42 protein-coding genes, 1 pseudogene and 2 riboswitches are annotated in these 57,671 nt (G+C 36.6%); of the genes and pseudogenes, 4 read left to right on the top strand and 39 right to left on the bottom strand.

Annotation, left to right across the window (positions count from 1 at the left end; translation table 11 throughout):
• Both glpX and fsa read right to left on the bottom strand, forming a co-directional pair.
• The gene (glpX, locus tag JOC73_RS08025; protein ID WP_204401891.1) at positions 1–1,005 is read right to left on the bottom strand and encodes a class II fructose-bisphosphatase; all 1,005 of its coding nucleotides are present in this window, start codon (positions 1,003–1,005) and stop codon (positions 1–3) included.
• Between the two features lie 563 nt (positions 1,006–1,568).
• Positions 1,569–2,213, bottom strand: a complete 645-nt coding sequence (gene fsa / locus JOC73_RS08020; protein WP_204401889.1) for a fructose-6-phosphate aldolase — start codon at positions 2,211–2,213, stop codon at positions 1,569–1,571.
• A 645-nt stretch (positions 2,214–2,858) separates the two neighbouring features.
• Between fsa and JOC73_RS08015 the strand changes: the two genes are divergently transcribed.
• Positions 2,859–4,226, top strand: a complete 1,368-nt coding sequence (locus tag JOC73_RS08015; RefSeq protein ID WP_204401887.1) for a sodium-dependent transporter — start codon at positions 2,859–2,861, stop codon at positions 4,224–4,226.
• A 128-nt stretch (positions 4,227–4,354) separates the two neighbouring features.
• Here the strand turns inward: JOC73_RS08015 and JOC73_RS08010 are convergent, their stop codons facing one another.
• The 4 genes from JOC73_RS08010 to JOC73_RS07995 form a co-directional block, all read right to left on the bottom strand.
• A complete protein-coding gene (locus tag JOC73_RS08010) occupies positions 4,355–6,379 on the bottom strand; it encodes an LTA synthase family protein (protein WP_204401885.1) in 2,025 nt (674 codons plus the stop codon).
• A gap of 90 nt (positions 6,380–6,469) precedes the next feature.
• Positions 6,470–7,204, bottom strand: coding sequence for a TIGR03915 family putative DNA repair protein (locus JOC73_RS08005; RefSeq protein WP_204401883.1), 735 nt, complete (start codon positions 7,202–7,204; stop codon positions 6,470–6,472).
• A gap of 1 nt (position 7,205) precedes the next feature.
• Complete coding sequence (locus JOC73_RS08000; RefSeq protein WP_204401881.1) at positions 7,206–8,513, bottom strand: putative DNA modification/repair radical SAM protein; 1,308 nt, start codon at positions 8,511–8,513, stop codon at positions 7,206–7,208.
• 580 nt (positions 8,514–9,093) lie between these two features.
• Entirely contained in the window at positions 9,094–10,890 is a 1,797-nt protein-coding gene (locus JOC73_RS07995; protein ID WP_204401879.1) for an ATP-binding protein, read from the bottom strand.
• Positions 10,891–11,437: 547 nt separating this feature from the next.
• On the opposite strand from JOC73_RS07995, the gene JOC73_RS07990 reads away from it, so the two are divergent.
• On the top strand, positions 11,438–12,169 hold the full coding sequence (locus JOC73_RS07990) for a nuclease-related domain-containing protein (RefSeq protein ID WP_204401877.1): 732 nt from the start codon (positions 11,438–11,440) through the stop codon (positions 12,167–12,169).
• A gap of 49 nt (positions 12,170–12,218) precedes the next feature.
• Here the strand turns inward: JOC73_RS07990 and JOC73_RS07985 are convergent, their stop codons facing one another.
• Both JOC73_RS07985 and JOC73_RS07980 read right to left on the bottom strand, forming a co-directional pair.
• Positions 12,219–12,518 carry an MTH1187 family thiamine-binding protein gene (locus JOC73_RS07985; RefSeq protein ID WP_204401875.1) on the bottom strand — a complete coding sequence of 100 codons (300 nt, stop codon included), beginning with the start codon at positions 12,516–12,518 and terminating at the stop codon, positions 12,219–12,221.
• A gap of 28 nt (positions 12,519–12,546) precedes the next feature.
• The gene (locus tag JOC73_RS07980) at positions 12,547–13,314 is read right to left on the bottom strand and encodes an undecaprenyl phosphate translocase family protein (protein WP_204401873.1); all 768 of its coding nucleotides are present in this window, start codon (positions 13,312–13,314) and stop codon (positions 12,547–12,549) included.
• A gap of 308 nt (positions 13,315–13,622) precedes the next feature.
• Here JOC73_RS07980 and JOC73_RS07975 point away from each other — a divergent pair, with 308 nt between their 5' ends.
• Positions 13,623–14,453, top strand: a complete 831-nt coding sequence (locus JOC73_RS07975) for a YihY/virulence factor BrkB family protein (protein ID WP_204401871.1) — start codon at positions 13,623–13,625, stop codon at positions 14,451–14,453.
• A gap of 43 nt (positions 14,454–14,496) precedes the next feature.
• Complete coding sequence (locus tag JOC73_RS07970; RefSeq protein WP_204401870.1) at positions 14,497–14,889, top strand: PRC-barrel domain-containing protein; 393 nt, start codon at positions 14,497–14,499, stop codon at positions 14,887–14,889.
• A 339-nt stretch (positions 14,890–15,228) separates the two neighbouring features.
• Here the strand turns inward: JOC73_RS07970 and JOC73_RS07965 are convergent, their stop codons facing one another.
• The 31 genes and pseudogenes from JOC73_RS07965 to JOC73_RS15410 form a co-directional block, all read right to left on the bottom strand.
• A complete protein-coding gene (locus JOC73_RS07965) occupies positions 15,229–20,544 on the bottom strand; it encodes an Athe_2463 domain-containing protein (RefSeq protein WP_204401868.1) in 5,316 nt (1,771 codons plus the stop codon).
• A gap of 11 nt (positions 20,545–20,555) precedes the next feature.
• Positions 20,556–21,773, bottom strand: coding sequence for an S-layer homology domain-containing protein (locus JOC73_RS07960; protein WP_204401866.1), 1,218 nt, complete (start codon positions 21,771–21,773; stop codon positions 20,556–20,558).
• Positions 21,774–22,005: 232 nt separating this feature from the next.
• A complete protein-coding gene (locus JOC73_RS07955) occupies positions 22,006–22,437 on the bottom strand; it encodes a bacteriohemerythrin (RefSeq protein ID WP_204401864.1) in 432 nt (143 codons plus the stop codon).
• Positions 22,438–22,587: 150 nt separating this feature from the next.
• On the bottom strand, positions 22,588–22,893 hold the full coding sequence (locus tag JOC73_RS07950) for a hypothetical protein (RefSeq protein ID WP_204401862.1): 306 nt from the start codon (positions 22,891–22,893) through the stop codon (positions 22,588–22,590).
• Positions 22,894–22,935: 42 nt separating this feature from the next.
• The gene (locus JOC73_RS07945; protein WP_204401860.1) at positions 22,936–24,303 is read right to left on the bottom strand and encodes a sensor histidine kinase; all 1,368 of its coding nucleotides are present in this window, start codon (positions 24,301–24,303) and stop codon (positions 22,936–22,938) included.
• Complete coding sequence (locus tag JOC73_RS07940) at positions 24,293–24,973, bottom strand: response regulator transcription factor (protein WP_204401858.1); 681 nt, start codon at positions 24,971–24,973, stop codon at positions 24,293–24,295. Before JOC73_RS07940 ends, JOC73_RS07945 begins: the two co-directional genes overlap by 11 nt.
• Before the next feature lie 131 nt (positions 24,974–25,104).
• A complete protein-coding gene (locus JOC73_RS07935) occupies positions 25,105–25,647 on the bottom strand; it encodes a hypothetical protein (protein WP_204401856.1) in 543 nt (180 codons plus the stop codon).
• A gap of 169 nt (positions 25,648–25,816) precedes the next feature.
• Complete coding sequence (locus tag JOC73_RS07930) at positions 25,817–28,879, bottom strand: FG-GAP repeat domain-containing protein (protein ID WP_204401854.1); 3,063 nt, start codon at positions 28,877–28,879, stop codon at positions 25,817–25,819.
• A gap of 161 nt (positions 28,880–29,040) precedes the next feature.
• Positions 29,041–30,945: an S-layer homology domain-containing protein gene (locus tag JOC73_RS07925; protein WP_204401852.1), complete on the bottom strand. Its 1,905-nt coding sequence runs from the start codon at positions 30,943–30,945 to the stop codon at positions 29,041–29,043.
• A gap of 87 nt (positions 30,946–31,032) precedes the next feature.
• Positions 31,033–36,216 carry a S8 family serine peptidase gene (locus tag JOC73_RS07920; protein ID WP_204401850.1) on the bottom strand — a complete coding sequence of 1,728 codons (5,184 nt, stop codon included), beginning with the start codon at positions 36,214–36,216 and terminating at the stop codon, positions 31,033–31,035.
• A gap of 287 nt (positions 36,217–36,503) precedes the next feature.
• Entirely contained in the window at positions 36,504–37,892 is a 1,389-nt protein-coding gene (locus JOC73_RS07915) for a TraB/GumN family protein (protein WP_204401848.1), read from the bottom strand.
• Between the two features lie 217 nt (positions 37,893–38,109).
• Positions 38,110–41,172 carry an S-layer homology domain-containing protein gene (locus JOC73_RS07910; protein WP_204401846.1) on the bottom strand — a complete coding sequence of 1,021 codons (3,063 nt, stop codon included), beginning with the start codon at positions 41,170–41,172 and terminating at the stop codon, positions 38,110–38,112.
• 241 nt (positions 41,173–41,413) lie between these two features.
• A riboswitch (cyclic di-GMP riboswitch) is annotated at positions 41,414–41,497 on the bottom strand.
• 216 nt (positions 41,498–41,713) lie between these two features.
• The gene (locus tag JOC73_RS07905) at positions 41,714–42,568 is read right to left on the bottom strand and encodes a transglutaminase-like domain-containing protein (protein ID WP_204401844.1); all 855 of its coding nucleotides are present in this window, start codon (positions 42,566–42,568) and stop codon (positions 41,714–41,716) included.
• 15 nt (positions 42,569–42,583) lie between these two features.
• Positions 42,584–42,672, bottom strand: a riboswitch (cyclic di-GMP riboswitch).
• A gap of 296 nt (positions 42,673–42,968) precedes the next feature.
• Entirely contained in the window at positions 42,969–43,178 is a 210-nt protein-coding gene (locus tag JOC73_RS07900; RefSeq protein WP_204401842.1) for a hypothetical protein, read from the bottom strand.
• Between the two features lie 204 nt (positions 43,179–43,382).
• Positions 43,383–43,523: a hypothetical protein gene (locus JOC73_RS07895; RefSeq protein ID WP_204401840.1), complete on the bottom strand. Its 141-nt coding sequence runs from the start codon at positions 43,521–43,523 to the stop codon at positions 43,383–43,385.
• Between the two features lie 192 nt (positions 43,524–43,715).
• Complete coding sequence (locus tag JOC73_RS07885) at positions 43,716–44,183, bottom strand: DUF5085 family protein (RefSeq protein WP_204401838.1); 468 nt, start codon at positions 44,181–44,183, stop codon at positions 43,716–43,718.
• A gap of 268 nt (positions 44,184–44,451) precedes the next feature.
• The gene (locus tag JOC73_RS07880; RefSeq protein WP_204401836.1) at positions 44,452–44,949 is read right to left on the bottom strand and encodes a CPBP family intramembrane glutamic endopeptidase; all 498 of its coding nucleotides are present in this window, start codon (positions 44,947–44,949) and stop codon (positions 44,452–44,454) included.
• The gene (locus tag JOC73_RS07875) at positions 44,949–45,317 is read right to left on the bottom strand and encodes a hypothetical protein (RefSeq protein ID WP_204401834.1); all 369 of its coding nucleotides are present in this window, start codon (positions 45,315–45,317) and stop codon (positions 44,949–44,951) included. Before JOC73_RS07875 ends, JOC73_RS07880 begins: the two co-directional genes overlap by 1 nt.
• 69 nt (positions 45,318–45,386) lie before the next feature.
• Positions 45,387–46,346, bottom strand: coding sequence for a S41 family peptidase (locus JOC73_RS07870; protein ID WP_204401831.1), 960 nt, complete (start codon positions 46,344–46,346; stop codon positions 45,387–45,389).
• Between the two features lie 173 nt (positions 46,347–46,519).
• The gene (locus JOC73_RS07865; RefSeq protein WP_204401829.1) at positions 46,520–47,473 is read right to left on the bottom strand and encodes a S41 family peptidase; all 954 of its coding nucleotides are present in this window, start codon (positions 47,471–47,473) and stop codon (positions 46,520–46,522) included.
• Positions 47,474–47,770: 297 nt separating this feature from the next.
• Positions 47,771–49,231 carry an HlyD family efflux transporter periplasmic adaptor subunit gene (locus JOC73_RS07860; RefSeq protein ID WP_204401827.1) on the bottom strand — a complete coding sequence of 487 codons (1,461 nt, stop codon included), beginning with the start codon at positions 49,229–49,231 and terminating at the stop codon, positions 47,771–47,773.
• Entirely contained in the window at positions 49,228–51,438 is a 2,211-nt protein-coding gene (locus JOC73_RS07855; RefSeq protein WP_204401825.1) for a peptidase domain-containing ABC transporter, read from the bottom strand. Before JOC73_RS07855 ends, JOC73_RS07860 begins: the two co-directional genes overlap by 4 nt.
• 62 nt (positions 51,439–51,500) lie before the next feature.
• A complete protein-coding gene (locus JOC73_RS07850) occupies positions 51,501–52,259 on the bottom strand; it encodes a transposase (RefSeq protein ID WP_204401823.1) in 759 nt (252 codons plus the stop codon).
• Between the two features lie 128 nt (positions 52,260–52,387).
• A complete protein-coding gene (locus tag JOC73_RS07845) occupies positions 52,388–53,140 on the bottom strand; it encodes a transposase (RefSeq protein ID WP_204401821.1) in 753 nt (250 codons plus the stop codon).
• 272 nt (positions 53,141–53,412) lie between these two features.
• Positions 53,413–53,652, bottom strand: a complete 240-nt coding sequence (locus JOC73_RS07840) for a hypothetical protein (protein WP_204401819.1) — start codon at positions 53,650–53,652, stop codon at positions 53,413–53,415.
• 20 nt (positions 53,653–53,672) lie between these two features.
• Positions 53,673–53,903: a hypothetical protein gene (locus tag JOC73_RS07835; RefSeq protein ID WP_204401817.1), complete on the bottom strand. Its 231-nt coding sequence runs from the start codon at positions 53,901–53,903 to the stop codon at positions 53,673–53,675.
• Positions 53,904–53,957: 54 nt separating this feature from the next.
• Positions 53,958–54,434 (bottom strand): GyrI-like domain-containing protein, encoded by a 477-nt coding sequence (locus JOC73_RS07830; RefSeq protein ID WP_204401815.1) that lies wholly within the window; start codon positions 54,432–54,434, stop codon positions 53,958–53,960.
• 531 nt (positions 54,435–54,965) lie between these two features.
• Entirely contained in the window at positions 54,966–56,357 is a 1,392-nt protein-coding gene (locus JOC73_RS07825; RefSeq protein WP_204401813.1) for an S-layer homology domain-containing protein, read from the bottom strand.
• Between the two features lie 119 nt (positions 56,358–56,476).
• Entirely contained in the window at positions 56,477–56,629 is a 153-nt protein-coding gene (locus tag JOC73_RS07820) for a hypothetical protein (protein ID WP_204401811.1), read from the bottom strand.
• Between the two features lie 233 nt (positions 56,630–56,862).
• The gene (locus JOC73_RS07815) at positions 56,863–57,342 is read right to left on the bottom strand and encodes a group II intron maturase-specific domain-containing protein (RefSeq protein WP_330613144.1); all 480 of its coding nucleotides are present in this window, start codon (positions 57,340–57,342) and stop codon (positions 56,863–56,865) included.
• Positions 57,316–57,537, bottom strand: a pseudogene (locus tag JOC73_RS15410) (reverse transcriptase domain-containing protein); the annotation flags it as partial. The pseudogene JOC73_RS15410 and the gene JOC73_RS07815, both read right to left, overlap by 27 nt.
• Between the last annotated feature and the right edge of the window lie 134 nt (positions 57,538–57,671).

Here is a 57,671-nt window from a genome sequence, read left to right as displayed (position 1 = left end):
TTATGCTTGGCTATGTTTTTCTAATACTTCTTGTAATACATTAGTCTTATCTAATCGATGAAGGGCTTCTACAAACCGAATAGTACCCGTCTCTCCCCTCATTACTACTGAGTGGGTTTCTGCCATACCATTACCCTTGTGGACTACTCCCTTTAGCAGATCCCCTTGGGTGATGCCAGTAGCAGCGAAAAGACAATCTTCTCCCTTTACTAAATCATCAAGTTGTAACACTTTGTAGATATCTTCATCATTTTCTAATCCTAATTGCTTACATCTTTCTACTTCCTCAGGGCTCATAGGATGAAGGATACCCTGCATATCTCCCCCCATTGCCTTTAGGGCAGCAGCAGCGATTACGCCCTCAGGTGCTCCACCTATTCCGATCATAATATCTACACCTGTATCTTCGAATCCAGTAGCGATTGCCGCCGCAACGTCTCCATCACTGAAAAGCTTGATTCTTGCTCCTGCTGCTCGAATTTCTTTGATGAACTCAGCATGACGGGGTCGATCCTGTACGATTACTGTTAAATCTTCAATATTTTTATTTAATGCCTCCGATACTGCCACAAGATTCTCAGTAACAGATGCCTTGATATTAATCTTGCCCTTCGCTTTTGGCCCTACGGCAATTTTATGCATGTATGTATCTGGTGCATGTAACAAGCATCCCTTGGGAGCCATCGCCACTACTGCAATTGCATTTGGTAATCCTTTTGCGATTAATGTTGTTCCTTCTAAAGGGTCTACTGCAATATCAACCTCACTAGTACCTTCTTCTCCACATCCTACTTTTTCTCCAATATAAAGCATAGGAGCTTCATCCAGTTCTCCTTCACCAATTACTACTGTACCGCAGATGGAAAGGCTAGAAAAGGCTTTTCTCATACCGTCTACAGCTGCTTGGTCAGCGGCAATCTTGTCCCCTCTGCCCATATATCCTACAGCCGCCAATGCAGCAGTTTCCGTTACCCTTACCAATTCCATAGCCAAGTCTCTATCCATATTAACTTTTCCTCCTTAAGCAATTTTGCCAATCTATCTAATATTGTATCATATATATTATTTAGTATACACTATATGCCTACATGTCTATTATACTAAATCTAAGGATTTTCTCAAGGTCTGTTATATAAAAGTACAAGAAAAAAAGGATAAAGTGACGAAGAAGATGATGGCTTTTCAACAGACGGCGTAGCCGAGTTCAAAAGTCTTTAGATTCAAGGACCAAAAAGAACTAGCGACCGTAGCGTATAAATAATACGTGAGGGTGCTAGTTCTTTGCAGTGAAGAAGAAGATGATGGCTTTTTAACGACATAAGCCTGTTCAAAAGTCCTTAGATTCAAGGAACAAGAATCCTCAGCGAACGCCGCGTATAAGTAATACGCAAGGGTGCTGAGGATTTGCAGTGACGCAGAAGATGATGGCTTTTCAACAGACGGCGTAGCCGAGTTCAAAAGTCTTCAGATTCAAGGAGTAAAAAGAACTAGCGACCGTAGCGTATAAATAATACGTGAGGGTGCTAGTTCTTTGCAGTGACGAAGAAGATGATGGCTTTTCAACTCGGCTACTTGATGGCTCGCTCCCAGTCTTGCAAGAACTTCTCAATCCCAATATCAGTAAGGGGATGTTGAACCATTTGCTTAAAAATCTTGTAGGGAATTGTTGCAACATCTGCCCCAGCCTTAGCTGCTTCCGTTACATGAAGGTTGTGTCTAATACTTGCCGCCAGTACCTGGGTCGATATGTTATGGATGGCAAATATAGCAACGATTTCTTTGATTAAATCCATTCCCGTATGACCAATATCATCTAATCTTCCAACAAAGGGACTTACATAAGTAGCACCTGCCTTTGCCGCCATTAGGGCCTGTGTAGCTGAAAATACTAGAGTAACATTCGTCTTGATTCCATTACGGGAGAACTCCTTAACAGCTTTTAAGCCTTCCTCCGTCATAGGAACCTTGATGACTATATTAGGATGAATCGACACAAGGTCCTCTGCCTCCTGTAGCATTTCTTTAGCAGTTAAGCTCACTACTTCTGCACTGATGGGGCCATTAACGATTTGTACGATTTCCCCAATGACTGTTTTGAAATCTCTGCCTTCTTTAGCAATCAAGGAGGGGTTTGTTGTAACCCCATCAATAATTCCCCATTCTGCAATTTCTCTTATTTCTTCAACATTGGCAGTATCAATAAAAAACTTCATAACGATTTCCTCCTCATTATATATAAATTTTGCGTTTATCCATCGGTCCACTCAGTAGATTTATTGCTATTTTAGTAGATTATTAAAATATACCATATTTACCCCTATAAATCTATGACTAGTGGGTCCACTAAGAATACTTTTTGACCCTTCTATATTATTATTATCCCTATTGTAGATTACTATTAACGCTACTTTTATATGTATCTATTCTACTGAACAATGATATATTAATCTATTCATAAAATTTGACTGGATTTAATTATTAATATCATTACTAATGATGTTTAAGAGTAAAATTCGGGAACTAATATTCACTTTTTAAAATCCTTAATCATAAAATTAAAATTTTTTTATACTATTGAAAATTTTTTAAGTAATAAATTTCAGATAAAACTCCCTATAATCCATTGAAACTTCAATATTTACATAAATAATGCTAGATCCATAGTCTGAATTGTCAAAAAAATAACACTTGCATAACCTAGTCCTCCACTGTATAATTATGAAATATAAATAGTATAAATTTTCTTATTTTTTTCATGTATTTTTTATGACTTCCTTTACTTGTCATTTTTGGGAGGTGAATTGATAGAATATTTAGAATTTTGATTTAATTTTTCATTCTAGAAAGGGGAGAATAAAATGAATTTAAACACAAATCTAAATGAAAAAAAAGAGCGGGAACAGTGGGGATCTAAGATAGGGTTCTTACTTGCAGCTGCCGGTTCCGCAGTAGGTTTAGGTAACATCTGGAAGTTCCCTTACATGGCAGGAAAAAATGGTGGTGGAGCTTTCGTATTAATTTATTTTGCAATGTTAATTATTGTTGGTTTTACTTTAATGATGGCAGAGTTAACTATCGGTAGACACACTCAACTGAGTCCCGTTGGTGCTTATCGAAAGCTTAAGGCTAAGTGGGCTTGGGTCGGAAGTATCGGAGTACTGGCTGGTTTTATCATTCTTTCTTTCTACAGTGTCATCGGTGGTTGGGTAATTAAGTATATCGTAAAAGGAATTACAGGTGCATTTGCTGGTGTTGAGGCAACGGCATTCGAGGGAATATTCGTTAACTTCATTACTAGCCCCGCTGAGCCACTAATTTATCATGCACTATTCATGATTCTTACTCTTGGTATCGTTTTCGGTGGTATTAAAGGTGGTATTGAGAAGTATTCTAAAATTCTTATGCCTGCGCTATTTATTATGATGACTTTAGTGATGGTTCGTTCCATGACATTACCAGGTGCAATGGAAGGGGTTAAGTTTATGCTTAAACCAGACTTCTCTGCAATCTCTGGTGGTACAATATTAGCAGCCCTAGGTCAGGTATTCTTCTCCCTAAGCTTAGGTATGGGTACAATGATCACCTACGGAAGTTATTTAAGCAAGGATGAGAACTTAGTAGAAAGTTCTTTCCAAATTCCTTTAATTGATACAGCAGTTGCTTTAATCGCTGGTTTAACTGTTCTTCCAGCCGTATTTGCCTTCGGATTTGACCCATCAGGTGGTCCTGGATTACTTTTCATTACTTTACCAGCAGTATTCTCACAAATGCCTTTAGGTTCAATCTTTGCGATTATCTTCTTCGTACTTGTATTGTTTGCTGCTTTAACTTCTTCTATCTCATTACTAGAGGTTGTTGTTTCATATGTAGTAGACGAAATGAATTGGGAACGTAAGAAGGCAAGCTTAATCTTTGGTATCTTAATTTTCTTAATGGGTATTCCATCATCCTTAGGACTTGGTGTTTGGAGTAACATTAAATTAATCGGTGGAAAAGATATTCTTGACAGTATGAGCTTCTTAGCTGAGAACGTGATGATGCCTTTAGGTGGTCTATTACTATGTATCTTCATCGGTTGGGTATGGGGTCTTGACAATGCCTACAAGGAAGTTACTAACGACGGAAAAGTTAAGTTTGGTTTAATGCATGTATGGGGCTTTGTTATTAAGTATGTTGCTCCAATCGCAATTGCAGTAATCTTTGTTCAAGGTGTATTCTTTAGCTAAAAATGATTTTAAAGCACTGTTGATCTTTCAACGGTGCTTTTTTATTGCAATCTAAAATTTTACCCTACCTAAAAGACCTTCACCGCATTCCCCAGTGAAGGTCTTCATTATTTTGATTTTGATATAAATTAATTTCCTTTTGAATCCTGTTTTTGTGATTCTTCTATAGGTTTTACAGTATCTTCTTCTTGTTCTTCTTGTTCTTCTTGTTCTTCTTGTTCTTCTTGTTCTTCTTGTACCTCTGGCTCTATCTCTGTTTTATCCTCTACTTCTGTATCATCTACTTCATAATCTTCTTCTTGTATTTTGGGAAACAATTCATTTTCTAAGATATATTCCGAAAGCTCGATTTCTGCTAGAGCTCTATCATAGCCATCTCTTACATCTGCCCTATGAACATCCACTTCTGCACCCGTGAATACATTCCATGCTTTACTATTCTCAAATAATCCATCCTTAGACATGGTGAATATATAATCATCTTTGATAAAGGAGCCCCTGGCTGTGTGCACCATATTTACTGCAAAGTTGTCGTCAGTATTTAGCAGGTCCTTTCCTATAAACTGATAATCCTGCATGTCCATCCCCAGTAAGTTAGCTAATGTAGGAAATAGGTCTACTTGTCCTCCTACGTTGTCAATTTCCTCTTTTAGGTCACTATTGGGGACATGAATAATTAAAGGTACCCTCAACATTTCTTCTTCACTATATTCTTTTCCTAGAAATGTATTCATATATTCTGAAGTTTCTTCATTCCCGACCTTTAAACCATGATGATCTCCGTAGATTATAATGATAGAATCCTCATATAGTTCTTCATCCTTAAGGGATTGAATTAATTCTCCGATAGCTGTATCTAAATATCTTACGGATTCAAAGTAATTTCCTACTACAGTTTCGCAGTAGGTTTCCCCTACATCTATATATTTGAATTCTCCCTCCATCTCATAGGGGTAATGGGATGTAAGGGTTATAAAGAAGGAATAGAAGGGCTTTTTAACTAATTTCAAATGGGGTATCGCTTGTTTAAATAAAGATTTGTCTCCAATACCCATTCCTATTAATTCTTCTTCCTCAAGTCTTTCTTTACTATAAAATTCGTCCACCCCTAGAAAAGGATAGAAGTCATCACGGTTCCAAAAGTCCGCGTCGTTACCATGGAACACCATTGTTCCATAACCCTGCTCCTTTAGTACCTTTGGTAAGGTAACTAGGGATTTCCCTTCGTACTGCTTAAAGCTAAAGTTTTTGATAGAGGCATGATAACCTGTTTGGGAAACAAACTCTGCATCGGAGGTATTTCCCCACCCCACTTGCTCATAGTACCTAGAAAAATATAGGGAATCCTTCATTAATTGATTTAAGACTGGTGTAATCCATTGACCATTGACCTGTCTATTTAGAACAAAACTCTGTAAAGACTCTGCTTGAATCATGATAACATTTCGCCCTTCAGCCACACCGAGGTGTTTTGGCAGCTCTTGAGGAGATTTCTCTTCCTCCAGTACATCTGTCCAAGTGGCCTCTACTTCTTCTTCCGGTACTTTTCCCATAACAAAGTTAGCTATATCATATATATGATAATTGAATACACCCAAGTTCAAAGGTGTATAGTATCCAGTAACATTACTATAAAGAGTTTGGGTCCCTCCCCATACCACCAGAACAATTAAGGACAATACTAAATAACGTTTCAGCCTCCTCCTTCCCTGCAGCGGACGGCTCTGCCAAACTATCTTTTTTTGATAAATCCATATTAGTAGCACATCAACAAAAAATAACATGTACTTAAAGTTCAATAGATTCCTTACACTATCAGATACCCCCTTCAGGTGCTTTATCTGATAAAATATATGAATCGGCATTAGGGTGAAGAAATGACTAAAATACATGGTGTTGGCAAACAACAAACATGAAACTATAAAATGAGCAAAAAATAGGAACTTGTTTTTCTTTGGATGATCTATTGAGTTGATTAGATAATATATTCCAAATATCGTTAATCCATTTAACAAAGAAATTACCCAGTATTTTTGGGTAATTCCTATGAAACGATGAAAAAACAATAGTTTAATCAGTGTGATACTGGTTAAAACAACAACTTGTTGATAGGGCCTAAATTGGTTTAATTTGATTAATCCATGACGCTCCATGCTGGCTCCCCCTTACACTAGTGCAATTATATTCCATTTTAATTTTAACATAATATTAACAAAAGTAAATACTCAGACAGGACTCTCACCTTATTTTTCTACAAGATTTTTCCAATATCGTTTCGGCATATTCTTTTTTTGAAGACTAGGGTTAAACCGCTCTTCAATGGAGATGCTGGAGAAATATTCTCTCCACAAGTGTTGATACTGACTTTCTTCTCCATCAAACCGAGGGATAAAACCTCTTGCAATCTCCCTAATGACCCACTGTCCTTTAAAACACACAGCAGCAATGTCTCTCTTTTCATCACGAATCATCCAACTTTGGTCCCCCATACGGCTTTGAAAATGAGGAGCAATCAAAGCTAAAATGTTGTGGTCGGGATCAATCGTTGCATAGTAATAATCCCCCTGGAGCTGTTGAAATCGAACTAATCCCAGCATTCGATGCCTTTCTTTATTCACCTTTTGGCAGAGTTGGTGAACCGCCAGTACCCGTTCCTCCAATAAATACTCATCAATGCGTTTGCCCATCTTCCAACCTAAACGAAGATAGCGGTAAATATAAGAACCTACCTCTGGGTCCTCTGATAAAAAAGCATAATAAACATTTCTCAAGCTACGGGGAGAAATCTTTTCTCTTATTGAATTGTATACTTTATCCGCTTTTTCTGTATTGGTTTCTATTGTTACTGTTATGTCCAAGAGGTTTGGTACAAAATCTGTTTCAGCAATCATTTTTTCTGGGGAATCCTTGAGATAGTAGGCTTCATATATGGCTGTCAATAATCCTTCAAAGCTACCATCATATAGATAAATCATCATATTACAACTCTCCTGTGATGATAGAATTAATAGCCTCTTGCCTGTAGGGGGCCATGTCGGTGAAAAATGAAAGTTGCCTATCCTGCCATGAAGGGGTCTTGGGTTTCGTTTCCTTCGGTAGCAAAAATTGTTTAATTAGACCCACCCTCATCCCTACTTCCCCATAGTACTTTCCTTGACAAGTCATAAAGTGTTGGGCTCTTTTCATTACGACACCTATCTTTTTTAAACCATCATAGGTGACTGGAGCCATCCTTCTGGCGGTAATAATCCGTTGGGCAGACCTTATTCCTATTCCTGGTATCCTCAAAAGCATCTCGTACTCGGCTTTATTAATCTCGATTGGAAACAGATTTATATTTCTTAATGCCCAGTCGGTTTTAGGGTCAAAATGATTATCAAAATTTGGATTTTCTTCATCCAACAACTCCCCAGCTTCAAATCCATAGAACCTCAGCAACCAATCCGCTTGATACAGTCTATGCTCTCTGACGGTGGGTGGGTTAATCAATTTAGGTAAATTGGGATGTTGCAATACGGGTACATAGGCAGAATAATAAACCCGCTTTAGCTGGTAGCTATTATATAAGCCTTCCGTTAGCTTTAATATTTTATAATCATGATCTTTAGTGGCTCCAACCATTAGTTGAGTACTTTGCCCCGCAGGCACAAAGGTGTTTGCCCCCTTAAATCTTTTTCTCTCTTCCCTTGATTGCAGGATCTGTCGATTAATCTGTCCCATAGGCCTGAGGATGTTTTCCTTCTTTTTCTGGGGTGCTAAGAGCTTTAATCCTTCATTTGAGGGTAACTCAATATTGACACTCATTCGATCAACATAATGACCTGCCTTAGTGATTAAAGCTGCATCGGCCCCTGGTATCCCCTTTAGATGGATATAACCATTAAAACGATGTTCTTCTCGAAGAATCCGAACAACCTCCGTCAATCCCTCCATTGTATGATCAGGGTTTTTGACGATGGCAGAGCTTAAAAATAGCCCTTCAATATAGTTACGACGATAAAAGTTAATGGTTAGTTCCGCTACTTCCCTCGGAGTAAAGGATGCCCTTGGGACATCATTTGTTACGCGATTCACACAATAGACACAGTCATACACGCATTCATTTGAGTAAAGAATTTTCAGTAGGGATATACAGCGTCCATCATCAGACCAACTATGGCAAATACCACTGTAGGCTGCATTTCCTATCCCCCCTTTTACATTCTTCCTGTTGCTACCACTAGAGGAGCAGGAAACATCATATTTTGCTGAATCCGATAGTATTTTCAATTTTTCTTGTAGCTCCATGATGCCCCTCCTTCTACCTTCAACTATCCCCTAATTGTATCATAAAGGGATGTTTTTGGAAACATATGTTCTCATTTTAGTTTTTGTATATTTTAGGATATTATACAAGAAAGACCAGCAATTCCACCGTATAAATAATACGTGAGAATGCCGGTCTTTCGCAGTAACGCAGAAGATGATGGCTTTTCAACAGGCACAATACTTAGTCTGTTCAAAAGCTATTAGATTCAAGGAACAAGAAAGACCCGCGATCGTCGCGTATAAGAAATACGCGAGAATGCGGGTCTTTCGCAGTGACGCAGAAGATGATGGCTTTTCAACAGGCACAATACTTAGCCTGTTCAAAACACTTTAGATTCAAGAAACAAGACTCCTCGGCGAACGCCGCGTATCAGTAATACGCAAGGGTGCTGAGGAGTCGCAGTGACGCAGAAGATGAGGTGTTTTCAACAGGCGTCCTAGTCTGTTCAAAAGCTATTAGATTCAAGGAACAAGAAAGACCCGCGATCGTCGCGTATAAGAAATACGCGAGAATGCGGGTCTTTGGCAGTGACGCAGAAGATGATGGCTTTTCAACAGACTACGAGTTGATGTCAGAGAATTCAATGGTAATCCTCTCCACCATCTTCGACTGATCCGTAGCCGCCACCTCATCATAGGCTAATTCAACCGCCTCACCCAATTTTACTGGTAAGGTTATCATAAATTCACTGCCTTTATTTAATTCACTCTTTACGGTAATTGTACCTTCTTGGGCTTCTACTAAGGATTTTACCAACGATAGTCCTATCCCACTTCCTCCAGCATTCATCTTTAGGGTGGACTCCACCTGTTGAAATCTATTAAAGATGGTTTTCAGCTTTTCTGGTGGAATTCCAATACCTGTATCCTTTACAGAAATCATTATACTTTCTCCTTGATCCAACATGTTTACCATAATGCTGCCTCCTGGTTTGGTAAACTTAATGGCATTTGATAAAAGATTCAGCATGATCCGCTCCATTTGATCAGCATCACAGGACAAGCATTTTTCTTCTACCTCTGTATCAAAAATCAATTCTATTCCATAGTTTTCTATGTATTTTGCTACAGATATCGTAATATCCTCTACGACTTTAACGATGTCGTAATTACGTAATTGTATTGCCAAAGAACCTGACTCAAGTCTCGTAATATCTATAAGATTGTTGATTAATCTTAATAATCTAAAGCAGTTTTGCTTCATAATCCCCATATGCTTATGGAAGTGTTGATAACCAAAAGCATCATCGTAAGAGACATTTGCCAACTGAATTGTTCCCAAAATGATATTTAGAGGTGTCTTTAGCTCATGGGAAATATTTGAGAAGAACTCTGTCTTGAATTTATCTAAGGCTTCAGTTTCCTCTAATTTTCGTTTCAATATATCCGCCTTCTTTTGAGCTGTAGTATCCCTAACAATAGAAAGTATGTACTTTTCATCTTTTTCCACGAAGGGAGCCGCAGCCACCTCTACGTTAAGAATCTCCCCATCATGACGACGGATTTGTCTGGCGAGGAAAGGAGCTACTTGTCCACTCCGTGCCTGTTTTTCTCTATTAGTAATTAATTCGTTATACTCTTCCCCCACTGTAAAGAAGTCACCTATCCTTTTGCCAATCAGTTCTTCTGGTGATCTCTTCCCCAAAATATCTGCTAAGTTATTATTTGCAAAAACATATTCACTGTTATATGTAATGCTAAGACCATCGGGGATCAGTGACACCAACTGCTTAAACCGAGCTTCACTTTCTCTTAATTCCTTTTGTGATATGCTATTTTTAGTAAAATCATTAAACATCAGGACTATACCCCAAAGGGAAATACTTGAGAATATCATCGTGTTAACATTAATCATTTTCCACTCTTGCATTGACAAACCCAACATATATAAAAAAACAATAGCCTTGAGAAAACTCAGTACTAGATTGCTCACTAAAAGATTTTTAAAACTAACTACTTGATAGGGTTCGATTTTTGATTTAACAATTTCTCTAGCAAGGGCTCCAATAACCAACGGCATAATGGTGCCCATCACAACCCCTACAGCTGTACCTGTTCCACCTATTAACAATCGATAACATGTGGGTAATGCTGCTGAAATCATACCATATTTCCATCCCAATAGATATCCAATAAAAAGTATCGGGGTACTACTCAAATCAAAAAACATTCCATTTATTATAAATGGGTCTAATAATAGTAAAAACGATAGGATCCCCGCCAGTGTCGATATAGCCCAACTGAACTTTTTTAGCCGATCCCCATTACCCCACCAAGAATAGCCCTGACTTAGGGTGCTAAAAATAAAAGAAATTGCCATAATTAAAGTCCCATGATGCAACATTGCCTTAAACATATGAGTTACTTCCTCTCCAGTCAGAATATTCTATTCTATTGTGTTATAACTAAATACTTATATACTATTCTCCCAATAATCCCATAACCCTCTAATTTAACAAATATTTCGACGCAATTTCTTACAATTGTGAATTAAAAATGAAAATACCTAGAAAGTTTGTAAACTAATCCATCACTTCTAGGTACCATCTCATTTGCTTTGATTATTACTAGTTAAAATAGTTTCATTCAGCTTGTTTATTTTGCTATTCGATACCCCTTTCCTCTGGTTGAATCTATGTATAATTATAAATAGATAAGAATAAAACCTAAAATTAGCGGAAGCAGTTTCATCACTATAATTCCTATCGTTTTTTAAACATAAAAAACTCCTTTACAAATGACATTCCATACTTTATATATGTTTATATATTTGTGGGTAAAATCTTTATAAATGGGTATGAAAATATATACCTAAGGAAAGTGTGTAATTTTATGCATTTTAAGCATATTATAGAGTTAATAATAATTCTGTATTTCTTTTATATGAGGAAGGAGTTGATGATATGAATACTCAAAAAAAGAATAACTCTACCTCCAAGCGACTAAATCTCTTTTCCAAGGACCCTCTGTGGTTATATCTATTGGGGATATCTGGCTTTACTTTTGTACTGGTGAATTCTTTTCGAGGCTACTTATTGGCCTTGTTAGTCCTATTGGCTTCCCTAGTAATTATTTATTTGCTTTATTTTGGTGAGAACTATCACCTCCATCAAAAAGTAGCAAAACAGCTAGAAAAATTTAATGATTCACAACAGTACTCGATCCTCCCTGCAATCGAACTATCGGATGCAAATCGGCAAGGCTATTCTGATTATATTGTGATTTCTCCAAAAGGGATTTTTAATATTAGAATCCTAGATTTTGAGGGAACCATATCTGGCATGGAAAATGACCAGCTTTGGAGTTATACACAAGTACTTAACCCCTATGATACGATTAATAAAACCATTGAAAACCCTGTAGATCCCCACAAGAGGACCCAAAGAATCATCGAGGATTTATTGGAGAAAAACTACATTAAGTATATTCCTATTCAATCTATCTTTGTCATCAATAATCATGACGCAATATTTGAAAGTGATACCAATATTCCTGTGGTAAAGGTAAAGGATTTATATTCTTTTATTGAGGAATATCAAGATCGATCAAATATGTTTTCCATATTACATGAGATTCAATCTATTATACTAATGGAAGTGCCTAACTATCATATCAGTCTTTCTTCTGAAGGATAAAAAAAGGGCTAGAACTAGGGATTGCATTCCCTTTTCTAGCCCTCTCATATTATAGCTTGCTTTCTACCGCCTGTACTTTTCTTTCCATACTGGTATCCTTGTCTCTACGGTCATCAATACGTATGGTTGTATAAACCCTTTCAGCACCTTTTCCATAGGGAACTTCATGAAGTTTTCTAACTACCTCCAGCAGTAGGTCTAGATCCCCCTCCAGTATCGTTGCCATAGGTGTAAGCTGGTAATTGATTCTTGTTTCTTCCTTTAATACCCGATGACAAGCTGCAACATACTCGCTGACACTTGTACTTCCTGTACCAATGGGCACTACTGATACCTCTACAATTGCCATGTTCTATTCCTCCTTTTGAAAACTCTTTCTATTTCTCATCAGCTACTTTATTTTCTATTCCACTCCACCACCATACCAAAGCAAAGCCTATAGCAAACAACATCAAGATTGTTATGTTTATCGTGGAGGGAATCAAGCCTCTACAGGAACCAATAATTAGTCCTACAAAGAAATATGAAATGGCTCCCTTATAGCTCTGATAAACCTTTTCCAATAGTTTTACCAATAATGCAATTCCCAAAATACCTCCTATACCGAAAATGGATAGTTGTAATAAACTAATCTCCTTTATGTAGAAGAGTATTGCATCATAGATTCCTAACACGATTAATACTGAACTTCCTGGTACCCCAGGGATAATCATCGCTGCACTGGATAATGCCCCCCCTATCAGAAGAAGCCACCAGCTTACTTTGTCCCCTGCATTGACTATATTGACGGGTTCTGCCACCATGAAGTATCCAAACAAAAGCCCAAGCCCCATAACAATCACATATTTTTTATTGAGCTTTGGACAATCATTTAATACAGCCCTTATAGAGGCCAATAAACAGCCTAAAAGGAGGGCAATGGTTGGGTTTCGATGGGCTTCAAAAAACATTGCAAAAAGAAATCCGCTGGCAAAAATTCCACCAATAGCACCACCTACAAAGGGTATGTAGGGTTTTAGATTTAGTTTTCCCAAATCCCGTATCAAGCTTTCATATATCCCAAATATAACAAGAAGCGTCCCCCCACTCATGCCGGGAAGAACCATTACAAAACCTAAAATAAATCCTTTATATAGTGAAGCCATCAAATACCTCCTCAAACTATGAATACAGTGTGATAGTATAATTCAACATATATAATAAATTACCTCCATTTCTTTATATTATTACAGTTATTTAACCAAAACCATTAAGATTTTCTTAAGAATTACTCATTTATTAATTATTCCTTCGTCTACTTTATCTACGATATATTTTATAGAATGTCTGATTTTTTTGTTTTTTTATCTCAATTAATGGTAATATTTAATTAAGTGTTCTATTTTCTTAACATAAGGCAATAAATAATGGTAGACTAAGGTAATTCGCCAGCAGATTTAAAGGAGGGTTTAATTTGTCACGTAAATCATGGAAGGAATTTTTAAAATTATTATACACTAGGTTTAAGGATGATGAAATTACAGCCCTAAGTGCACAGCTGACCTTTTATTTAATTCTTGCCTTTTTTCCATTTTTAATTGCTTTGATTACGATTATTACCTATACACCCCTTGTAACAGAGGAATCCTTATATACTTTATCTGACTTACTTCCTTTGGAGACCTATTATATGGTCATGGACGTTGTACTGGAGGTGGTCTATGAAAGAAGTCTTACTTTGCTATCCTTTGGTATGATTGGTGCCCTTTGGGCAGCATCCAATGGGGTGGCGGCTGTCCTACGGGGAATTAATAAATCCTACGATCAAAAGGAAACTAGACCCTTTTGGATATTAAGAGGTCTTGCCCTATTATTTACCTTCGGCCTGGTGGTGGTCATCTTATCTGCCCTAGTTCTTTTGGTTTTGGGGAAGACTTGGATTACTTATGGTTTTGAATCCCTAGGCTTTTCAGAGTATTTTATTCGTATATGGCAATGGATACGATATGGTATTTCCTTTGCCATCATGTGGCTCACTTTTACCGCCCTGTATCGCTATGCCCCAAATAAAAGGATACAATTTAAGGACGTCATTGCTGGCTCTACCTTTGCTATTATCGGATGGTTGGGTATTTCCTTTTTATTTGCCTACTATTTTAATCATTTCGGTAATTTTTCCTATATGTATGGCAGTATCGGAGGGGTTTTCCTTTTACTCATTTGGCTTTACATTAGCAGTATTATCGTGCTCTTAGGAGCGGAGATTAACGCTATCCTATACGATAATAAGGAAAAGTTCGATTAATTTATCTCTATTTGGGTAGCTATATAAAAAGGAGATGATTAATTTGACTGTTACTGAATCTACTAAAAAATTTATTGGGGCAGAAAAGGCCACAAACCTAATCGGTTTCCCTGTCTATAGCCGTGAAAAAGAAGCAGTGGGAAAAATCGAAGACATACTTATTGATTGCAATAATGGATATGTCACCTTTGCAATTCTATCCTTCGGAGGATTCCTTGGCTTTGGTGGAAAGCTATTCGCAATTCCGTGGAAGAGTCTTGAAGTTGACTTAGTGGACAAGCAAGTGGTTGTAGATATTAGTAAAGAAAAGCTTGAGACTTCCCCTGGCTTCAATGAGGATCCCTACTTAAATGTACATCAATCTGATTTCCGCGAAAGTATCTATAAGCATTATAGCGTTGACCCCTATTGGCATCATGACAGGTATATAAAATAACGATGAATGATCCCCAAATACAAGGGGATCATTTTTTTGTGCTGAGGATCTGCAGTGACGCAGAAGATGAGGGATTTTCAACAACACAGCCTGTTCAAAAGCTTTCAGATTCAAGAAACAAGAGTAATCAGCGACTGTAGCGTATATAGTAATACGCAAGGGTGCTGATTGACTCGCAGTGACGCAGAAGGTGAGGGATTCTCACCAGACTAAAGTCTGTTCAAAATTCTTTAGATTCAAGGAGCAAGAATCCTCGGCGGTCGTGGCGTATAAGTAATACGCGAGAGGGCTGAGGATTGGCAGCGACGCAGAAGATGAGGGATTTTCAACAGACTTTTTCTACCAACCTCTTTGGAGTTCTACATCATCCAAAGCAGTATCCCTTAAATCATACCAAAATACCTCTCCGTGGTTGATTCCCTTTCCTGCCAGATTGATGTTTGTGGGGAGATTTCCTCCATAGATTTTGCCATCATCCTGTCCCCATTGGGTTTCCCTTAAGGTATAGTCATAGATTGTGCCATCTGCTTTTATCCCGCTTATATCTAGGGCTATTAATAGTCTGTGGTTAAAGGTATTGTCATCGAAAAGGTCTAATTCTTCTCCTTTTTTTACTGCCTTTGCAAAGTAGGGTATGAATACGTCAAACTCCCATGTGTTGTAATGGCTTTTCTCGGGATAAATCTCATGGTGTTTTCGACTGCTTTGATTCAAAGTCATATTTCCTGCTGTTTTATAATAGGAACTCTCCTTCATCTTCATAAAGTCCCCCTCTTTTGTTTCTACGTAAATTTCTGCATCATATAGGTCATTCTTTTTATCTAGGGCGTAATACCGTGCTTTAATGCTGATTTCATCCCCATGGCCTTGGAGTCCAATGGTATCAATTTTAAGCTTTACCCTGTAGCCTAATTTAATCCCTTGATGTTGTTTGTTCCTGAATACAGGCATATCCTTTACATGGATTCCCTCTACTGCCAGAGGGGTGGGTCTTTTTCCTGGTGTTTGGAAATATTCCTCCCAGTTGAAATCTAGGATTGCTCCTATTCGTAGGTTTTCCACCTTCAAGCTTAGTAATTGATGAGTCAACAATAATGTCTCCCTGTTGCCATTGGGGGTGGTGGCGGTGAATTCAATTTTGTATAACCCCTCCTCCATATCCGTTGGGACATTGTGTTGCAGCATCCAATCTTTGTGATTACCCAAAAGTGTCCCACTCATTTGCACACTACTTTCTTGGGGGGTCTGGTAGTAGAGCTTCGCCACCACTTGATGGGGGTACTTGGTAGTCTTTCCCTTCAGTGTTGCTGTTGTATCTCCTATGAATACGGGTAAATCCTCCACCACTAGGTTAATAGGTGTGCGGACGGTAACTGGAAAATCCTTGTGTTGGATCTGCCCCCCTTCTCCAATGGCGGATACCTTCAGGGTGTAGCCTCCATCCGGTAAAGTTTCTGGAATTTGATAGCTGATGTTGTTCCAATGGATGTCATTTCCTGCTTTTGTTCCTGTTGTTGAACTGTATTGGATCGTTTTGATGGGGGTTTGTCTGACAGTTCCTTGATACAATGCTACCTCCAGCTTTACATCAAAGGGATATCTGGTCCATGCTTCGTAGACTTCTAGAGATTCAGATGCAGGAATGCTTCCAAGATGAAACGCTGTTTCCTTTGCCCTTGCTTTAGCATCAAACTGAATTGGTGGTGCTGGACTTAAGGTAAAATTTAATGTAAAGGTGTCGGACCAAGTATTTTCCACATCCCTGACGTAGTATTCCAACTCATAGCTGCCTTCGTTTAACCTATCGGGGACTTTGTAAATCCATTCCCCACCATTTCTCCTGTAACGCACCTTTCTTTCAATGATCCCTTTGTCTCCCCTACTATCTAGATGGTCATAGTCAAAGGACTTGTCTACCCAAGTTGTCAGGTAAATGTCTTCTCCGACATCATAATCCCAATCCAACTCTGCTAGGGCGATGGGTCTACGGTGGGAGTAGACTGTGATTTTAGGAATATTGGAGTAATAGGAGTAGCTGGAGAATAAAGGGTTGGAGCTGGGTTCATCTTTAATTCTCCGATAGATATCAAACTTCCCCGTCTTATTGAATATGGTGGGTACCGTGGATGTCCAAGTTGTTTCGGAGTAGGTACTGTTAGCAAAGCTCTCCATCCCTAGGGGGGTATCATAGTAGTGTTGGTCTTGAACATATTGGAAGCCTTCTTCAATAATCGTATCCCCTTCATCATCATAGCTCCCATGGGATAGGTTAAAGGTTTCTTCCCCTGCCACTACGTAGTATTGCCCCACATAGGGGTTGGAGGTGGCAATATGGTCTAGGGCTTCTATGACTAGCTGATCTATTGGCTTGTTGTTTAGAATAAAGTGTTCATGGGGGATCTGACTTTTTATAATGTCTTGTCCTATTAATATCACTTTTGCATCTGTTTTAGAGAGTACCATTTGTAGATCAGCTAATTCAGATATGTTTCCATCACTGATATAGATAATATATTTATCCGATAAAGTTCTAAAGGGGTCTGTATAGGGCTGTCTTACATGTTTGTAAATGGTACCACTGTAATGACCCGTATATTGGTTTACCCATTGCAAATTGGATTTCCATACCTGTACTGACTTTGTTAGGGTACCCGCATAATGGGCGGTATAGGAGGCACTGGAACTCCAGTTATTCCCTGATACTGAATAGGTATCGGTATGGGTCCAGTTGGTGGAGGTCCCTGTTCTAGGAATATACCCCGAATACCCATTTCCACTGACGTAGATGGAGGATGGGGCTGGGTTACTACTACTTTTGGAGGTATAGGGGGATACGGTTCCTGAAGAATAGGTGGTATTGGTGTGGCTTCCTGTGAAGGATTGGCTTTCTGTTTTTGTTTCATAATGTCCAAAGTCATGGGTGTAGCCATTATCCGATACGGAATACCGATTTAATGTCCCCGAATATCCCCCACTACTATAGCCTATGGTTGATGATGGATAAGAAGTGCCAGTAAAGCTACTGGTGCTGGCAGGTTGGGAATATACATAGGTGTGCATATCCCATGTGGCTACCTTTGGGCGGATGTTATTCCCCCTTAGGTAGTTGTCGATATCCATCCGACTACTGAGAACATAATCGTTCTTTGCCCTGTCTAGGTTTTTATCCAACATAAAGTAGGTATCTATTTCGGGTAGTACTATTGGTATGTCAATATAAAGTTCTGTTAGGGGTCTAAAGTTATCTACATAGAATTCCCTCTCTACTACTTTTTTTACGGTATCCTCTGCTGTTATATATTCATCTAGGGTTGGTTGTCCAAAGGCTTCTTCTGCTGTATTAACCACTTTATATGTCCCCAGCTTTGTAGGGGTATAGCCTAAGAAGTCCTCGGCATTTGTGAAGGTTTCTAATAGTTGTGAAGCATTCCCATCATTATTATGGTCATAGTATAGTTCTATGATGTTTTTAGTGATGATATCTTCCTCGGTACTGACTACATCATGGAGGATATTAAGGGCTTCGTTTCTTCCTAATACATTGTTCCATATGTTTAAGATAATGGAGGGTTCATAATCCTCTGCTATGGGGAAGGTAACGATATAGGGGTCTGATACCCTGCCTAAGGTATTGGTAACGACTAATTCTACTTCATATACCCCTGGTTCTTTAAACATAAATTCTTTGTATAGGCTACTGATATCTCTTAATCTAAAGGAGTCCATATCCCCTTCTACGCTTCTATATCTCCATTGATAATTGTTAATAGGGTAGCTACTTAAGACAAATTCAGCGTTGGCATCATTGGATGTATTGGTAGCCGATAGCCTTCTATTTTGCTTATAGTTGCCATCTAGCTTGTATTGGGCTCTTGGCTTCGTACTGTATACCGATACCCATTTCGTCATGGTTCCTTCTAGGTTCTGTTCCCCATGGAGGTAGCCCTCCTGCTCTACTCCCCCAAAATCCACTGTGCTGTTGGTGGCGATTTCGATATGGTAAAGCCTATCTATGTCACTGGCTCCAAAGACATAGCTGCCATTTAAAAAGGCATTGCTATTGACGGGCATTCCGTTTACCTTGATGGAATAGGAATCTATGTTTTTAGAGCTATTACTGACGGGTAGGGGGATAATATCATACCATCTATCGGGGATATTAATATTGATTTCGGGTAACTCTAGGACTGGTTCTTCAGGACTTTTTAGGTCAATTAGAATTTCCCTCCCGCAGGAGTCGGTTTGTCCATCTGTTTGGGTGACGGTCTGTACTATCCTAAAGACAAACTGTTCTTCGGTTTTCCCATCTACAATAGGTTTAATAAAGTTAAAAAGGGCTTGGTCGATGATATCATTATCCACCGATGAAGCTGTATAGCCAAAGGCATGGGATGTGCCTGTTGTGTAGGATTCAATGACATAATCATACTTTTTCAGCTTACCAATGCTGCCATCTAGATAATTGACGTGGTGAAGACCGTACATATCGCCATTGGGTAAGGATATATAGTTCCTCACATCAAAGTTGGCGGCAAAGCCCTTCCCCTGTTGCTGGAGGGTAACTGTTGTTTGGTCGTTGTCGGTACCACTGCTTTTATCATTAACAAAGATGGCGGTGGCTTTTCCAGTAAAGGTGATTTGGGAATCAGCATTTAGTTGACTTCGACCCACCGTGACTTCAAAGACATGATATCCCCCATTGGCCCCCTTTAGCTTAATGGTTTCTTCCCCGTGGCCAATGAGTTCAATTTTAAACTCCTTAATATCCTTTCTAGTGTAGTAGATGTATTCCTCAAGCTTCTTGATATAGCCTTCATCCTTTAAGATCCCCTCCACCTTTACCTCAAGGGTGACTTCACTCTGCCCCTCCACCATCACCAGCTCTTGGGGGGAGTTTTGGATGGTGACCTTTGCTTCAACGGGGGTCATTTTCTTTTCTGTTTTAGGCACTGAAAAGGTTTGATAATAGGTGATATTATCCGCCACGTGCCATCCCCTCAGCTCCCCTGCATTAAATAAGGTGGCAGGGCTAAGGACATTGAAGATTTGATAGGGTTGATGATTTTTAGTGGTGGCTTTAGTGGCATCGTAGTATAGCTTGTTGATGTCGTTTTGGAAGGTTGCATCTTCATCATAATTAGCACGTCGAGTCATATTACTTTCTTTTGCTAATCCTTTCTCCCAAGGGAATCCAATCCAAGCCTTTTCCGATAGGTCTATCCCCAAGTCCACATCATCCTTAAAGTGAACATTGGTGTAGGGGTTTCCCTCATAGTCCTGTCCATGGTAGCGGTACTCCCCCCTTTCAAGTACCCCCTTTATTTCCTTCTCATAGTAGCCCTTACCGGATGGGTTTTGGGTTCCCTTTTTAAAGTCTATCTCCCTTGGGTTGAAATTTTTAGGATGATTCCCATAGACAATGATTCCCTTATCTACAAAGATGGTGGTGTTTAATTTAAAGCCCTTTCTATTTTCAGCCTGTGTTCCCGGTGGCAGTAAATGTTCAATCTCTTTGAAGGGTATTTTTCTGTCTTCATAGAGATCCTTTGGCTTTAAGCCAATACTACTATAGCTGAAAAGCTCCAGGGGAATAAACGATAAAAGTAACGTCATGATGAGGATTAATCCTATAATATTGTTTTTGTATTTAAGCATCGATTCACCCCTTATGGTCGATATCCTTTAGTACTGATAAAAAACTGGAATCCTGAGTCATTTTCATATTTTTCAAATCTCACATGACGATTATTAAAGGTGAAGTTTCTAAAATATTTAGGGCTACTTTTTTCAGCGATAAATACCTTCTCCAGCTCCCCCATGGCCTTTTCATAATCCTTTTCGAAGCAAAATTTAAACAAATCTTCTAATACCCCGTAATGTAGCTCCTTAACGGCATCCACATCATAAACAACAACACTTCCTATATATCCTTCTAATAGTGCCGTTTTAGTCCCGAGTGCCATTTGCATTTTATTTGCAAAGATATGCTCTGAATTGTATTTAAAGGCTGCTTCGTTTTCATACAGACCCATCCCAACATTTCTACTCTCAGGCCCAAACATTCTAGATCCAAATCCTTTAGATTTTTCCAAAGCTTCAAGCATTGCCTTAGTCATATCAAAGGTTTCTTGATTCCCATGGGGGGTTAGTACATGGGTATTTTTATGGTAGTCGGGTAATATAATCACATTCTCCATATCAGGCTCGGCTGGTTTTCTCATATTGGGGTCTAGGAATCTTACGATAATGGCACTGGCTTCACCCCTGGTGGATTTGTTGGTGGGTTTGAAGGTTCTATCGGGATATCCCCCGATTAAGCCCATTCGGTAGGCGATTAATACTGAATCCTTATGGGTGTCGGAAACCTCTAAATAATCCCTTATGCCACTTCTGATTAAGGCTAATTCATGGGAGCTGGGGGCCTCCTCCTTCGTCATTAAGGCCCCGACAATGATCTTCGCCATTTCCTGTCTTGTGATGGGTCTTTTATAATCGGAAAATTCCTTTTCTCCAATTAATTTTTCATCCTTGGCGATTTGTATGTAGGGGGTAGCCCAGTATTTGTCCCCTGCTTCGGGCTTATATCCCATGGCTGTTACGGTGAGCTTAATAAATTCATCTACTTTAATGTTTTGGTTGGGTTTAAAGGTGCCATCGGAATAGCCCCCGATAACCTCTAGGTAAGTTAGTTTTCCTACTGAGTCTTTAGACCAATGATTTGTCATATCAGTAAATTTACTTAATGCAGCCTTAATATTACTGGAGGTAGTCCTGTTGAGCTGATTTAGTATATTCTCCATTCTATATCCTGTAGTTGTCTGGGCTGAGGCTATCATTGTTGAAAATGCTAATATGAGTACTACTATAAACCTAATTTTTTTCATAATTTTCTATTCCCCCTCTTGTTTATTTCTTCCTTAAAGGTATAAATTTTCTAACAACTTAGATAATGTTTAAATATTCTTCTTATTTTTACTTTTTCCTTTTATGTTAGTTAAAATAATGATTATTTTTAAAAAAATTGTAGTATTATGTCTATCACTTTTCAATGCGTATCTAATATTTAAAGGTAAAATTAAAAGGATGCCCTCATTTTCAAGGCATCCCTACTTAACGCTACACTATGTATTTTTCCAACTGCAAATCTATTTTTAAAATATGATTCTTAATCCATTCCACTAGGAAATCGATTAGCTCTATGGATATTTCCACTTGGTTTTCATCTATATTATTACAGTAAACTTCCTCAACTTTGTTAACGAAGTCTGCATGTTCATTTTTATGGTTTTTAAAGTATGCCCAAAATTCTGCTAGCTTCTCGTCATCAAATTTTCCCATTGCATCCTTCATTAAAGACTCTTCATGTTGAAAATGTTCCACTGTGTAATCCTTTAGCTCCCCCAAGATCTCCATAATTCGATCATAGTTGTCAAATTCTAATTGTGCGATTACCTCAGCATTAAGCTGGTTTATTAGCTCAACTAACCGTTTATGCTGCTGATCAACCATCTGTATATTTGTTTCGTACATCTTGTCCCATCCAAACATACCATATTCCTCCTTTTTAGTACTATAGCCCTATTGTAGCACATATTAACAATTTTTTGAATCTGTTTCAAAAAAAGAGCATAACTCTAATGAAGTTTAAAGGCTACTCCATTAATGAGTTATGCTACTCTTTCTATGCTATCAAATTAACTATAATTGTTGTTGAGCCTGTTTTAGCTGTTGCTGTGCCTGTTGAATAGAATTCAAAGCCTGTAGGTGTTGAGCTTGAGTCAATTGCTGTTGTGCATGCTGTACATTACTTAAGGTCTGTTGAATTGCATATTGTTGTCCCAACCCTGCATCATTTAAGGCCTGTTGTAGTTCTTGGGCTGCTGTCTGGAGCTGATTGGTCATGGTCCCTTGTACTTCAATAGTTTGCTTCCTCTGTTCCAATTGCTGTTGGATCTGCTGTAAAGTCGTTTGGGCATTTTGTAGTTGCTGAGTATGCTGTGGCATTTGCATTCCTCCCCAAAATATTTTTTGCCTCATACTTTAGGTTTACCTTTGGGGATAGAATATATTCTTTTTGATGGGAAGCTGTATGATAAAACATGCTCCATGGGGCAATATATTTTTTGCTTTAACAATTCCACCGTGACCTTCCACGATTGCCTTAACCATGGCTAATCCAATACCTGTACCACTTTGATCTCCCTTGTAGAAGCGTTCAAAAACAATCTTTTCTTCCCCCTCCTTAAATCCTGGACCATCATCTTCTATAATTAAGCGAAAGTCCTCCTCTTGGATTACTCCCTCCACATGGATTTTACTTTTAGCAAACCTTAGGGCATTTCCAAGTATATTTATTATGGCCCGCAGCATTTCATCTCCATCAACTACTATGGTGGGGTATTCTCCATAAATATTGATGCTGATATTTTTTTCAATGGCTAATGGTTTTATTTTTTCCACCGTTTGATGGATTAAGTCCCCAAAATCTACGGGTTTTCTATTAAAAAGGTCGTCTGGATTTTCTAGTCTTGTCAAATGAATTACTTCATCTACCGTCTTTTTTAGTCTTTTACTTTCCTCTATAATGATATCTAGGCTTTTTACTACTTCTTCCCCCTCTACAACCCCATCCTTTATGGCTTCTGCATAGCCTTGAATAGACATTAAGGGAGTCTTCAACTCGTGGGAGGAATTTTGGAGAAACCTCATTTGCTTCTCGTCATATGCCTTCAGGTTTTCTGCTAGCTCATTAAACCCCTCCGCCAGCTCCTGTAATTCGTCTCCAGTCTTCAATTTAACAGGTTTAGATTTGTTAATGTTAAAATTCCGAATATATTCTGTTAGTTTTTCTAAAGGTTTAGTTAATTTCTTTTCAAAGATAAAGGACATGATTATGGCAATTACTGCGGCTAATAAAAGGCTCAGTATTTGTGCTCGTCTCACTAGCCCATTAAGGGCCTTTATATCTTTTGTTTTAGCAATCAAAAGAAGATTCCCCTCTACGTTTCCTCTATTGTTTTTTATAGGAACCCTAGCAGTCACATAATCCCTGTCCCCATTAACTCCATTAATAATCTTTTGATATCTTTTTAACTCATTGGTTTCAATATTGGTATAAACTACTCTTTTTTCATTATTTAAAATAATCACCTTGGTTTCTAGATTTGTAGTCATTAGCCTCAGCTCTCTTCTAGTCACCAATCCTCCTTTTATATTCTCCGCTTTAAGGGATGATTGATTGTTCAATCTCTTTGCAATAATTTTCCCCTCTTCAATCATCTGCTGTCTTGTCTCATTTATCAAATATCTGTGGGATAATAGATTAAAGGATAGCCCTGTAATCATTATGATGGAAAACAGTAATATAAAATATGATAGTAAAAGATTACGTCCTATTCCTCCTCTATTTGCCATCTACCCGATACCCATATCCCCAGACGGTTACGATATCCACCTGCGATTCCTTTTCTTTTAGTTTTTTTCTGAGGCGTTTTACAAGATCATCTACAATCCTCGAATCCCCTATGTACTCATAACCCCATACATTTTCCTGTAGTTGTTCCCTTGTAAAGGGAAGATTTTGATGTTTGCATAGGAATTCAAGCAGCTCGTATTCCTTGTTTGATAATTTAATCTCTTCTTCATTACAGGTAATGTATCTTCTGGTGGGATATATTTTCATGTTCTTTATCTCAATTATCTTATCTTCTTCAATACTGGCCGTTTGCAGCCTTCTAAAGATATTTTTCACCCTAGCCACCAGCTCCCTGGGACTAAAGGGCTTTGATAAATAATCATCTCCCCCGATTTCTAGACCTAAAATCCTATCAAACTCTTCATCTCGGGCGGATACAAATATGATGGGTATATTACTATCCTTCCTTATTTCTTTACAAATCTCCAATCCATCCATCCCCGGTAGCATGATATCCAACACCACTAGGTCTGGCTTTAATCTTTTTATTTCTTGCAAAATCGTACTTCCATCTTGAAAGGTAGTGACGCTATAGCCCTCTTTCTCCAGATATTTCTTAATCAAATCTCGAATATTAAACTCGTCCTCCACCACAAATATCTTTTTCACTTTTTCCACCCCCTACATTAATTATATATAAATTATATAAAACTTCCTATAACAAAGTAAAGAGATCGGTTGCCCCATCCCTTTACTTGTTAAGTCTATTCATTTTTTAGTCTAATCCATTAGCGTGTAGCTTAAGAAAGAATTTCAATAATCTCGTCTAGTAGAAGTAGCTTTGCTGATATTTTGCTATTAACTAAACTTTTTAACGTTATTGCATTGTTTATGTGTTGTCTAGCTACTTCAATTTCATCATTTTTCACAGCTTGACGGAAGCTCTTCATAGATTCCTTCATTTCTTCTTTATATTGGGCAATTTCATTGTTAACTCCCTTTATGGTCTGACGTACTTCCTTCGCCTCCTGTAGTTCTTCCATCATCTGATTTTCCCTTGCTTCGATGTATAAGTCTAGGATTGTACCGTGTTTTTCTGCAGCTTCAGTTCTAAGTTCCAAAGCTTGAATTTTAAGTTGGTTTAGCTGTTGAAGCTCATTTCTAAATTCTTTTAATGTGTTAAATCGCTTGTTTTCTTTTACCTCTGGCAACTGACCTTCTCTTTCAATACTCTCCATATCTTCCCCTAAGAAAATCTCTTCTTCACCTTGAAAAGCAAATGTATTTCCTCCACCAACAACTAAAACACATACCATTAAAACCATCGCAACTATCTTTTTCATGTTTATCTCTCCTTTTTTTATATTGTTTTGATTACAACTTTATTATAGGTGGAGAGTTTGGGATAAATATGATTAAATTGTGGCAGAATTGTATGAATTTTAATAGAAAAATCCCTAAAGGATTTCTCCTGAAGGGACATTTAAACTGTTTCATTCAAACTGTTTAAAATTATTTTTTGGGATTAACCCTCATCTCTAGGTTTTCCCCATAATGGGTTACAGTGTATATCCTATCTTGCTCCTCTACCTTGATTTCTTCTCCTTTTACTTCTAGTGTATTTTCAGATGAAAGCATAATCTGGTTCAATCCTTTACTCTTGAACTTTATGATTAATTCATTTCCTTCCCATTGGTATTCAATGGGTCCATTTACCATTAGTATTGATATTGGAGGTTTAGAAACTGCACTAAATTTATTACTAGTCATATCTAATTTAACGGCCCCTCCTACTCCGATATATAGTCGATCTTCCTGTCTGTATTGTATTAAAGCATCTGCGGTAATCTTGTTTCCTTTTAACTTTTCCCCCAGTTCTATTCCAATACCACCAGTACCGATGTACTCCGCCGCCAGATGCTGAGGAACATTTTCAATATTTGGTGTTATTTGAACCTGCTTATCCCCTATAGTGATTTCATAGTCAGTATAAAAGGTATTGATGAAGGCCATTGCCATCTGCTCCTCCGTCATAAAGGCATAATTATACTTTTCTCTTACTTCATTTGAGAAGTCAATCATCTGCATTAGATGCTGAAGGCCACTTCCACCCCTAGTAATTTTGTACTCGATATGTTCAAAAAAGGTAAAGGGAGTATCCATATCAGCTAAATGATCGTAGACTTCCCCATAGTTTCTAATGAAGGGGGATGGGGTGAATAGCACCATTGGTAAAAATTCTTCTCCCTCCATCATTATGAAGGGGGTAGACCAAATGTAGTCCCTACCAAAGTTGGGGTCTGTAGGGGCATTTGGTGTTTTAAAACCAAAGTTATTCCAAATACCATACTCCATTAAATTCCTAAAGCTCTGGGTAGGATCATCAACATTTACCCGCCATGTATGCTGATTGGTGCCAGTATAGCCCCAGGGCAAGCCTAACCTCTTAAAGTTTTCTTGATGTAGCTCAATCTCCCTCTTCTCCAGTGCATCATCCTTGTGGCTATGGAAATATATATGGGGAAAAATAGGAACATGTTGTTGCTGTGCATATTTTAAGTTTTCTTCTAGCTCATTTTTGTACGGGAAATTATTCAGGGATAAATCGTAGGTCCTGGAGAAGCTTAATTGGCCAGTCATTAAATCCATCCGTCCATCTTCATCCCAGTCCAAGAGGAAGGGGACAACATTCTTTCCAGTATAGATTGTGTTTTTCCCGTAGATATTTTTCCTTTCGGCGGCAGCCTTTCCTTTATAGGATAAGGGCAATTCCCCATTTGTTTTAGTTGTTTCTGTCTCTGTATTCAGATTTATGTGGATATCACCGTTGGCATCCCCCACCAACAAATCCATTTTTCCATCACCGTTATAGTCTCCTATATGGGGAGAAGCAAATTTGTTGACTATCAGAGACTGTCCCTTAATGGACACTTCTCTACCCTCTGTAAACTTCAGCTTTTGTCCTTGTGCTTTTATTCCTTCATAAAAATACACCTTACCACTTTGATCCCCCACCACTAAATCCATGGTTCCATCACCAGTTAGATCTCCAACAAAGGGGGCTGCCTCTCCAGAGACTTTAATCTCCTTTCCCTTTGCCGTCTTGAGGGCTTGAGGAGATAAAATACCCTTCTCTGTATTGATTAAAAGATAAACCTTACCTGCCTTATTTCCAACAATCAGATCATTAAGTCCATTTCCGTCAAAGTCCACCACTGTGGGGGCTGCATTTTCCCCTAGATTGATATCTTTGCCTTTTGAATCCTTTAAAGTAGTTGGTTCCTTAAAACGGGGTGCTTCTTTTGTTCCAGCATTTTCCATAATTGCTATTGTACCATTATGATTTCCTACAATAATATCCATCTGGCTGTCTTTATTCCAGTCAATAAAATAGGGGTAGGGTCTAAAGTTCCTATCTACTTTAGAATAGTAGCTGACGAGCTCTGGATATTTTTCTAGGGTGATATCTTGGTCTTTAGTGTCCTTAATGTAAACTCCATTGGAATAATAGGAGTTTTCTTCCTCCCCCATGAATTTGGGCTTATTGTTGCTACCTACATTAATGTGATATGTAATGGTATTATACCATTCACCCCAGTCATAGGACCCCCTTACAAGGGAAATAGAGGGGATTTGATTGTGCTTTTTTAATATATCTATCCAAGTAATTAGTTCCTTATTTTTTATAGAATCCAATACTTCATAATGATTTTGCCATGCCATTGCTGGTCTTCCATAGGTTCCTAAAACCTTCTTAAAGGACATTCCATATTGATCCTTTGAAAAGTAACTCATCAGTTCATTCAACATCTGATAGTTAGCTGTTGCGTAGAAGAACTGAAAGTAGTTGTTTTCTTCTTTTCTTTCAACTAGGTCAAAGCCTGTGATGTATTGATTGTAGTTGGGTAGGAAGTCTGATAGGACAATCACCTTCCCTGATTCATATTGATTTATAGAAACAAGGGCTTGGTCTTTGTAGCCTATGACTACCTCTGCCCCCTTGACCTTTGCTGTTTGTACTTTCAGCTCTTTATTAATGTGCTTTCTATAGTCTTTTTCAAAGGCCTGAGCTATTTTTTGAACACCCTTTAAATCCCCTCCCACTTCTGGGTAGCTTAGATTCTGTTGATTAATATCAACTAATTTTACTTGATGTTCAAGTCCTGTAAAACTTGAAGGAAAAGCGGCTAAAATCTCTTGAGAAAGTATGAGACGTCCCCCTTGCTCAACATACTCATAGATAGAAGATTGATTCCCCTTCAGTCCCTTTATTTTAGCATCCATTGAAGATAGGTAAACGATGTCATAGGCTTTAAGGTTTGTGCCTGTTACTGATTCTAAGGGGATAGAATCCACCTGTAACCCCACCACTAGACTTTGTTTCAATTGCTGATATAGGGGCAAGTAGCCATCGTCCCCGTAGACCACCAACATTTTCATCCTGTAGTTGGGAGTTTCCTTTGGTTCTACCTGAATTTTCTGAACCGGATTTAATGCAAGTGTATTTATCTGACATCCTGTCATTAGTAGGATTATGACTACAAGTAGTAGGCTTAAGGTCCTATGTTTTCTCATATTATACCTCCATGTATGTAATATTTGACATGTTTCTTTTATTTTACCATTATTTGTAGGAGGTATAAAGGAAAAAACTTAATCGTCCCTCAGCTTCTCTGGAGCCACGCATATAAAAAGTCTTGAAGACATTTTATCTTCAAGACTTTTTACAATTTAAATTAGATTTTATCTAATAACTCTAGCAATCGGTAAATTACTACTGCAGCTTGTGCACGGGTAGTTTTGTCCTTCGGGTTAAATTTGTTTTCTCCAACTCCTGTTACCAGACCATGATCCGTTGCAATAGCGATTGCCTCCTGAGACCATGTAGCCATTTCATCTTTATCAGCAAAACTCACAGCACTAATGCGATCAGTTGCCTCAGGATTTACAACCTTTAGAGCCCTTACTAGCATAACTGCCATTTGTTCTCTGGTTATTTCGCCCTTAGGATCAAATTTCCCGTCAAAGCCTTCTACAATCCCTAAGCTAGCAGCAATTTCTATTGGTTGTGTATACCACATATCTGGAGCTACATCAGCAAAGGCTTGCTCCTTTTCACCTTTTGTTAGATTTAGAGCCTCAACAATTAATTTAGCAAATTGTGCTCTTGTCACATTACTACTTGGTGCATAATTTCTCTCGTCCACACCGTCTATGATATGTCTCGATGCCAACACCTCAACATTTGCTTTAGCCCAATGCTCACTTATATCATCAAAGACTCTATTGTACTCCATCACTGTGTATTTACTAAAGTGATTAGCATTGAATATTATCGTTCCTTCTTCTACAACTCTTCCTCCAGCATATTCAAAGTTTCTAGAATCAGGATTAAAAAAATATACCCCTAATTTTGCTGTATTGATATTTTTTGAATGACTATATTTTAATTTAATAGTAAGGGGTTGATTAAAAACTACTTTGTGGGTCTTATCGTTTTTTGTTGCAGTTAACTTCAAGTTGAAGACCTGGGAGGTAGCCTTATAATCATTGGACCCTCTGTTCCGTAGGACAAATTCAGCATCTTCTTTACTATCAATACTAGTTTGAAGGGATAGGACAGACCCTTCTTCAACAGAGATATCATCTGCATCAATTTCCACCTCTGCTATACCAGTGTCGATTACCAACGTTTTCCCCATTACTCTAGCTTTCGTAATGATCGCTGCATCAAATTCGACTATCGCTTCTGATGTACCTTCCTGTATCTTTACGTCAATATTTACCCTGTTACCTACCGCTGCTTCAATCATTTTTCCTACTTTCTCTTGATCTAGCTCTACTTTAAGCATTACCTTACCAGTATCATTCTTAGTGACAGTCGCCTTACCACTGTCTGTTTCTTTACCCTTAGGCACCTCTGGTTGAGGTGGTGTGATTACCGGCGGCGGTGTGATTACCGGTGGTGGTGGCTTCAATGTTCTTTCTATTACTGTAAACTCCTTTTCTAATGTCGCGTCAAATATATAAGCCTGTACAACGTACTCTCCTAATGCACCACTGCTAGGTACCCTATAGGTAGTACTAAAATTCCCTTGTCCATCTGTCACTAAATCCATTACATATTTTACAGTATCATTCTTCAATATTTTAATAATTACTGGTGCATAAGCCTGTTCCTCTGCATCCTTTGTAGCTACTCCCCTCACTTCCAAAACCTCATTGGGATGCAGCTGAGTCTTGTTAAGGGTTAAACTGGAACTTATGGCACCCGCTAATATATCAAATGACAGCTCTTGTTTTACTTCTGCAGCTATAAAAGTTGCTATATAATTTCCAGTAGCAACATCTCCAGGCAGAGTAAAGGTTTTTGTAAACCCTCCCTCAGCATCTGTTAATAGTTGATCTACGTAAATAGCCTTCTGGGTCTCACTATTTTCTACCTTAACAGTAACGGAAGTATACCCCAGTCCTTCATTATCTTTCTTTACCTGTCCATTAAAAAGGACTGAACTCCCTTGATAGTAGCTATCCCTCTGCAAGGATACCTCTAAACTATATGTAGGTAGAGCCGCAATAGCTGGCTGTATAGTCAATATACACATTAAAAACACTAATAATACGGAAATAGTTTTCTTCAACCTAATGCCTCCCTCCAAAAAAATATATCCCTATAGATAATTTTTTTAATTGAAAAGGGGGAATTGCCCCCTTTTCAATTAATTATCCTATTCCATTGTAAATATGGTAGTTGTTGGGCTTGCTAAAGATTCAGGATCTTCCCATCCAGTCCATACAAAGACATCTACAGTGTAATTTCCTGAGGTGTTAAGACCAAAGCCAGATCCTAGCTCTATAACATTTCCGGCCTGTAATCCACTCATTTTAGCAGTAGCTATATTAACCACTCTACCTAATGAATCCTTCACCTGAATAACAAGCATAACATCTTTAGCAGATGTACTAATGTTATTAATGGCTGCCTCAATTACTACATTACTTCCCTGTTTAATTACTTCTATCACTTCTATTTCTATCGGATAGTTATATACAGTGAAAGTCCTTTCTTCTACAACAACCTCTTCGCCTTTAGTAGCCGTAATTACTGCTTTATATGTTCCGTTTAATTTCATAAACTCAGCAGGAGCCCAAGTGTAACTGATACTTGTTCCTTCACCAGTTTTGCTTCCTACCTCTTCTGCATTAGGATTGAAGATTGTAATATCCCAAGAAGCAGATTGGTTGGCTGTTGCAGCGATGGTAGTATCTCTATCAAAAGCTACATCTGAAGTTCTTGAAATGCTAATCGTATCAATACCTAATCCAACAACAGGCGGTTCTACTACTGGTGCATCTTCACGTACAACTGTAAATGCTTGAGAACTTACATTACCTGCATGATCTACAGCAGTAACTGTAATATCATTCTCTCCGTAAGCTAGATTAACAGCTTTATTTAAAGCATAGTTTATACCAGTGATTTCTGTAACAGTTAGCCATTGAGCTGTCTCTTGATGAATAGTCGTGTTATTAACCTTCACATATAGTGCTGGGAAATTCTCAGTTATAGCACCAACTAAGTGAACACTATCAACATCATGGGTTACCGTTTCTGGTACCGTGTCTTCAGGGATTACGATAATAGGAGCTGTAGTATCTACAAAGATCTTTCTCTTTGCTTCAACCACATTTCCGTTCTTTAAAGTTACTGTAACTGTTGCAAAATGTAGTCCATCAGCTACATTAGTAAAGTTTTCTTCAATAGTATAAGTAGTAGGCTCTACTGTTGTTTCTTCTACTAGTGAAGCTATTACAGGCTCTTCTACTAAGATTTCCTCTATAACTGGTGGCTCTTCGATGATTTCCTTTGATACTGGTGGCTCTTCGATGATTTCCTCTATTACAGGCACTTCTACTAACGGTTCTTCTACCACTTGTGGTACTTCTGCTTGGTAGACAACTTTAGTTTCTCCCCCCAGCTTAACCTCAATCTTTTCAACACCAAGCTCGGAGCTGTCTACTACAGTTGCTTTTACATCAACTATATCCTTATCAAAGAACTCTAATGCTGTAGGGCTGCCCAACTGGATAGCTACATCTGTATCAGAAGCCCCTCTTGTAATTGTTACTATTTCCTCTTTTATGTTTCCTGCATAGTCCATAGCTTCAAGTACGATGTAATTCTCACCGTAGGCCAAATCCATCGCTTCAACTAAAGAATGGGTAATAGCATCGTCCTTTATATCACTATTTTCTAAGTAAGCATAATTAGCATCTTGAGAGAATACAACATTACCATTTAACTTCACAAATAGCGCTGGGAAGTTATCAGTTATCGTCGCTTTAAAGTCTATCGTAGCTACTTCAGCGTCAACACCATTGCTCATTGCATTTACTATAGAATCATCTAGCGTAATTGTAGGCATGGTTGTATCCACGAAGAATTTTCGCTCAAAGTCAATCACATTTCCCAATTGATCTTCAGCATTTACCCTTACTCGATGTACTCCATCTTCTAAGTCTACTAATTGACCATTAAAGGATACTACCCCTTCCTCTGTGGTATCTTGAAGTGCTATACCTGTCGCTACTTCATTTATCATAAAGCTAAAGGATTCGATATTACTAACATCTTGAATAGCCCCCACAACAGGTATATTATTCACGTTGTACGCTTCTAATACAGCTGGAGATTCAAGCGTTACGTATGGAATTGTAATATCTCCAATCATTATTGTGTCTGACTCTGCTATGTTGTAGGCATAGTCATGTACACGAACCCGAATACTATATGCTCCTGATGGTAAATCATTAATGTTAAAGTTACCATCAATGCTCTCCAGTAATACTTCCTCTGCGTCCACATCATACAAATCATACTTTAAGACCATATGATTATCACTAGCAGCAGCAGATAAATGATTAACATAATTATCATACTCTACAGATGTAATGGTAGGTACTTGATTGTCTACCTTTACTGGGAATATCACTTTTTGTGGAGTTGCACCTTCAAAATCAATTACAGTCTCAACTTCATAATAGTATTGACCGTCAGGGGCAACTTGATTGTTTATCCATCCATCCCAAATCCATGAGTCATTTGCTCTAAATCTTGTACCGTCACCACCATCATAGTAGTTCTTTCTTACATAAGTATCTCTTGCTACTTTTCGTACAACTTCACCGTTTTCATTTAAGATGTTAATGTTAACAGCTTTTGCATTTCTAAGGAATGTGAATAATCCTCTAGCATGATCTGCTAATCCATCATTATTAGGGGATATTACGTTTAAGTCTTCATTAAACTCCCCAGTTTTTGGATCGAAGCCTAAGAATTCAAAAGAATCTGCAGCTTCATCTAACCATGTTAAGGAGGTAAAATTACCATAATAAGGGCTTCCGTTTGGATTATAGATGGTATCATCAATAATAGGCGCTTTATCCCAATCACCATAGAAACCGACATATGGAATACTTAACTCAGGTACTGCGTCTGCAGCATCCTTTAATTGAACAAATCCTTCTACAAAGGTACCATTTGGGAAAATAGCAGCTAATGGTGCATTGTAGCTCCATTCTACTGCATGTGTTAAATCTAAAGTAACTTTGAAATCAACAGTTCCCCCTGCAGGTACTTCTATTTGAGAAATTGGTGTATTATCTGTTGCACTAAATGCAATTGGGAATTCTCCTAACCAAGGAGCAGCGTCACCGATCGTACCCGCTTTGAATACCCCTTGGGTTTCCAATCTATTAGCTCCATTTAACACAAGATCTGTTCCTACAGTACCAGTTAAATTATAAGTAATTGGCGTATCTCCAAAGTTTTCTACCTTTAAAGTAAATGTAGATACATTTCCAATCTCCTTTAGATTTACTTTACTTAAATTGTCATCTGCTGGGCTGACTACAACAGCAGGAGTTGTAGTAGCTCCATATAAATTCATTACCCCAGCACCATGTCTTCTAGGAGAAACATAGTTTCCTAATTTGTAGTGATTATTGTACAGGGCTCTATCTAGTAGCGGTTTAGCTGTATTCATAAGTATATTCTTTGCTAATTTACTTCTCTCTGCTAATGCTAATTGTGGAAAATCTTTATCAATTCTTTCAAGTACTACGGCTGAACCCCCAGCAACATGAGGTGCTGCCATTGAAGTACCACTCATCATCCCATATTTATTATTTTGGAATGTAGAATAAATTCTTCCACCTGGAGCAGTAATTTCAGGTTTGAAATCTAGACTAGGTGTAACCCCCCATGAAGTAAAGCTAGACATTTTACCCATTTCAGGATTATCAGCCAGTTGTTGATTGCCTGTAAAAACAACATAATTGTCTGTTGTTTCTGCTAGCTCTTTCAATGCAACACCGCCAATATTCCCCATAAATATAGCAGGAATTGTTCCTTCCTCTGGATATTGCATATTGATTAATTCTTCCCCTGCATGATTGAAGATAATAACCCCAATGGCACCATTGTTTTGGGCATTCATAATTTTTTCTACGAAAGGATATTCTCCTCTGCTAATTAATGCAATTTTACCAGTTAAGTCTAGACCATCAAAATCTTCTACAGCGCCTAATCCAGCATATGCGAAATTGACTTGTTTGCCTTTGAAATGACTTACAGGATCTATTGACCCAGCAGGCATATAAACGATTTCGCCATTTTTGTATCTCAATGCACTTGCTAGTATTTTATTATTTTCAATTGATGCAACTGATAATGTCTGGGGATTTATTGATGGAGACCCTACAACCCCAATATCAGGATTTTTTGCTAAAGGATTTGCGAAACCATCTCCTATATGATTAGAGTTACCCGCAGAAACAGCTACTATAATACCAGCTTCTGTTGCCTTTCTGATTGCAACCCTAGCTGGATCTTCATCCTCAGGTAATACAAATGCCCCTGTTGAGCCTAGACTCATGTTAATAACATCTGCCCCAAGCTTAATAGAGTCTTCGATTGCTCTTACATAGATATCACCATATGTAGAAGGCATCCCTGGATCGTTACCAAAAACCTTCATTGCTAAAATTTGTGCTTCTGGTGCAACCCCTTTAATACCCCCATTGGAAGTATCACCATTTGCACCGGCTGTACCAGCAACATGCATCCCATGGAAGGAGGCCCCTGGTCCTAGATCTAAAATCTCAGTATTGTTATCTGCATAGTTGTATCCATATGGAACTTTGTAATTGTGCCACTTTCCCTCTGAAACTGTATTATTGGCAATCAATGTTTCAACATCAGATTGTTGAAGCTCTGCTTTAGAAGGATCAGTCAGGATACTCATATCTCTATGGGATGGATCGACTCCTGTATCTAGGATAGCAATCACCATTCCCTCACCTTTAAATCCTAATTCCCAAGCCTTCATGCTTTCAACAATTTCATGACTCGTATGCATTTCTGGCTGTGGTCTCTCATATTCAGTAGCAATTGTTACCCTTTTTACTCCACTTAGATCTTCAATCGCCCTCGCTTCTTTTAGAGTAGTGGTACCACTGAATCCGTTAAGTACTTGAACAAATTCATGGTGATATACAAGATCAATACCGCGTTTGTCTATGCTTGCTTTTACAACTTCTTGTTCCTTCATTAACTTATCAGAAATTGTACCTACTTCTTGAATAGACATTTTTTGGAGGCTAATACCTCTTTCTATAGCGTAGTCAACTACTGGCTTTGACTCCAATTCGACAATAATTCTAATAAGGTCACTGTCCTTTAGTCCTTCTACTCTTGGATCTCTTGCAATGCTAGATCCTTCATAGAACTCTCCTAAGGTTTCTTGCTCAAAGGAAACAATACTATCAATAGGAGCAGCCACTGCTATTGCAAAGTTAGAAAATACAAGAGCAATGATTAAGATTAATGATAATAATTTTCTGTTACTCAACTCAAATCCCCCTTTTTAATTATTTGAATAATAAATAAAGCTAATCAACTTGGGCATCCCCCCTGTATAAAATAATAGTGATTCTCAAATATTAAATTAAATTGGTTTTTAGTTTAATTTAATACTTTTCAACATATAAATTATTTTAGCTATAAAATTTTATTCCAATCAATGCCAAAGTATTCCTGCTTGTACCTACTTATTTGTATTCTTTTAAAAGTTTTTAAAAAACAAAGCCACAGGGTTCTCCCCCATGGCTTTGTTTTCTTTTAATTATTATATTTGTATTATTCTACTTCATTAAATAACTCAACAGTATAGCCTGCTTCCTCTAACTGCTGAATGATTGTGTTTGGCTGTACTAAATGTCCAGCTCCTACTACAATAAAATAAGTTCCTTTTTCTTCTGACTCTAACATAGCTTTAATTTTCTCTGCCATGTTTTTATCTCTTTCACCGAATAGCATCTTTGAAAACTCATCTTGAGATGCTTCCTCCGCACTTCCAAAACTATCAGAGAATTCTTCTACATCACCATTGATCCACATCTCAATCCATTGCTTTAATAATTCTGCAGAAGCATTTTCTCCCGAATCCTCTGCTGCAAGTATACCATCCAATACACCATTTAAGTACTCTAATTGCGTTTCCATTGTTAGACCATCAAACAAATCAGCTTGAAGTTCAATTCCCTCAAGCTCAGCGATAGGCTTTTGGGTTAAGTAAGCATTTAATAGGAAATATACATCTATACCAAGGTTAGCCGATTGAGCTGCCTGTGCCATATCCCCTGAATTCTCCATAGAAAGAACTTGTAAATTATTTGCTAAACTCCAAGGCTTAAACTGTGCTAAGGCCTCTACTGGGATCTGATATTGCGCCAATACCTCCACTAACTTATCATAGGTCTCAGGGCTAACGGCATCCTTTATAGTCGTACCATCTTGATAGGTAGCTTTTTGCATGAAGTACTGTAATCCAGCCTGTTGGTTTAAGATATTTGCCTCTACCACTAAAACATCAGATTCATCAAAGGCTTGCTTTAGTTCTTCGTCTATTGGATATAGTTCACTACTACCAATATGAATTGATCCCAAAAGGTACACAGTATTTCCATTGTTTTCTACCTTCCATGCTAAGCCTTTTGAGCCAGCATCCAGTAGCCCATATGTATCTTTGATTAATCTAGTAGCCAATACAACTGCCTGCTCTGTCGTACAGATGTTATCTAATTCTAATCCCTTTGCTGTTCCCTGTAGAATTTTTCTCTCCTGTAGGTATTCTGCAGGTGAATTTCCTACCTCCAGCTCATACTGGGCTAACACGTTATATAGTCTAGTGATTACATCACCTCTAGTACTATCTCCCTTTGAGGAAACCGGAACAAAGCCTTCTTTCTTTTCTAGTCCTAGTACAGCTAATTTTTCCTCTGTTGCCTCTACCAATGCTTCTATACGCTCCTGAGAGATCCCTGACCTAAACCCATCATAGTACCATTCCATAGGATAAATACCATATTTTTCACCCTCATTTAAAGTCTCCACAGCCCATTGACTAATATCAGGTGTTGGTACCTCATTAGCCAGTACTGGAATAATGGTTGATAAAATCATCATCAATACTAATAATCCAGTCATCAAGCTGTTTCTTAAGCTTTTCTTTTTCGTCTGTATCATTTTACTCTACCCCTTTCGACTTTCATATTTGGTAAATTAGTCACGCTTATTTCATTATATACCTAGTTTGATGAAATAGTAAGGTCTAAATTTTATAGTCGCTCCCTTTGATAGTCCTATTTTGTACTTATAACACTTTACCTTTACTAATAAAAACTCCACAATCTGTGGAGTTTTTATTAGCTCTTATATCATTCAATTATTGTTTATCTTGTGACTACCATCCCATTAAACGCTTAATCATCACCACAGCTTGAGCACGGGTAGCATTGCTCTTAGGAGCGAAGATGCTTTCTGTTACACCTTTAATAATACCTGCTGCCGAAGCGCCACTTACACTATCCTTTGCCCATGGGCTTATTAAATTTGCATCATCAAATGCAATATCACCTACAGTAAGACCTTTACCATTTTTAACTCTATAGGCTTGTGCAATCATTACAGCCATTTGCTCACGGGTTATACCCCCATTGGGTGCAAAGGTTGTTGCACTTAATCCATTTACTATACCTGCCTCATTGGCTGCCTTAATAGATGACGCATACCAAGCAAATTCATCTACATCGGTAAATTGAGTTTTTCCATCAGTTAACTCAAGCTCTAAAGCTCTTACCAGCATTGACACAAACTCAGCTCTAGTAATTTCTTTATTTGGAGCAAACTCATCTTTAGAATAGCCTGTAGCAATTTGCTTATATAGTGCTAGCTCAATATCTTTTTTAGCCCAGTGACCATCAATATCCTTAAAGGTCTTAGTATATTCCATGATTGTAAAAGTACTAAACTTTGGAATTGTAATGGTTAAGCTTTCCGCCTCACCTGAACCCTCATAGTTTACTGTAGCAGGGTAGAATACATTTGATCCATCCTTATGGTTTACCCATACTCCTAATCTGTCAAGATTTACATCAATCAAGGAAACTCCCTCTAAGGATAAGGTGATATTTGCTACACCTGTCTCCACACCATCTAAACTGATGGTAACTGACTCTGAGCCTAAATACTTACCTTCTTCAATAGAATCGACCTGTGGTGTTTTTCTAGTCGTCATTTTTAAATCTTGACCTGACTTTACTAGTGCATTTAATATTTCACTAGAAAGCTCTATTGACCCATGGCTTGTAATAACCTGTAAGGGTTTCTCCATTGTTCCTCTAGAAGCCATGATTTCTCGAACTGCTTCTGGAGATACTTCTACAACAACATCGGTATTGGCATCTGTTCCAGAAGCATCTAATATAATCTTTTTACCACTTGGTACATCTACTAGAGAATCCTTCTGAATAGAAACAATTGTCTTTCCTTCTTCAACTGTCCCTTCAACCTTAAGCTTAACACCGTTAGTGGTTGGAATAGCAGGAATAACTACTTCAGGCTCCTCCACAACCTCTTCTTTCTCTACTGGTGGCACATATGGTGGAATATATGGTGGAACATATGGAGCATTTCTAGTGATGCTAACAGACTTACTTACTCTAGTATACTTCTCCACAACCTCTCCATCCACATAGGCCTCAAGAGTAATGTTGTTGCTTCCCAATACAAGGTTTACACTGTGGGAGAAAGTAAATAGACCTTCATTTTCTGTTACTTCAATTGTTTCATCCCCAAGCTTTACGATCGGTGTACCTATACCATAGGCGTCTATTGTTCCAGTAATATTAGTTGCTGATGAAGTTGTCGTTACAGGGTGACTTAAGTCCAGTTGGATTTGCCTTAACCAAGGTTCATAGATTACCTCTCCATTAACCACTTCTGCTGGATCATCTACCCTCCAGTCATTTAACGTTGCATTTATTGAAGCGTCATAATTAGCATCTTTTGTTGGATCATGATAGTAGCTAAGGGCCATACCATTGTCTTCAAATTCGTTTAATGTTATTGTGATCCTATCTGCTCTCCAAGCTCCCATACCTTCAAAATCATTTGCTTTAATTAAGTTTTTATGGACATAAAGGTTTGTTTGCTCATCGGCTGAAACGCCAACTCGGTTATTATTAAATAGGTTTCCTTCTACGTTAGAATCTGCACCTCTATTCAAGTAAACCCCAGTCCACCATTGAGTAAAACTATTGCTATGTACATTCAATGCCCTTTTGCCTATGGCTTTAATAATTCCTCGGCTATGATTCCAGCTGGCATTGGCATCTCCAGCATTTGGACCTACTAGGATATTATTCACTATAGTAGTTTGGTCTGCTTGAACATATATCCCTGCTTTTTCTGATAAATTAACATCTCCATTTAGGATTCTAAATCCATCAACTGCTACACCCATAGCGGTGATTCTGATAGAACCGTCAATAGTCGATTCAGTATCTCTGCCTTCAGCTGTTGCAAATATTCCAGCATTGGCTCCAACTAATGCAATACCCTCTTTATTGATTGTAATGTTTTCATTATATGTCCCAGGTAATACACTGATTTTTGAACCAGTTGTAGCTTGTGTTACAGCATCTTGGATTCTTAATCCTTCAATTACGTAGTACTCTGTACCCTCTAGGTTGCTTATAACTGCACCTGATATAGGGGTAATACCCTCTAGAGATTTTAGGTAGACTGTAGTTTCAGCTATAGTAGCCTTATAGGTAAAATCATTAGCAACCTGTAAATTGGTCACTTCTTTACCATTTTTAACTTGCGTGTATAGGGCGTTATCTTCGCTAAAGCTATTATTTCCCCTTAAAACAATGTTATCGCATCCTCCTGGCGGATAATATTGTCCACTTGCAAAAACTGCCATACCACCCCATGCATTGTTCGTAGTAGTTATATTTGATAATGTCACATCATTACAATCCGTCATTGCAATCCCTACACCATAAATTGTATCCTGAACTAATACATTATCAATAACTGCACTATTAATACCATGGAGGTCTAGACCTGTCTTATAGGAGTTTTTAACAGTTATGTTGGAGATGGATAAATTATCTACTCCTTCATCCCCTTCTACTCCTGTAGCCTTTATTCCATAATTTGCATTTTTACCTTGGTTTGGGCCTATCAATGTGAAGTTACTTAAAGTAACATTATTGGCCTCTACCTCTAACCCATATCCATTTGTATGAGTTGTGTTGATTACAACGCTATCTCGACTAATACCCTGTAGGCTGATCGGTTTATTAATCCTTAGTGTTTCATTATATACACCTTCACCAACTAAAATTACTTGTTCTTCGCTTGCAGCATTGATGGCTGCTTGAATTGTTGCATAAGGACTTTCTGATGTTCCTAAACCTTCATCGTTCCCATCACTTGATACATAAATCGTCAACATGTTAGATTGTGTCGTGCTAGTAGAAGTTGATTCCTCCACCTCCGTAATTTCTCCTTCAGTTGTTGCAGTAGGTTCTTCTTCTACTATTATAGTTTCCTCTAATGCAGTTGTTATTTCTGGTGTTTCCCCCCATGCAAACCCGGAAATGACATTGTAATTAATAATGCAACTAAAGCTAAAGCAATTGATTTTTGTCTTTTTTTACCTTTCATACTCTTCCTCCTTTTAAGTGTTTACTCCTTAAAAGGTGCTCCGGTTTCACTACTAGCTCCTTCCGATTCAAGTGACCACATAAAAATCGGTTTTCATTGCTTCACACCCAATACCCCAGTTTACTAAATTCATACTCACCTCCATCAGAAGCATTATTATCCTAGTATTTTAAGCTTATATATATTATTGACCTGTTTACAGTATTTTCTACCATTACTTATTATTCCCTTTATATTTCGTAACAAAAATTACCACTTATTTCGACGTTGTATAAATATACGCCAATAAACAAAAAAAAGAGAGGATATATCTCCTCTCTAAGGTTCATTTAATACTCTTTACTTTTTACATGGTAATCATTAAAGTCTTGATTATCGAACCAATCCTTACTGGACAATGCCGAAAAGGTGGTGTCCAAACTAATCCAACGATTCTCCTCTGAAATATAAACCTCATTCCATGCATGAAGTCCGCTGAATTCATCAGTTACTCCTAGTCCTTCTACTACTTTTACTTGTAGTCCAATTCCCCTTCCAAGAGCAGCTGTTAATGTTGCAAAATCATAACATACGCCTGTTTTGGTCTTCAGGGTATTAAGGGCACCATATTGATGATTATAATTGCTATTCAACTGATCATGATATTTATCATAATCATATTTAATATTTCCTGTAACCCAATTAAAGATGGCTTTAGCTTTATCCGTGTCGTTATTAAAGTGTTGAGTAATTGTCGTTGCCATCTCTATAATATCTTCATTGTCACTTTCTATATGTGTTATAGGTACAAGAAAAGGATTTACATCAGCTTCATTTTCAATATTTAAACGAGGTCCATAGCTATATTTCCTGTCCTCTTTATGGATCATCATTATTATTTCGTAACTACCTTTTCCCTCAGTAAGCCAAAATCTTTCATTGAATTTTCCTTCCTGCAATTCTACTTCTAGCCATTTATTAATATCCTTATATTTTATTAGTATTTTGATCTTTTCATGGGAGGTAGTACCCCACAGGTTGACCACTCCCTCTTCACTGTCAAAGCCCATACCTTTTATAGATACTCCTTTATGACTCATTGGCCAATTAGTGGATCCATAACCTACAGAAAGGTTAGCTATAAAAATTAGACTAATAAATAAGACCACAAAAAAACTTCGAGAAAAAGAAAACTCTCTTTTCATTTGTTATCCCCCTTTTTCGGTAACCCAGCCATCATAGTGGAATCTCCACCGTAGACCTGTTGGTTTTGCGTCCCCAATTTTCATTGAGTTTGCTATTATCGTAAGGTGCATAAATATTAATAGATCCTCTCATACTAATTCTATACTTAAACAATATTTCCTCTAAATTTTGTAAATTTATGTTGGAATACTTGTCCTTTTGTAATAGAAATTTGCTTTTATGAAGATTTTCGGCACATATCGATTATCCATTGCAAATATTTATAGCATGTATATACCCTTATAACCTATAAAACAAACTAAAGGGATTATTTATTCAGTCTGGAAATCTTTATAGATGACATAAAAATACCCTAATCGCATCCATTAGCCTACGACTAGGGGTTTGTATACCTAGGTTTTATTCACTTATTACGATTGTTTCTGCAACGAATTTACCATTTACCACTTTACCCATAACTACCACATAGTTGTTAATTATTCTCATTAACTCTAACTTATCTATATCTTCTTCAAATACTCTTTCCCTGTATATTCCCCTAAGCAATATATGGTATATTCCTGTTCTACTCTTTTCTCTTGATGTTCTAGGCATATGTCTCACTGTCATTTAATCAATAATGTAGGGACAAGCAACCTGTCTCTTTATGTCTGTTCGTCTCTTTAATTATTTTTTGTCTCACTATGGAGAGTATATCCATTCAATATTGCTCCATATACTGCATGTTTAGTGCTATAGATTGATGGTTAAAAGTCTATCCAAATCTTTTTATTTTGGGGCAGTCAACATGTCCCCCTGTCTACTTTCTATATGTCACTTATTTTTTTTATCAAATACTTTATGTAACTTATCAAAGGTTATTGTAAGCATTGCTGACATAATCACTCCAAAAAGAATCCCATAGATTATTCCATCAAGTAATCCATCGAATATTGCCTTATACACTCCAAACATTAAGCTAAATATCAAGAAATTTTTAACATATCTGTTCATAATAGCTCATCCGTCCTTTCAATAGTTATAGAATGTATTTTTTTAAAGTCTTAAGAAACTCTAGTTGGTCCCCCTTCATCTTCAAATATATTTTGACGATTGATCCCCCTGAGGATGATATGATATATTCCTGTTTTGCTTTTTTGTCTTGGTTTACTTGGCATAGTTTATCACACTCGTTTTAAAATTAATACAGAATAGTGGGACAGATAACCTGTCCCCAGGCCCCGCATTATAACCCGGAGTAATTTGCTGAAGATTATTTCTTTGCATATATCCAATCATTTCTTGATAAACATTTTGTAGTAAATTAGGATTACCATGATGCCTTGCATATATTGCATTTACTAAGTGGAATATATCTTTGGTTTTGTATCCACCTATATTTCCTATTTTTTTGTTAATTGGCACTAGTATTTCCATATCTAACAACTGCTGTCCATTTGCCTGTTCCACTGTAAAGGTTGCGGTAATCACAGGCCCGGTTTTTACAATTCCATTATCTTCAATAAATTTACCTATTTTCACCATTTCTTGGTGGACGTCCATTTCTGTCATTTTCTTTCTTAAAGATAAAACATTTTCAAGTTTAAGTTCTTTGCCAGTCTCTATATTAATCATAATTATCCCTCCATCTCTCATATGTTACTTTGTTATAAGAACTGCTTGTCTATCTAGTTATATTTTAGTAAAACATTCCAGTATTGACTAGGTCTAAATTTTTATAGACCCTCCATCAAACGTTTATATTTCAACATTTAATTTGAAATTTTTTCTGAAAATTTTATCAAACTAGAATACTCATGCTAAAAAGCGATGTAAAAGAACACTACATTATCACTTAATGAAAATTTTTGTATTTATTTAAATGCTTTATTTCCTCCATATTTTAAGCAATGACGTTTGATAATAAGAATGACACAGCATTTCTTAGAGCATGAATTAGAACTACTACCATAAAAGCAGAACTCTTTTTGTTTTCATATACACAGAATGAATATGCCAATAGTATCCCTATAATAAATGTATAAAAAATATAAAGCATACTATAAGAATGTGTACTTGCAAACAATGCTGCTGATACTAAGATAACGATATATTTTCTAGATTTTAGTGCAGGAATCCACTGTAGAATCTTTATTGGCATTAGTTGAAATAAAAAGGTTTCAAGTAACGGCGCAACTATGACAACCACTATGAATATTCCAGCTGGTGGCAGTGAATTAATTGCACTAGGTCCCCCCATTGGTCCTACTTTATCTAAAAATAATTTAATTAAAGGTATAAAAGGAATATATACTATGTACGTTATTATAGTCATAAGGAATATAAACATCGGTGCTGATAAACTGTTTAGATAATTGTTAATATTTTTCACGTGATTCATTATGTTCTTCCCCTTCTTAGATATAATATTAATACAAATCCACTAAATATATAGGCTTGCCCGTTAGTAGCTGCATTGACACTTCTTAAATTGATTTCTAAATCTGAAATAGTTTTTTTGTTGGAGTCGATCGAAGTATTAATACTTAGGAGAATTTCATTTTTGTACTTCTCCAACTCCAGTTGAGTACTTTTTATTAGTTTTTCAGCATCCTCTACTTCTTTTTGAGGAATTGTTTCTACCTCCCCCAAGGCTTCTGACGTATTATATGCGGCCTCCTGTTGTATCAGTGTATCTTCAAACTGCTGTATGTTGAACTTGTAGTCTTCTAATTTGGTAAAATAAACAGTAATACTACCATCAAACAAGTTTGTATTTGCTAGAATACAATCACTAGACAAGTTTTTTATAAAAGGTTTTAAGTTCCTTTACATATTTCAATTTAGTAATCGGTAGACTTCTTCAAGTTGCAGTCTATTGTCTTTTTCACGTGTTTTTTGATCCTCAACTTCGCTTAGTGATTTATAGTACTCTTCAGAATGTCCTATATAAATAGTAGGTTCAATCCCATTTTTAGGTATAATCGACTTATCAGGGCCTTCCATTATATTCTTGACAAAGGTTACTCCAGAACCATCCAAATATTTTTTAAGTCCAAATGAAAAATATTTACCACGTGTTCTAGTTCCAATTATTGTAACATTGTTATGGTATTTAGAAAGTCCTAATATCATAAGCTCTGAGACACTGGCTGTTTTACCATTAGTCAATAAGATGATATTTTCAACTGAAATAATTTTTCTATTTTGTGAATATACCTTCTCTTCATTTGTATCAGAAACCAAACTAAACATATGTTGTCCCTCATCTATGAATAAACTCATAATTTTCTTAAACTCATCAACGGATCCTCCGCTATTATCTCGAATGTCTAAAACTAAGTTTCTGGAATCCCCTATATCTGATATATGTTCTTCAAATTCTTTGAAGGTCTTACCCTTCTCAAAACTGGTAAATTTAATATAATAGCTATCATTGTTTAAATATCTGCCTTCAAAGACATCTGTGTCGTTAGATAGTTTGCTAAAAAGTGTTTTAAGTTCCTCTTTAGTATAATATTTATTATATATAACCATCTCATCACTTTCGTACTTGTTGATATCTTCCATAATTAATTTCATTATGTATTTTTCGTAATTTTTATTTTTGTCTTGTGAATACTGGTCACCCAACTTCGTTTCAATGGCTTTATTTATATTTTGTAGATTATAATAGTTCTCATGCAAAGTATTCATAACAATTTGTGGTTTATTATGGGCTAATTTATAGTAACGGCCTCCGATTAGTATCACAATCATAATTATAACCCCTAAAAAAAAGCTCATCACATTCTTCATAAAGTGCCTCCTTTTTTCTGTACCTATTAGCAGTGTATACTACTTTTTACTAAGCTAATATTTAGCATGGTTTGATAAAACCATGCTAAATATTGTTATTAATTTGCTAAATCTCTCCCAAAGTCAGCAATAGCATTACCTGCTTTTTCTAAGTCCTTAAAGGAGCTATTTCTCTAATCTTTAGAAAGTTCAAGAATTTCATTTAGAATTCTTATACTTTCCTGTTCTGTTACTCTATTATAATTATTTGTATCATAGTTGATATTGATTTTTATATCAGGTTCAAATCCTTTCATATGATAATCCTCTTTGTTTGGTCCATATAACTTTCCAGTTACAAATGCTATCATAGAACCATCATGATATTTCCTACTTGATACCTCAATACCTTTTCCTGTCGTTTTTTCTCCATAAATTTTTACATTACTTAAATTTGATTTTAAGGAAATTGCCATAATTTCAGCTGCACTTGCAGTCTTATTACTTGTTATTACCTGTATTTCCTCAAAGACTATATTGTGCTCATCTGTATCAATGACCGGATGCATCTCTCCACGTTTTTCAATATAGTATAAAGTTTGACCTTTTTCAGTAAAAAGATTTATTACTTTATTGGCAGTTTCAACACTCCCACCTATATTATTACTCAAATCGATAATTAAGTTTTGACTAATTTTTGTATTTTTAAGGACATTTTCTATATCCTTAAATGTATTTTCAACAAACTTATCAAATTTAATATATACAATTTTATCACCAATGCCTTTACTTTGAACATTACTTGAGAATAATTTATGATATTCCTCATTTTTCTCAACTAATTCTTTACTTATTACACGATTGTATTTTTTTATCATCTCATCTTCATTTTCATTTACTTGATTAAAAACAGCTGAAATCCAAAAATCATCTTTACTATCTAGTAAATCTATTTGATTTTGATCTAATGCATAATAATTTTCAATAAAATACTGTAAAAAATAATCATATTTCTCATATTTAATTTTATCTTTTTCATGAATCTCTAACATAACAAGTATTATTAGACTAAATACTATAACCATTATCCACGGTAATATCATGTTTAAACTATCCTTATTAAGTTTATTTTTTCTAGCTTCACTCATATTTAGCTCTGCGTTTGAACGCTTAACCTCCTCATAATTAAATAATCTATTGTTATGGGATATCCCATAACAATAGATTATTTCAATTTCTAAGTCTTTTTATAAATTGAACAACCTTTGCAGTAATTTAATCCATGCAGGATCATCTTCTACAATGAGTATTTTTATTGTTTTCATATTTTTAGACCCACCAATACATTCCTATTACTTTATTCTGTATAAGATCAAAAAAATATCTTTAAGTGCTAAAGTCATTAAACTTCAACCTATTTTCAATCATTTAAATCAAGAGGAGCGTTAATCTCTCAAATCTATTTTTTCTAATAAATGATATAGTATTTTCTTAGAACCTGTAATCACTTGTGCTTCAGCCATCATACCTACTTTGATTTCCGCCATTTCCCCTTTATAGCTAAAAAGAGGTCTATTTTCAACAGAGGCTTCGACTAGGTAAAAACTCATACCGCTCTGGTCATCAACTCTAGCATCCGTACTGATTCGTGTGATTTTCCCTGTAAGGGCTCCGTATTCTCTGTAGGGAAGGGCTAAGAAATGGTATTTCACTTCATCGCCTACTTTAATCCCTGCTATGTCCTTATTGGATACATAGAGCTGGATCTTATATTGGGATTCTGACTGTGGAAGAATTGTTAATACCTGCATTCCAGTCTGCAGGAAATCCCCTTCTGCCATCTCCACTTTTCCATTGATTGTCCCTGACTGGGGAGCCTTAACTACTGCATCAGCTATGTTGATCTCAATACTTTCTAAATCTCGTTCTAAGTTTTTAATCCTGGATTCATAGGCTTTTATGTTTTCTTCTATTTGAACTAGATTGTCCATTTTATGCTTTTGGGGAATCAGCCCTTGTCCACTTGAAGCTCCACTGGCACTTCTTAAATTGATTTCTAATTCTGAAATAGTTTTTTCATTGGAGTCAATTGAAGTATTGATACTTAACAGATATTCATTTTTATACTTCTCCAACTCCAGTTGAGTACTTTTTACAAGTTTTCCAGCATCCTCTACTTCTTTTTGGGGGATTGCACCAAGCTCTCCCAAGGCTTTTGACGTATTGTAGGCTGCTTCCTGTTGTAGCAGTGTATCTTCAAAGCGCTGGATATTAAATTTATAGTCTTCAAATTTGGTAAAATAAACAGTATTGCTACTATCAACTAAGTTTGAATTTGCTAGAATTGAATCCCTAAGCAGTTTTAAATTTTCCAACGTATTGCTCACTTCCTCATACTGTTTGGCTGCTAATTCACTTCTTCTTAGTTCGATTTCTAGATCTGTTTGATACTTAAGAAACTTATTATAGTAATCATTTTCTTCTTCTACGTTTGGATCGAAATAGTTTTTACCATCCATTACACTTTTTCTAAGCTTATTTAAGTTGTCATACTCCTGTTGAGAAGTCGATAATTCTTTTTTCAATACATCTCTTTCCAGCAAAAACTTTTCAACATCGATTGTATAAAGGATATCTCCCGCATTTACTTTTTCTCCATCTTCATAATGCACTTCTTTAACATTACCCGTCACTTGATTGGTAATGGTGCTCACCGTCTCCTGCGGCCTAACTACACCATTGGTCTTGACATAAATATCTATTTCCCCATAATATGACCAACCTAAGGTAATTACTAATATCCCTATGATTAGATAGATAAATATTGCCATAAAGGGGTGGGGCTTTCCTAGCATGACTTCTTTACTATCAGTTATTTCGCTGATATCTTGAATGATTCCCTTCATATGGCACCTCCTGCTTCACATGCCAGCCCGTCATCATTGTTGGGAAGCTGTTCTTTCCATAGTTCATAATACTTACCCTGCTTGTCCATCAAATCCTCATGATTACCAGCTTCTATAATTTCACCTTTTTCCATAACGTAGATTGTGTCACATCTTTTTATGGTACTTAATCTATGGGCTATGATAATGGTAGTAACTCCATCACTTAATTTATCTATCGTTCTTTCTATGGCTTTTTCTGTAATGGAATCTAGATTACTGGTGGCCTCATCCATAATAAATATATCAGGATTTTTTAAAATAGCCCTAGCAATGGCTAGTCTTTGTTTTTGTCCTCCAGATATATTGGAACCATTCTCCTCCAGCATTGTTTCATATCTTAAGGGTAGTTCATTGATAAAATCATGAGCTTTTGATAACTTTGCAGCTTCAATGATTTCTTCTAGACCTGCATCTTGATCTCCCATCAAAAGATTCTCCTTTATAGTTCCACTAAATAGGAAAATATCTTGAGATATATAGGCAATTCGTTCCCTTAATTTTTCTAAGCTGATATCCTTTACATTGATATCATTTATTAATATTTCTCCCTTTTCCCATGAGTAGAAGTTTAATAATAACTTTACTAGAGTTGTTTTTCCTGATCCACTTTCCCCCACGAGGGCTATTTTTTCACCAGGCTTTATTTTCATATTTATACTCTTTAGTACTAATTGTCTCGTTCCATATCTAAAGTCAACATTTTTTAACTCAATTGTTCCCTTTAGAGAATTTGGTTTAATCTTTTTATCTTCATCTGGGCTTTTTTCCAACTCTAAGTCAAGTATTTCCCCTAAACGATCCGATGCTACGATGGCCGTCTGCATCATAGGTTGTAGGTTAATGAGGTTTTTTATTGGATCTAGGAAATATGCCAATAACGCATTAAAGGTAATTAATTGCCCTACAGATAAATTCCCTTGAATTACATTGTAGGCTCCTACCCATAGAATTACTATTCCTCCTATAGAGGCTACAAATCCTGATAAGGAAGATTGAAAATTCCCTATCGTTCCGCCCTTAAATACACTTTTTAATAGCTTTACAAACTTGATTTCCGTCTCTATATTGGCCTTTCTTTCAGCATTGAAGGCCTTTAGGGTTTCGATTCCATTTAAAGATTCTACTAAATAGGAGGTAAGTTGGGCATTGTCCTCCATCTGCTTTCTATTAATGTCTTTAATTGGCTTATTAAATGCAAATACGATTACTCCATACAAAATAGCTATAATAAGTGTTATAACAAAGAGCATACTATTTTGAGTATATAGGATAATACCACCTACAATGGCCATTAGGGTATCGATCATAATGGTGAGGGTTGCACCTGAAATGGCATCCCTTACCTTAGAGGCATCCATAAAACGGGATACGATTTCCCCTACTTTTCTTGTCCCGAAAAAGTTCATTGGTAATTCTAAAACGTGTTGGTAGTACCCCAAAATCAAAGGGATGTCCAAGCGTTGGCTCAGATAAAGCATTAGTTGGGATCTAAAAGCATTTAATAAAATCTTAAAAATATTAAGTACAATAATTCCAATCGAAACAATATGTAATGACTTACTTAAATTGTATTGTAGTATGTCATCTAGTAGGAATTTGAAATAAAAGGACCCCAATATTCCAAAAAGGGTATAAATTAAAGAAGCTAAGAAAATGTGTAATATTAGAGACTTTTGAGGCTTTAATAGTCCAAAGAATCGCTTAAAAATCCCTTTAGTCTCATCTCCCTTTTTAAAACTAGCAGCCGGTACCATCAAGATTAATACACCTGTCCATAACTTGAAGAATTCTTCAGGGGTATATTTTACTAGACCTTTTGCTGGATCTGCAATTATGACTTCTTGCTTTGTTATTTCATGAATAACAACATAGTGTAAAAGAGAGCCATCTACTACAACATGGGCTATGGCTGGTAAAGGAAAATCACTAAAGAAAGCCTCTTGGTTTCCCTTAACCCCCTTAGCAGTAAAGCCCAGTTGTTCTGCTGCTTTGATTACCCCCAAGGCATTGGTCCCCTGTTTGTCGGTCCCTGCTACTTCTCGTATTTTTGTTATGGGAATCTTAAGTCCATATTGCTTTGATATTGTAGCAAGGCAAGCAGCACCACAATCAGTGATATCATGTTGTTTGATACAATGGTATTTTTTAAATGGATTTTTTAGCATGTTTACCTCCATTGTTGATGTGATTATTGATTGTTGTAAATTAATGAATATTTTAATGAATATTAAAGTCGTCCTATAACACTTTTAGATATTCCCGTTATTCTTGATAATTGTCGTATGGTAATTCCGTTTATTGATTTTAATTTCTTTATGACTTCATTTCTTTGTACTTTTTCTAGTTGTTGTAATTGACTAATACAAATAACGCCTAGCTCCCTTAGATAACTAATGACGACTTCATCTTCCACTTGTATTTTTTCTTGTAGCTCCAAACATATATCTTGATTCTTTTGTTCTGTGTATTCCTTAAACATATGTATGGCATCGTCCTTATCCTTAGAGAATAAGCTTAACACCAGATCTATATCGACTACTTGACTATCTCCTATAAACTCTTTGTAGCTACTCCAGTCGTATTCTTCGATATTTTTTATTAATCCAGCTTTACTTGGGTTTTGGTGAATATATCTCAGAACTGTTAATAAATACTGGTCATCTTTCACTACCTCGCTTTTGAACCTTTCTTGAAATAAGTGGCCTACTCGATCATATTTATTGTTATACCAGTAGGCGTAGCTTCCACAAATTCTTTTTATAGAATTAGATATGGATTCATCTATCTCTTTTATTAATAGATGGACATGGTTTGTCATGAGGCAGTAACCATACATCTGATATCCACATAATACTTTATATTTTCTTAGAGTCTTAAGAAACTCTAGTTGGTCCTCTTCATCTTCAAAAATGTTTTGTCGATTAATCCCCCTGAGAATAATATGATATATTCCTGTTTTGCTTTTTTCCCTTGGTTTTCTTGGCATTTTATCACACTCGTGTTTAAATTACTATTAAGATTAATATTTTATCCTTCATCTGACCATAAGATAAAAGGTCACTCCATCTACACGTATTAACTATAGATTGAAGGTTAAAAGTCTATCCAAACCTTTTATTTTGGGACAGTCAACCTGTCCCCCTGTCTACTTGATAATTGACGGGTGGTGACCCCCTCTAAATTCTTTAGCTTTTTTAATATTTCATTTCTTTTATTTTTCTCTAACTGCTGGAACTGACTGATACACGAAATCTCCAACTCCGACAAATAGCTGATGATATCTTGATCTGCCACTTGTATTTTCTCTTGTAAATCTAGGCATTTATCATGGTTACTCTGATTTGTATATTCTTTAAACATATTCAATGCTTTAGCTTCTTCATGAGAAAACAAACCCAAAATTGGCTTCACATCTATTAGCTGTCTTTCCCTCATGTATTCCCGATAACTGCTCCAATAGAAATTAGATAAATCATTAGTTAACCCTGCCTTTACAGGATTTTGATGAATATATCTTAGATTAATTAATAAGTATTGCTGGTCTTCAACTACTTCGCTTTTGAATCTTTCTTGAAACAGGTGTCCCACTCTTTCATACTTATTGTTGTACCAATAGACATATCTTCCGCATACTCTTTTGATTATGTTGGAAATTGATTCTTCTGTTTCCTTTAGAAGTAGATGTATATGATTAGACATTAGGCAGTAACCATATACATCGTAGCCACTTTTTTCTTTGAAATGTTTTATTGTATCTAGCAGCTCTAGCTTGTCTTCATCATCCTCAAAGATATTCTGTCTATTAATACCTCTGAGGATGATGTGGTATATTCCCGTTTTACTTTTTTCTCTTGGTTTTCTTGGCATTTTATCACGCTCGTTTTTAGAAATAACATAGTGGAGATGGGACAATTGACCTGTCCCCTAGTTTCTCTAGTTTCTAGTTTCTTTTAAAAAAAAAATTTTATGATGCCGATAATTAATAGTCCTATCGCACCAGCATAAATTAATATATCCGAAAATTTTCTAGCATCCATGCGCATCACCCTTTACTCATTTTTAGTTGCTAAGTTCACATAAATATATTTTTATGCTAAATTATAGATAGACTCAGTCTACCTATAATTTAGCAGGATGAATTATACCTTTGCACCAAACATTTTCGCCAACCCTAGCGTTGTCGTAGCTACTCCCACATTAAAAACACCAAATGCTACTATTGCAACAGGTATCGACACTGGTGCTGTCAATGTGGTCGTTGCTAAAACTACTGCACCGATTCCTACACCCATTACTGAAGCGCCTGAAAACCAATCAGCGGAGCCCCCTGTGATCAAGTACAACTCATCATTATTTAACTCTATTAGACTGTTATTCATTTTCTTTCCCCCTTTTAACTTTATGCATAATATGCCCCACCAGTAGCAACTATACCTGCTACCGTTTTAACAGCTGCAGCTTTCCAAACTGTAGCGGCTACAGCCCCAGCTGGTGGATTTAAAACTGTTAAAGCCACAATACCCACAAATGTCAGGCCAGTTGCGATAGCCAACATGGTTCCACCGCCATTTGTTTCCATAAGTGTTTGTAAATCTAATTCTATAAAAGGATTATTAGTTGTTATCTCCATTAACTTCACCCCCTTTCATTGATCAGTTAATTAATACTTACTTAATAACTTAAATTATAAGATAGATGGATTCACACCTATATATATATCTACTATCATACCATCCATTTCTTCTATTGTTTGTGGTTCATTCACATTAACGTTATATCCCATAGTTATCTGATGTAGTCTATTTTCATTAATATATTTCATCACTTCATTATAAGTACTTTGCAAGAGATTTGGATTTCCCTGGTGTCTAGCATAAACTGCATTAACTAAATGAAATTCTTTCTTTAGCACATATTCTCCTGTTAGCTGTACTTCTCGGTCCATTGGGACAAGGATTTCCATATCTAGCAACTGTTGTCCATTTACTTCTTCCACAGCAAACGTTGCAGTAACAACTGGTCCATTTTTCTTAATTCCATTCTCTTCAAAGAACTTACCTATCTTCATCATTTCTTGCTGTATATCTCCTTGAGTCATTTTCTTTCTTAAGGATAATACATTCTCCATTTTAAGTTCTTTTCCAGTTTCTATATTTGCCATAAGTTAACCTCCTACCGTTTTTATCTATAGGGATAGGGTCTAGTTATGCCGATCTTTGGTTTTCTATAACCCCTTTGTCCTCTTGTTTATATTTTAGTAGTATTTCCCTAATATGCATAGGTCTATTTTTTATAGGACATAGGTATAACGTTGAAATTTGCACATTTTAAATTTTTAAATTTTCAAAATACATTAAATCAAAAAATAAAAAGCCCTGTACAAACAGAGCTAAGATTGTGTACCAATATAATATAACCTATTTTGAGTTCTCCCGCAGGGTATGGGACAATTGACCTGTCCCCTCGTCCTATGTGTCCCCTCGTCCTATGCAAAGTATTCATAACAATTTGTGGTTTATTATGGGCTAATTTATAGTAACGACCTCCGATTAGTATCACAATCATAATTATAACCCCTAAAAAAAAGCTCATCACATTCTTCATAATTGCCTCCTTTTTACTGTACCTATTAGCCAAAAAATACCCTAATCGCATCTATTAGCCTACGACTAGGGGTTTGTAAACCTAGGTTTTATTCACTTATTACGATTGTTTCTGCGAAGTACTTTCCATCTAGATGCTTACATATTATTGTTACTTTATTAGTGTTTTTTATAGCATCAAAGTTTGTTGCATTCTCATCAATGATATTTATATACGTAGTGGACGCAAGTGTGTCTATTCTTACTAATTGATTATCTTCCAACCTTATGATAAATGCCTCCTGCTCTCCATCTACATACTCAACCTTACCTTTAAATCTTTCATTGGCTTTTACCTCTACTTCTACAACCTCAGCTTGAATCCTAATGACTTCATCTGATTGGAGGATTAATTTTACAGGATAGCCTGTCCTAATATCTACTAAATTTTTTTGCTCCTGATTTAGCTCTATAACTACTTCAGATGCTAAATTATAGGTTTTTTCAATTCCATCCATATCTTTAATATTAATTTCAGCTTTTTCTTTTATTAGTATTGATGTTATAGTACCTTCAATTTCCTCTTTAAGTGGCTCTATTTTGGTATCATAATCAATATTAGTAATCAAGTTACCTTCTAGAGTAGTATCTATCCATCCACCAACCTTCAAATCTATGATACTAATTTCATGATCTTCTTTTGATATATTAACTTCATCATCTAATAAATATTCTTTTATAAGATTATTTTTATCTCTTATCATCAGACTCTGATTATCACCAAACTTAATGTCCTCTATATACCCCGATATTCGAGTATCCTTTTGGTTTCCTTGTCTGTAATCATAGGCAACAGAAAGTACCTTTGCCATAGTGGCTCTGTTCAATGAATCCTGTGGATTAAAGTTTCCTAATACATCCCCATATTGATTAATTACTCCAATATCAATCATCATACTGACATATGGTTTTTCTTGATCTGGAATCATTATATTGTCATTAAAGCTTAATACAATTAGTTCTTTACTTTTTGCAGTTTCTTCGAGGTCTAGTGCCCTAGTTAAGTATCTACAGATTTCTAATTTATTTGCATATCTAGACTTCCCATTCACATAGGAGGACCTCAATTCTTTTTCAGTAATAATCCCTCTAAATAAACCATAGGCCATTTGTTCATTAGCCCAGAATTCAACGCCTACCTCAGAAAGCAACTGTCCATATGTATCTACTGCTGTACTCAATTCTTCTTCTGATGGCTCCATCAACCTTGTCACCATCACGATTGCTTGTGATACTGAGACACTTAAGTTTGGGCTATACATTCCATTAGCCCCTGTTATAATTCCTTCACTATTCATCTTATTTATATACTCTATTGCCCAATGATTGGACGGAACATCGCTAAAGATACTTTCCGCGTATCCTACACTACTACTTAAGATCATAATAATCACTATAAATGTAACAGTACTCCGTATACTCTTTCTTCTTAAGTTATTCAATTTTACTCCTCCTTTTATTCCATATATTACATGTGTAAGTAATATAATTCGATAAAAGCACTGTATTTCCTGCATTTTTTTCAATAATATGTTAAAGAATACGCATTGATAAAATAGTCCTATATTGCTTTAACGTCAGTTAGTGTCAGCTCAGTATACCCCTCCAGAATGAATGGATTAATGCTCAATCCACTGATATTACGTTCTGATATGATATTAGCCCATTTTTCTTGACGATACTGTTGGATAACCGTTTTGATTTTATTTTCCATATGGCGTCTCCTTGATTTGATAGTTTTTAAAGCACTTGAAAAACTACAAGAAAGTTTTTCAAGTTTTTAAAGTTTTTAGACTATACCAAGAATATCATATCAAGATGCACTCTGATAGGTACGCACTATTAACCGTTTACGGCGCACATCGAGTAGGAGGTGAATAATTATTTTATCCACCGACCTCTCACACCACCAAGCATACCGTTCGGTACTTGGCGGTTCATTAGGAACTAATGTATTAACTGATATCGTTTACTAATGCTCTTAAAACCTAGTTTATCAAGGTAGTCATTAGTAAGCGTTCTTTGTAAGATAGGGCTTTTGGATATTCTCCAATAGCCTTTTCTCGTGTTTGCATATTCCCATGCTTTATGTTTGTTAATTCCTAGTTTCTTTAAGTTACTAAACTTAGTTTTAACCCTTTTCCATTGTTTCCATATACATGCTCGCAGTCTTCGTCTTATCCATTCATCAAAACTTTTAATTCTTGATTTCGCTTTAGCTATACTAAAATAGTTAATCCATCCAACTGTTATTTCATTTAGTCTCTTAAGGCGATATTCCATACTTATACCTTTATTCCGATTCGTTATTTCTCGAATCTTTTCCTTAAATCTACTATATGACTTTTCATGTATTCTTACTTGAACGCCATTTCTGTCGAAGTAAAATGAAAACCCTAAGAATTTCCTTCTAGTTACTAGGTCCACCTTGCTCTTTTCTTTATTTACCTTGAGTTTAAGTTTTCCTTCCAATAGTCTCATCATACTATCCATGACTCGTAGACCTGCCTTTTTGCTTTTTACATAGATATTACTATCATCCGCGAAGCGGCAGAACTTGTGTCCTCGACGTTCCAATTCCTTATCTACTTCATCTAGCATTATGTTTGAGAGCAAAGGACTTAGGGGACCACCTTATGCAAAGTAAGTACTTATGCAAAATAAACCTGTAGGTGTAGCATAATTACTGATGTTACCTCTGATTTACTTTGCATAATCTTCGGCAATGATTATAGAGTAAAACTCAAAAATCATTG

Origin of the sequence: Alkaliphilus hydrothermalis, from assembly GCF_016908555.1 — a bacterium.
Classification (GTDB): Bacteria; Bacillota; Clostridia; order Peptostreptococcales; family Natronincolaceae; genus Alkaliphilus; species Alkaliphilus hydrothermalis.
This window is presented reverse-complemented; position numbering and strand designations above follow the sequence as displayed.

Excerpts from the sequence above, each read along its gene's own strand:
- glpX (WP_204401891.1), bottom strand. The coding sequence starts at position 1,005 with ATGGATAGAGACTTGGCTATGGAATTGGTAAGGGTAACGGAAACTGCT.
- fsa (WP_204401889.1), bottom strand. The coding sequence starts at position 2,213 with ATGAAGTTTTTTATTGATACTGCCAATGTTGAAGAAATAAGAGAAATT.
- JOC73_RS08015 (WP_204401887.1), top strand. The coding sequence starts at position 2,859 with ATGAATTTAAACACAAATCTAAATGAAAAAAAAGAGCGGGAACAGTGG.
- JOC73_RS08010 (WP_204401885.1), bottom strand. The coding sequence starts at position 6,379 with ATGGAGCGTCATGGATTAATCAAATTAAACCAATTTAGGCCCTATCAA.
- JOC73_RS08005 (WP_204401883.1), bottom strand. The coding sequence starts at position 7,204 with ATGATGATTTATCTATATGATGGTAGCTTTGAAGGATTATTGACAGCC.
- JOC73_RS08000 (WP_204401881.1), bottom strand. The coding sequence starts at position 8,513 with ATGGAGCTACAAGAAAAATTGAAAATACTATCGGATTCAGCAAAATAT.
- JOC73_RS07995 (WP_204401879.1), bottom strand. The coding sequence starts at position 10,890 with ATGTTTAAGGCAATGTTGCATCATGGGACTTTAATTATGGCAATTTCT.
- JOC73_RS07990 (WP_204401877.1), top strand. The coding sequence starts at position 11,438 with ATGAATACTCAAAAAAAGAATAACTCTACCTCCAAGCGACTAAATCTC.
- JOC73_RS07985 (WP_204401875.1), bottom strand. The coding sequence starts at position 12,518 with ATGGCAATTGTAGAGGTATCAGTAGTGCCCATTGGTACAGGAAGTACA.
- JOC73_RS07980 (WP_204401873.1), bottom strand. The coding sequence starts at position 13,314 with ATGGCTTCACTATATAAAGGATTTATTTTAGGTTTTGTAATGGTTCTT.
- JOC73_RS07965 (WP_204401868.1), bottom strand. The coding sequence starts at position 20,544 with ATGCTTAAATACAAAAACAATATTATAGGATTAATCCTCATCATGACG.
- JOC73_RS07960 (WP_204401866.1), bottom strand. The coding sequence starts at position 21,773 with ATGAAAAAAATTAGGTTTATAGTAGTACTCATATTAGCATTTTCAACA.
- JOC73_RS07955 (WP_204401864.1), bottom strand. The coding sequence starts at position 22,437 with ATGTTTGGATGGGACAAGATGTACGAAACAAATATACAGATGGTTGAT.
- JOC73_RS07950 (WP_204401862.1), bottom strand. The coding sequence starts at position 22,893 with ATGCCACAGCATACTCAGCAACTACAAAATGCCCAAACGACTTTACAG.
- JOC73_RS07945 (WP_204401860.1), bottom strand. The coding sequence starts at position 24,303 with ATGGCAAATAGAGGAGGAATAGGACGTAATCTTTTACTATCATATTTT.
- JOC73_RS07935 (WP_204401856.1), bottom strand. The coding sequence starts at position 25,647 with ATGAAAAAGATAGTTGCGATGGTTTTAATGGTATGTGTTTTAGTTGTT.
- JOC73_RS07930 (WP_204401854.1), bottom strand. The coding sequence starts at position 28,879 with ATGAGAAAACATAGGACCTTAAGCCTACTACTTGTAGTCATAATCCTA.
- JOC73_RS07915 (WP_204401848.1), bottom strand. The coding sequence starts at position 37,892 with ATGATACAGACGAAAAAGAAAAGCTTAAGAAACAGCTTGATGACTGGA.
- JOC73_RS07910 (WP_204401846.1), bottom strand. The coding sequence starts at position 41,172 with ATGTTGACGATTTATGTATCAAGTGATGGGAACGATGAAGGTTTAGGA.
- JOC73_RS07905 (WP_204401844.1), bottom strand. The coding sequence starts at position 42,568 with ATGAAAAGAGAGTTTTCTTTTTCTCGAAGTTTTTTTGTGGTCTTATTT.
- JOC73_RS07900 (WP_204401842.1), bottom strand. The coding sequence starts at position 43,178 with ATGACAGTGAGACATATGCCTAGAACATCAAGAGAAAAGAGTAGAACA.
- JOC73_RS07895 (WP_204401840.1), bottom strand. The coding sequence starts at position 43,523 with ATGTTTGGAGTGTATAAGGCAATATTCGATGGATTACTTGATGGAATA.
- JOC73_RS07885 (WP_204401838.1), bottom strand. The coding sequence starts at position 44,183 with ATGATTAATATAGAGACTGGCAAAGAACTTAAACTTGAAAATGTTTTA.
- JOC73_RS07880 (WP_204401836.1), bottom strand. The coding sequence starts at position 44,949 with ATGAATCACGTGAAAAATATTAACAATTATCTAAACAGTTTATCAGCA.
- JOC73_RS07870 (WP_204401831.1), bottom strand. The coding sequence starts at position 46,346 with ATGAAGAATGTGATGAGCTTTTTTTTAGGGGTTATAATTATGATTGTG.
- JOC73_RS07865 (WP_204401829.1), bottom strand. The coding sequence starts at position 47,473 with ATGAGTGAAGCTAGAAAAAATAAACTTAATAAGGATAGTTTAAACATG.
- JOC73_RS07860 (WP_204401827.1), bottom strand. The coding sequence starts at position 49,231 with ATGAAGGGAATCATTCAAGATATCAGCGAAATAACTGATAGTAAAGAA.
- JOC73_RS07855 (WP_204401825.1), bottom strand. The coding sequence starts at position 51,438 with ATGCTAAAAAATCCATTTAAAAAATACCATTGTATCAAACAACATGAT.
- JOC73_RS07850 (WP_204401823.1), bottom strand. The coding sequence starts at position 52,259 with ATGCCAAGAAAACCAAGGGAAAAAAGCAAAACAGGAATATATCATATT.
- JOC73_RS07845 (WP_204401821.1), bottom strand. The coding sequence starts at position 53,140 with ATGCCAAGAAAACCAAGAGAAAAAAGTAAAACGGGAATATACCACATC.
- JOC73_RS07840 (WP_204401819.1), bottom strand. The coding sequence starts at position 53,652 with ATGAATAACAGTCTAATAGAGTTAAATAATGATGAGTTGTACTTGATC.
- JOC73_RS07835 (WP_204401817.1), bottom strand. The coding sequence starts at position 53,903 with ATGGAGATAACAACTAATAATCCTTTTATAGAATTAGATTTACAAACA.
- JOC73_RS07830 (WP_204401815.1), bottom strand. The coding sequence starts at position 54,434 with ATGGCAAATATAGAAACTGGAAAAGAACTTAAAATGGAGAATGTATTA.
- JOC73_RS07820 (WP_204401811.1), bottom strand. The coding sequence starts at position 56,629 with ATGGAAAATAAAATCAAAACGGTTATCCAACAGTATCGTCAAGAAAAA.